62 protein-coding genes and 1 other annotated feature (1 of these 63 running past the window's edge) are annotated in these 57,671 nt (G+C 37.6%); of the genes, 9 read left to right on the plus strand and 53 right to left on the minus strand.

Annotated elements, in window-relative coordinates; all coding sequences use genetic code 11:
• Positions 1-211 precede the first annotated feature (211 nt).
• Both SNE38_RS08460 and yneA read right to left on the minus strand, forming a co-directional pair.
• Entirely contained in the window at positions 212-868 is a 657-nt protein-coding gene (locus SNE38_RS08460; protein ID WP_336046336.1) for a YneB family resolvase-like protein, read from the minus strand.
• Entirely contained in the window at positions 855-1,202 is a 348-nt protein-coding gene (yneA, locus tag SNE38_RS08465; RefSeq protein WP_336046337.1) for a cell division suppressor protein YneA, read from the minus strand. The genes SNE38_RS08460 and yneA overlap by 14 nt, the downstream gene beginning before the upstream one ends.
• 161 nt (positions 1,203-1,363) lie before the next feature.
• On the opposite strand from yneA, the gene lexA reads away from it, so the two are divergent.
• Positions 1,364-1,987: a transcriptional repressor LexA gene (gene lexA, locus SNE38_RS08470; RefSeq protein ID WP_191700274.1), complete on the plus strand. Its 624-nt coding sequence runs from the start codon at positions 1,364-1,366 to the stop codon at positions 1,985-1,987.
• A gap of 86 nt (positions 1,988-2,073) precedes the next feature.
• On the opposite strand, the gene SNE38_RS08475 is transcribed toward lexA, so the two are convergent.
• From SNE38_RS08475 to SNE38_RS08490, 4 genes are all read right to left on the minus strand, one after another.
• Positions 2,074-2,769: a gamma-glutamyl-gamma-aminobutyrate hydrolase family protein gene (locus SNE38_RS08475; protein WP_336046338.1), complete on the minus strand. Its 696-nt coding sequence runs from the start codon at positions 2,767-2,769 to the stop codon at positions 2,074-2,076.
• A 121-nt stretch (positions 2,770-2,890) separates the two neighbouring features.
• Complete coding sequence (locus SNE38_RS08480; RefSeq protein ID WP_191702644.1) at positions 2,891-3,436, minus strand: 5' nucleotidase, NT5C type; 546 nt, start codon at positions 3,434-3,436, stop codon at positions 2,891-2,893.
• 78 nt (positions 3,437-3,514) lie between these two features.
• Positions 3,515-4,222 (minus strand): DNA alkylation repair protein, encoded by a 708-nt coding sequence (locus tag SNE38_RS08485; protein WP_191702645.1) that lies wholly within the window; start codon positions 4,220-4,222, stop codon positions 3,515-3,517.
• A 1-nt stretch (position 4,223) separates the two neighbouring features.
• Complete coding sequence (locus tag SNE38_RS08490; protein ID WP_336046339.1) at positions 4,224-4,862, minus strand: hydrolase; 639 nt, start codon at positions 4,860-4,862, stop codon at positions 4,224-4,226.
• A gap of 131 nt (positions 4,863-4,993) precedes the next feature.
• Between SNE38_RS08490 and SNE38_RS08495 the strand changes: the two genes are divergently transcribed.
• Positions 4,994-5,398 carry a gamma-type small acid-soluble spore protein gene (locus SNE38_RS08495; protein WP_336046340.1) on the plus strand — a complete coding sequence of 135 codons (405 nt, stop codon included), beginning with the start codon at positions 4,994-4,996 and terminating at the stop codon, positions 5,396-5,398.
• A gap of 95 nt (positions 5,399-5,493) precedes the next feature.
• Here the strand turns inward: SNE38_RS08495 and glnA are convergent, their stop codons facing one another.
• The 3 genes from glnA to SNE38_RS08510 all read right to left on the minus strand — a co-directional run bounded on the left by glnA (position 5,494) and on the right by SNE38_RS08510 (position 8,739).
• Positions 5,494-6,828 carry a type I glutamate--ammonia ligase gene (glnA, locus tag SNE38_RS08500; RefSeq protein ID WP_191702651.1) on the minus strand — a complete coding sequence of 445 codons (1,335 nt, stop codon included), beginning with the start codon at positions 6,826-6,828 and terminating at the stop codon, positions 5,494-5,496.
• A gap of 63 nt (positions 6,829-6,891) precedes the next feature.
• The gene (locus tag SNE38_RS08505) at positions 6,892-7,275 is read right to left on the minus strand and encodes a MerR family transcriptional regulator (RefSeq protein WP_191700280.1); all 384 of its coding nucleotides are present in this window, start codon (positions 7,273-7,275) and stop codon (positions 6,892-6,894) included.
• Positions 7,276-7,491: 216 nt separating this feature from the next.
• Positions 7,492-8,739 carry a methionine gamma-lyase family protein gene (locus SNE38_RS08510; protein ID WP_336046341.1) on the minus strand — a complete coding sequence of 416 codons (1,248 nt, stop codon included), beginning with the start codon at positions 8,737-8,739 and terminating at the stop codon, positions 7,492-7,494.
• A gap of 119 nt (positions 8,740-8,858) precedes the next feature.
• On the opposite strand from SNE38_RS08510, the gene SNE38_RS08515 reads away from it, so the two are divergent.
• A complete protein-coding gene (locus SNE38_RS08515; RefSeq protein WP_191702653.1) occupies positions 8,859-9,467 on the plus strand; it encodes a trimeric intracellular cation channel family protein in 609 nt (202 codons plus the stop codon).
• Positions 9,468-9,594: 127 nt separating this feature from the next.
• Here the strand turns inward: SNE38_RS08515 and SNE38_RS08520 are convergent, their stop codons facing one another.
• The 14 genes from SNE38_RS08520 to gpr form a co-directional block, all read right to left on the minus strand.
• Entirely contained in the window at positions 9,595-9,897 is a 303-nt protein-coding gene (locus SNE38_RS08520) for a rhodanese-like domain-containing protein (RefSeq protein WP_191702654.1), read from the minus strand.
• 75 nt (positions 9,898-9,972) lie between these two features.
• A complete protein-coding gene (hfq, locus tag SNE38_RS08525; RefSeq protein WP_191702917.1) occupies positions 9,973-10,200 on the minus strand; it encodes an RNA chaperone Hfq in 228 nt (75 codons plus the stop codon).
• 80 nt (positions 10,201-10,280) lie between these two features.
• The gene (gene miaA / locus SNE38_RS08530) at positions 10,281-11,180 is read right to left on the minus strand and encodes a tRNA (adenosine(37)-N6)-dimethylallyltransferase MiaA (protein ID WP_191702655.1); all 900 of its coding nucleotides are present in this window, start codon (positions 11,178-11,180) and stop codon (positions 10,281-10,283) included.
• The gene (locus SNE38_RS08535) at positions 11,173-12,090 is read right to left on the minus strand and encodes an alpha/beta fold hydrolase (RefSeq protein WP_191702656.1); all 918 of its coding nucleotides are present in this window, start codon (positions 12,088-12,090) and stop codon (positions 11,173-11,175) included. The genes miaA and SNE38_RS08535 overlap by 8 nt, the downstream gene beginning before the upstream one ends.
• 22 nt (positions 12,091-12,112) lie before the next feature.
• Positions 12,113-13,990: a DNA mismatch repair endonuclease MutL gene (gene mutL, locus SNE38_RS08540; RefSeq protein WP_191702657.1), complete on the minus strand. Its 1,878-nt coding sequence runs from the start codon at positions 13,988-13,990 to the stop codon at positions 12,113-12,115.
• 13 nt (positions 13,991-14,003) lie between these two features.
• Positions 14,004-16,622 (minus strand): DNA mismatch repair protein MutS, encoded by a 2,619-nt coding sequence (mutS, locus tag SNE38_RS08545; protein ID WP_336046342.1) that lies wholly within the window; start codon positions 16,620-16,622, stop codon positions 14,004-14,006.
• 182 nt (positions 16,623-16,804) lie between these two features.
• Positions 16,805-17,374: an outer spore coat protein CotE gene (gene cotE / locus SNE38_RS08550; RefSeq protein WP_191702659.1), complete on the minus strand. Its 570-nt coding sequence runs from the start codon at positions 17,372-17,374 to the stop codon at positions 16,805-16,807.
• 118 nt (positions 17,375-17,492) lie between these two features.
• Entirely contained in the window at positions 17,493-17,723 is a 231-nt protein-coding gene (locus SNE38_RS08555; protein ID WP_336046343.1) for an EAL domain-containing protein, read from the minus strand.
• 59 nt (positions 17,724-17,782) lie between these two features.
• Positions 17,783-18,220, minus strand: a complete 438-nt coding sequence (locus SNE38_RS08560; protein ID WP_336046344.1) for a RicAFT regulatory complex protein RicA family protein — start codon at positions 18,218-18,220, stop codon at positions 17,783-17,785.
• Complete coding sequence (gene miaB, locus SNE38_RS08565; RefSeq protein ID WP_191702661.1) at positions 18,217-19,752, minus strand: tRNA (N6-isopentenyl adenosine(37)-C2)-methylthiotransferase MiaB; 1,536 nt, start codon at positions 19,750-19,752, stop codon at positions 18,217-18,219. Before miaB ends, SNE38_RS08560 begins: the two co-directional genes overlap by 4 nt.
• Positions 19,753-19,826: 74 nt before the next feature.
• Positions 19,827-20,186 carry a hypothetical protein gene (locus SNE38_RS08570; protein ID WP_336046345.1) on the minus strand — a complete coding sequence of 120 codons (360 nt, stop codon included), beginning with the start codon at positions 20,184-20,186 and terminating at the stop codon, positions 19,827-19,829.
• A gap of 106 nt (positions 20,187-20,292) precedes the next feature.
• Positions 20,293-22,122 carry a translation elongation factor 4 gene (gene lepA / locus SNE38_RS08575; protein ID WP_191702663.1) on the minus strand — a complete coding sequence of 610 codons (1,830 nt, stop codon included), beginning with the start codon at positions 22,120-22,122 and terminating at the stop codon, positions 20,293-20,295.
• Between the two features lie 336 nt (positions 22,123-22,458).
• Entirely contained in the window at positions 22,459-23,280 is an 822-nt protein-coding gene (gene spoIIP, locus SNE38_RS08580; RefSeq protein WP_191702664.1) for a stage II sporulation protein P, read from the minus strand.
• Between the two features lie 89 nt (positions 23,281-23,369).
• Positions 23,370-24,398: a GPR endopeptidase gene (gpr, locus tag SNE38_RS08585; protein WP_191702665.1), complete on the minus strand. Its 1,029-nt coding sequence runs from the start codon at positions 24,396-24,398 to the stop codon at positions 23,370-23,372.
• Between the two features lie 164 nt (positions 24,399-24,562).
• Here gpr and rpsT point away from each other — a divergent pair, with 164 nt between their 5' ends.
• On the plus strand, positions 24,563-24,811 hold the full coding sequence (gene rpsT / locus SNE38_RS08590) for a 30S ribosomal protein S20 (protein WP_191700296.1): 249 nt from the start codon (positions 24,563-24,565) through the stop codon (positions 24,809-24,811).
• Positions 24,812-24,931: 120 nt separating this feature from the next.
• On the opposite strand, the gene holA is transcribed toward rpsT, so the two are convergent.
• Complete coding sequence (holA, locus tag SNE38_RS08595) at positions 24,932-25,942, minus strand: DNA polymerase III subunit delta (protein WP_191702666.1); 1,011 nt, start codon at positions 25,940-25,942, stop codon at positions 24,932-24,934.
• Between the two features lie 244 nt (positions 25,943-26,186).
• Here holA and SNE38_RS08600 point away from each other — a divergent pair, with 244 nt between their 5' ends.
• Positions 26,187-26,360 (plus strand): YqzM family protein, encoded by a 174-nt coding sequence (locus SNE38_RS08600; protein WP_191700298.1) that lies wholly within the window; start codon positions 26,187-26,189, stop codon positions 26,358-26,360.
• A gap of 48 nt (positions 26,361-26,408) precedes the next feature.
• Here SNE38_RS08600 and SNE38_RS08605 read toward each other — a convergent pair whose 3' ends face one another.
• From SNE38_RS08605 to SNE38_RS08660, 12 genes are all read right to left on the minus strand, one after another.
• Positions 26,409-28,724: a DNA internalization-related competence protein ComEC/Rec2 gene (locus SNE38_RS08605; protein WP_336046346.1), complete on the minus strand. Its 2,316-nt coding sequence runs from the start codon at positions 28,722-28,724 to the stop codon at positions 26,409-26,411.
• Positions 28,693-29,268, minus strand: a complete 576-nt coding sequence (locus SNE38_RS08610) for a ComE operon protein 2 (RefSeq protein ID WP_191700300.1) — start codon at positions 29,266-29,268, stop codon at positions 28,693-28,695. The genes SNE38_RS08605 and SNE38_RS08610 overlap by 32 nt, the downstream gene beginning before the upstream one ends.
• A gap of 84 nt (positions 29,269-29,352) precedes the next feature.
• Positions 29,353-29,988 (minus strand): helix-hairpin-helix domain-containing protein, encoded by a 636-nt coding sequence (locus SNE38_RS08615; RefSeq protein ID WP_336046347.1) that lies wholly within the window; start codon positions 29,986-29,988, stop codon positions 29,353-29,355.
• A 139-nt stretch (positions 29,989-30,127) separates the two neighbouring features.
• A complete protein-coding gene (locus tag SNE38_RS08620) occupies positions 30,128-30,865 on the minus strand; it encodes a class I SAM-dependent DNA methyltransferase (RefSeq protein ID WP_191702669.1) in 738 nt (245 codons plus the stop codon).
• The gene (gene rsfS, locus SNE38_RS08625; RefSeq protein WP_191702670.1) at positions 30,858-31,211 is read right to left on the minus strand and encodes a ribosome silencing factor; all 354 of its coding nucleotides are present in this window, start codon (positions 31,209-31,211) and stop codon (positions 30,858-30,860) included. The genes SNE38_RS08620 and rsfS overlap by 8 nt, the downstream gene beginning before the upstream one ends.
• 6 nt (positions 31,212-31,217) lie before the next feature.
• Positions 31,218-31,778, minus strand: coding sequence for a bis(5'-nucleosyl)-tetraphosphatase (symmetrical) YqeK (gene yqeK / locus SNE38_RS08630; RefSeq protein WP_191702671.1), 561 nt, complete (start codon positions 31,776-31,778; stop codon positions 31,218-31,220).
• A complete protein-coding gene (locus SNE38_RS08635; RefSeq protein WP_191702672.1) occupies positions 31,747-32,340 on the minus strand; it encodes a nicotinate-nucleotide adenylyltransferase in 594 nt (197 codons plus the stop codon). The genes yqeK and SNE38_RS08635 overlap by 32 nt, the downstream gene beginning before the upstream one ends.
• 10 nt (positions 32,341-32,350) lie before the next feature.
• Entirely contained in the window at positions 32,351-32,656 is a 306-nt protein-coding gene (gene yhbY / locus SNE38_RS08640; protein WP_191702673.1) for a ribosome assembly RNA-binding protein YhbY, read from the minus strand.
• A 6-nt stretch (positions 32,657-32,662) separates the two neighbouring features.
• Positions 32,663-33,493, minus strand: a complete 831-nt coding sequence (gene aroE, locus SNE38_RS08645; protein WP_336046348.1) for a shikimate dehydrogenase — start codon at positions 33,491-33,493, stop codon at positions 32,663-32,665.
• 37 nt (positions 33,494-33,530) lie between these two features.
• A complete protein-coding gene (yqeH, locus tag SNE38_RS08650) occupies positions 33,531-34,634 on the minus strand; it encodes a ribosome biogenesis GTPase YqeH (protein ID WP_191702675.1) in 1,104 nt (367 codons plus the stop codon).
• Between the two features lie 52 nt (positions 34,635-34,686).
• Entirely contained in the window at positions 34,687-35,202 is a 516-nt protein-coding gene (locus SNE38_RS08655) for a YqeG family HAD IIIA-type phosphatase (RefSeq protein WP_191702676.1), read from the minus strand.
• A 34-nt stretch (positions 35,203-35,236) separates the two neighbouring features.
• Complete coding sequence (locus tag SNE38_RS08660) at positions 35,237-36,019, minus strand: phosphatidylserine decarboxylase (protein ID WP_191702677.1); 783 nt, start codon at positions 36,017-36,019, stop codon at positions 35,237-35,239.
• A gap of 157 nt (positions 36,020-36,176) precedes the next feature.
• Here SNE38_RS08660 and pssA point away from each other — a divergent pair, with 157 nt between their 5' ends.
• Complete coding sequence (gene pssA / locus SNE38_RS08665; protein ID WP_191702678.1) at positions 36,177-36,716, plus strand: CDP-diacylglycerol--serine O-phosphatidyltransferase; 540 nt, start codon at positions 36,177-36,179, stop codon at positions 36,714-36,716.
• A gap of 83 nt (positions 36,717-36,799) precedes the next feature.
• The gene (gene sigK / locus SNE38_RS08670; protein WP_191702679.1) at positions 36,800-37,501 is read left to right on the plus strand and encodes an RNA polymerase sporulation sigma factor SigK; all 702 of its coding nucleotides are present in this window, start codon (positions 36,800-36,802) and stop codon (positions 37,499-37,501) included.
• Between the two features lie 130 nt (positions 37,502-37,631).
• Here sigK and mtnN read toward each other — a convergent pair whose 3' ends face one another.
• The 14 genes from mtnN to SNE38_RS08740 form a co-directional block, all read right to left on the minus strand.
• Entirely contained in the window at positions 37,632-38,324 is a 693-nt protein-coding gene (gene mtnN / locus SNE38_RS08675; protein WP_191702680.1) for a 5'-methylthioadenosine/S-adenosylhomocysteine nucleosidase, read from the minus strand.
• A gap of 41 nt (positions 38,325-38,365) precedes the next feature.
• Positions 38,366-39,025 (minus strand): YrrS family protein, encoded by a 660-nt coding sequence (locus tag SNE38_RS08680; protein ID WP_191702681.1) that lies wholly within the window; start codon positions 39,023-39,025, stop codon positions 38,366-38,368.
• Positions 39,026-39,172: 147 nt separating this feature from the next.
• Positions 39,173-39,658, minus strand: a complete 486-nt coding sequence (greA, locus tag SNE38_RS08685; RefSeq protein WP_191702682.1) for a transcription elongation factor GreA — start codon at positions 39,656-39,658, stop codon at positions 39,173-39,175.
• Between the two features lie 351 nt (positions 39,659-40,009).
• A complete protein-coding gene (gene udk, locus SNE38_RS08690) occupies positions 40,010-40,645 on the minus strand; it encodes a uridine kinase (RefSeq protein ID WP_191702683.1) in 636 nt (211 codons plus the stop codon).
• The gene (locus SNE38_RS08695) at positions 40,646-41,923 is read right to left on the minus strand and encodes a peptidase U32 family protein (RefSeq protein ID WP_191702684.1); all 1,278 of its coding nucleotides are present in this window, start codon (positions 41,921-41,923) and stop codon (positions 40,646-40,648) included.
• A gap of 15 nt (positions 41,924-41,938) precedes the next feature.
• Complete coding sequence (locus SNE38_RS08700; protein WP_191702685.1) at positions 41,939-42,871, minus strand: peptidase U32 family protein; 933 nt, start codon at positions 42,869-42,871, stop codon at positions 41,939-41,941.
• 5 nt (positions 42,872-42,876) lie between these two features.
• Positions 42,877-43,509, minus strand: coding sequence for an O-methyltransferase (locus tag SNE38_RS08705; protein ID WP_191702686.1), 633 nt, complete (start codon positions 43,507-43,509; stop codon positions 42,877-42,879).
• Positions 43,510-43,718: 209 nt separating this feature from the next.
• Positions 43,719-44,810 (minus strand): endolytic transglycosylase MltG, encoded by a 1,092-nt coding sequence (gene mltG / locus SNE38_RS08710; RefSeq protein WP_191702918.1) that lies wholly within the window; start codon positions 44,808-44,810, stop codon positions 43,719-43,721.
• Between the two features lie 224 nt (positions 44,811-45,034).
• On the minus strand, positions 45,035-45,547 hold the full coding sequence (locus SNE38_RS08715; protein ID WP_191702687.1) for a DUF1292 domain-containing protein: 513 nt from the start codon (positions 45,545-45,547) through the stop codon (positions 45,035-45,037).
• A gap of 69 nt (positions 45,548-45,616) precedes the next feature.
• Positions 45,617-45,907, minus strand: coding sequence for a DUF1292 domain-containing protein (locus SNE38_RS08720; protein ID WP_191700320.1), 291 nt, complete (start codon positions 45,905-45,907; stop codon positions 45,617-45,619).
• A 152-nt stretch (positions 45,908-46,059) separates the two neighbouring features.
• On the minus strand, positions 46,060-46,476 hold the full coding sequence (gene ruvX, locus SNE38_RS08725; protein ID WP_191702688.1) for a Holliday junction resolvase RuvX: 417 nt from the start codon (positions 46,474-46,476) through the stop codon (positions 46,060-46,062).
• Complete coding sequence (locus SNE38_RS08730; RefSeq protein ID WP_191700322.1) at positions 46,473-46,745, minus strand: IreB family regulatory phosphoprotein; 273 nt, start codon at positions 46,743-46,745, stop codon at positions 46,473-46,475. Before SNE38_RS08730 ends, ruvX begins: the two co-directional genes overlap by 4 nt.
• Before the next feature lie 117 nt (positions 46,746-46,862).
• Positions 46,863-49,535 carry an alanine--tRNA ligase gene (alaS, locus tag SNE38_RS08735; protein WP_225223661.1) on the minus strand — a complete coding sequence of 891 codons (2,673 nt, stop codon included), beginning with the start codon at positions 49,533-49,535 and terminating at the stop codon, positions 46,863-46,865.
• 66 nt (positions 49,536-49,601) lie between these two features.
• Positions 49,602-49,809, minus strand: a binding site (T-box leader).
• A 54-nt stretch (positions 49,810-49,863) separates the two neighbouring features.
• Positions 49,864-51,012 carry an MFS transporter gene (locus tag SNE38_RS08740; protein ID WP_191702689.1) on the minus strand — a complete coding sequence of 383 codons (1,149 nt, stop codon included), beginning with the start codon at positions 51,010-51,012 and terminating at the stop codon, positions 49,864-49,866.
• Positions 51,013-51,117: 105 nt separating this feature from the next.
• Here SNE38_RS08740 and yeiL point away from each other — a divergent pair, with 105 nt between their 5' ends.
• A complete protein-coding gene (yeiL, locus tag SNE38_RS08745) occupies positions 51,118-51,786 on the plus strand; it encodes a transcriptional regulator YeiL (RefSeq protein WP_191702690.1) in 669 nt (222 codons plus the stop codon).
• Between the two features lie 77 nt (positions 51,787-51,863).
• On the opposite strand, the gene SNE38_RS08750 is transcribed toward yeiL, so the two are convergent.
• Together SNE38_RS08750 and recD2 are read right to left on the minus strand one after the other, a co-directional pair.
• Entirely contained in the window at positions 51,864-53,096 is a 1,233-nt protein-coding gene (locus SNE38_RS08750) for a NupC/NupG family nucleoside CNT transporter (RefSeq protein WP_191702691.1), read from the minus strand.
• Positions 53,097-53,436: 340 nt separating this feature from the next.
• Positions 53,437-55,932, minus strand: coding sequence for an SF1B family DNA helicase RecD2 (recD2, locus tag SNE38_RS08755; RefSeq protein ID WP_191702692.1), 2,496 nt, complete (start codon positions 55,930-55,932; stop codon positions 53,437-53,439).
• Positions 55,933-56,093: 161 nt separating this feature from the next.
• Between recD2 and hisA the strand changes: the two genes are divergently transcribed.
• The gene (hisA, locus tag SNE38_RS08760; RefSeq protein ID WP_191702693.1) at positions 56,094-56,855 is read left to right on the plus strand and encodes a phosphoribosylformimino-5-aminoimidazole carboxamide ribotide isomerase; all 762 of its coding nucleotides are present in this window, start codon (positions 56,094-56,096) and stop codon (positions 56,853-56,855) included.
• Positions 56,856-56,925: 70 nt separating this feature from the next.
• On the opposite strand, the gene SNE38_RS08765 is transcribed toward hisA, so the two are convergent.
• Positions 56,926-57,671 carry the 3' portion of a manganese catalase family protein gene (locus SNE38_RS08765; RefSeq protein ID WP_191702694.1) on the minus strand. Its footprint extends 148 nt past the window's final position, so 746 of the gene's 894 nt are visible here — the last part of the coding sequence; its start codon lies beyond the right edge, outside the window — the gene reads right to left on this strand; its stop codon occupies positions 56,926-56,928.

Consider the following 57,671-nt stretch of genomic DNA (forward strand, 5'->3'; position numbering starts at 1 on the left):
ATAGAGGGCATATTCCCTCGAAGAGGAGAACTTTTACAGAACTTCGGGACCTAATTTGATAAAAGAAATGACAAAAGGCATCGAGAGACGAGCTCTCGATGCCTTTTGTCGACAATCTGAAGCCATGTTCGAATGACATGGCTTCTGTTTTTTAAACTATTTGTTTTTTTATTTTCTTTATTTGCTGTTGAGATATTTAAATGGCATGTGACTACTTTTTTAGTTGTTCTATATATTCAATATATCGTCTATGTACTGTTGCTTTACTGATTGGTATACCCAATCCTGATAACGTAGTGGCAATTTCAGCAAACGTTAAGCCTTTTTGACGAAGCTGTACAATTTCTTCTACCGGCACTTCTTTTCGTTCACGCCCTTCAATATTTCCACGGTTTTTTAAATTATTTTGGGGTTGATATCCATTTTCTACTGCTCGACGCATTCCTCGACGAATTTTTGCATTATGCATACGGCGCTGATACTCTTCAACTACAGCCAATATTTCGAGTAGCATCGTATCCATCTCGTTTAATACTACAGGACCAGCATCATTCAATGTATAAACAGTCGCCTCGTATTTTTGTAAAAGATGGAGAACTGCCATTCTTGCATTCCCTCGTCCTAAACGTGTTTCGTCTTGTACAAATAATACTTTGATTTTATATTCTCTCATATAATCGAGCATATCCAGTAAACCATCACGTTCCACGTCATAGCCACTATGTTGATCCGTAAAAATCTCTACTTCTTTAAAACCGAATGTTACAGCATATTTCGTCAGTTCTTCCTGTTGACGCAGCAACGATGTTTCCTGCGCACTTTTTTCGGTACTGACACGGCAATAAATAACTGCTTTAGTTTTTGTCATTATTATCTCTCGCTACCTTAATTGTCGACACATCGGAGGAGTCATTCAACTGGACAATATATTGTGCTTCCTTTTCAACTGGCACCACCAATATTTGCCCTGAAACAACTTTTCCATCTCGTAGGCCGTTTTCTTTTTTCACTTCGTTAATCCAATCATGCGTTGCCATTTTACCACGATAATGTTCCGCAAGCGACCATAAAGTATCCCCTTGTCCGATAGATACTTGTTCGTATAATTCTATATTATCGTCTTTATGGAAGATTAATACTAATAACACAATAGAGAACATTAGAAACATTGATGTAAAGCTATTTAATTTGATTTTTTTCATAAGAAAAACCCCTCTTTCGAATATATGTTCGGAATGTTTGTTCTCATAATAATACGAACATATGTTTTTGTCAATCGTTTTTTCGAACTTATGTTTGCATTCGTGTTCGCATACTGCTATACTTACACTAAGAAAAATAGCATGATAAAGAGGTGAGTTAGTTGACACAAAAAATTTCCAAACGACAAGAAGCTATTCTAACTTTTATAAAAGAGGAAGTTCGTTCAAAAGGCTATCCGCCATCAGTTCGTGAAATTGGAGAGGCTGTAGGCTTAGCTTCTAGCTCAACTGTCCACGGGCATTTAGCTCGATTAGAGAGTAAAGGGCTTATACGTCGCGATCCTACTAAACCGCGTGCCATTGAAATTTTGGATCAAGAAGAGCTATCAATAGCTAAACAAGGTGTAATTCACGTACCATTAATCGGTAAAGTTACAGCTGGTTTACCTATCTCGGCCATTGAAGATATCCAAGAATATTTCCCGTTACCCGATGCATATGGTTCATCAGAAGATGAATTATTTATGCTTGAAATAATGGGTGAATCAATGATTGAAGCCGGCATATTAAATGGGGATTACGTTATTGTCAAGAAAACTTCCACTGCGAGCAATGGAGAAATCGTCGTTGCAATGACCGAAGAAGATGAAGCGACTGTCAAGCGTTTCTATAAAGAAAAAACTCATTTCCGCTTACAGCCTGAAAACAGTTCGATGGAGCCAATCATTGTTAATCAAGTATCTATTTTAGGAAAAGTAGTTGGGCTATATCGAAATATTCATTAATTAAGAAGCTTGCCATTCTAATAGAATCGGCAGGCTTTTTCTATTTCAAACAAAAAAGACCCAGCCGAAATCGACTGGATTTTCCTCTACTTTTTACATGCATTTATAAAACTGCTAAATAAACGTTGCGCATAAACATCACCATTTGGCGCCAACTCTTCAGGGTGCCACTGAACAGCAACACAATAAGGATGGGATTCGTGTTCGATTCCCTCAATAATACCATCTTTTGCAACAGCCGATGTGACTAGCCCTTTCCCCAGCTTACCTACTGATTGGTGATGGAAAGTGTTTACACGAAAAGATGCTTCACCAAAAATCTCTTTAAATCTTTGTGTTTTCACATCCACAGTATGGGCTAATTCTCCGCGCTTGGATGGTTGCTTATGTTGGACTATATTTTCCACCTGTGATGGAATATCCTGAATGATCGTCCCCCCAAAGGCTATATTCATAATCTGCTGTCCTCGGCAGATGCCTAGAATGGGTATTTGTCTTTTAAATGCTTCATTCATTAGCAAAAGATCGCTATCATCACGCTTTCGCACTACGCTCCCAATATTAGGGTGTGGCTCTTCATTAAATATTAATGGGTCAATATCCGCACCACCAATCAATACAAGGCCATCAACAATAGCCAATAGAGCCTCTACATTTTCTGCTGTCGCATTCGGTATACAAATCGGAATGCCACCTGCTTGTTCTATTGATGTTAAATAGACATTATTAATATCCATTTTTTTATCAAAGTCATACATCGTTAACCCAATAATCGGCTTCATTCCTTCTATCCCCTTAAAGTTAAAAGATAATTCAAATAATTTAAATTATACTATTATATCGCCTTAGATGACTACAAAAATTTATAAAAAAAGGGATTGCTTAAATGCAATCCCTTTACGATTAAACAATTTCGAGTTGTTTTAAAAAATATTGCTTAATTTCTTTCCAATTATGAACGCGTGTATATCCTTCTTCCGCCGTATTGTATGGCATTGAATACAATAGTCCTGTTCCTTTAAATGACGCAAGCTGCCTTGGATTGTCGTCAATTAAATAATCGGTATGTATAACCGCTTTATTCCCGCAAAATACAATATTTTGTGTTTTAATGAATGGTAAATGTTTGATTAGCCAATCATATTTGGCAGTAAATGATCCTGGTACATCCATTGCAGCAGTAGCTATAAAAATTTCATAATGCTCCTGAAGCTCCTGAATGACTTCAATTGCATCTTCATCTAGTAACGCCAAATCGCGGAAGTAATCTGGCTCATTTAATAGTGCAAACAGTTTCTTTGCATCTTCACGTGGTAAATCACGCTGTGTAGTCAACAAAAATTCTTCTTCCGTAAAGGAAGTACCGAAATTCTCATTGTAAGTAATACGTAACTTTGAATAAAAGTCAGCTAATACTTGGTCCATATCAATTGCAATACTTTTTTTCATGTAATTGGCCTCCTTGGAATTTCCTAATTTTAGTTTATACAATTATATTGTGAAATAACAAGGTATTACTCTCTACAATTAACAACGAACATATTTACGTTTAAATCCGATACGCCCTTTTTCAACTTGCTTTACTATTTCTGCATACGCGTGTAATTTTCCGGGCTTTTTTCCTTCACGCTTAATTTCCACTACACCAATATCATTAGCAATTTGCAATGCTTCATTATGTAAAGGCTTAAAAGAAACACCGACAGTCATTACAAAGTTATTCATCGCAACTTGTGTACGTAGCGGTACCAAATTGATATTTTGTTTTACCTGTTTAAGCATTCCCCGCAGTTTCTCAACTGAGAACTCCTCATCTTTTCTATTACCGAGGAGCCAGCAATAACAATGCCAGCCAGCAGACATTTTCAACTCGTCTCCACTTGCAATCCATTTATCACTTACTTGTTGGGCAATATCGGATTCTGCTAATGTAACTGCAACCACATAATCAGATATCATATAAAAATAAGCCTGGTCCATCCATCGATTATAATCTGCTTCCGACATTGCTTTTGAATCGGCGATGATTCCTGCAAAGTACATTGCATCATAGTTACCCGTTGCATATAATTGTTCTGCAAGTTCATGGTTTATTTTTATTTGCTTAACATATGGTTTCATCGATCCAATCGTTACACCAAATACTGGCTCCTTGGCCCCGTTTGACATATATATTTTTTTTGTACGTTCTTTTCCTAATGTTTCTAATTCCTGTATTACAGTATTGAAATCCATATTAGTATCCTTTCTGAATTGATAAGTTGTTCTTACTCGATTGTTTTAATAATAAAATACTCTTCTCTATTGAAGTTTCAATATAGCCGACTATTTGCTCCATTGTAAATACAGTAAGCGGTATTTTGAGTATTTCTGTATCATATTGCAGGTCACTTAAAATACTAGGAATAAATGCAGTTACTTCCTCATGGGAAACCTCCTGCAAATAACATATTTCAAAGGGCTCTTTCAATAATGCAGAAAGCTGTTCATTCAAATGATAGTGCTCAACTAATTGTGCATTTAAAATTTTAAAATCGTTATGATAAACATTCAACAGTTCGGGCTTTGCTTCCAAACGATTTTTTAACCAAGGGATGAAAAATCCCTGCAACCATAAATCATCGGCAATTAAATGTACATAATAACCATTGATATAGTTTTTTGAAACCTCATTTTTATACTTTTTATAAAATGCTTCGTAATTAATTGTTCTAGTAAACCTTTGTAGCTCTCCACTGTAAAAATGTGATGCGTCTTTAGCCATTATGGCTGCATCTGCTGCAATTCCACCTATTATAAATGTTGCTTGATCTTGTATGTTTAATGCCTCTGCCACTTTATAAGCAATAATAGCATGCATAATTCTTGAGCCCATAAGTACCTCCATTATAGTATGTAATTTTAAATTCAATTTAACAGATAAAAATCCCTTTTATTAAAAAGTTAAAATATACCACAGCATAATAAAGCAACCTCTGAACAGAATAAATTCAGGAGGTGATATTCATGAAAAACAACAAAAACATGAATACTGAATTTGGAATGGAAACAGACGTTAACAAGGTTATTAAGCAAAACCAGCAGGCTGAAGCCAAAAAGCAGCAAGCTTCTGGTTTATACGCTAATAACGGTTTACAAAAAAATCCAAGTTCAAAGAACGCGGAATTTGGTATGGAGACCGATGTGAACCAAGTTAAAAAGCAAAACCAACAAGCTGAAGCTAAAAAGCAGCAAGCTTCTGGTATTTTTGCAAATAGTGGTTTACAAAAGAAACTAAGTTCAATGAACGCGGAGTTTGGAATGGAAACAGATGTAAGCCAAGTTAAAAAGCAAAATCAACAAGCTGAAGCCAAAAAGCAGCAAGCTTCTGGATTATTTGCTAAAATTCGTTCCCAAAACGGTAATAAATAATCGAATATCATCCCCAAACCGGCAATTTTTATTGCCGGTTTTTTTCATTAACAAAGAAAAAAAGCGTTGGAGCTTAGTGCCCCAACGCTTTCTTCTTAGTACATTTTCATATATTGATCACGTTCCCACTGGTGGACAGTTGAACGGTACATATCAAACTCAATTTCTTTTGCTTCTTTAAAGTTTGCATAAATGTGGTTGCCTAATGCTTTTTGCACAACCTCGTCTTTTGCAAGTAATGTTAACGCGTCGTCTAAAGCTGCTGGTAAATTATCGATGCCGTTTGCTTTACGCTCTTCTTCGTTCATTACATAAATGTTACGGTTAATTGCTGGTGGTGGAGTTAACTTTCTACGAATACCTTCTAAACCAGCCTCTAAAATAACTGCCATCGCTAAATATGGGTTTGCAGATGGATCCACTGAACGAACTTCTATACGTGTTGAAACTCCACGAGAAGAAGGAATACGGATAAGCGGTGAACGGTTTTGCGCTGACCATGCTACATAACATGGCGCTTCATAACCTGGTACTAAACGTTTATATGAGTTAACTGTTGGGTTTGTAATTGCTGTAAAGCCTTGTACGTGCTCCAGAATCCCCGCCATAAATTGCATCGCCGATTCAGATAGGCCTAATTCAGTAGACTCATCATAAAAGGCATTTTCTTTTCCTTTAAATAAAGAAACGTTAAAGTGCATTCCTGATCCGGCTTCACCGAATAAAGGTTTTGGCATGAATGTAGCATGTAAGCCATGCTTACGGGCAATTGTTTTAACAACTAACTTGAATGTTTGAATATTGTCACAAGCCGTAATTGCATCTGCATATTTAAAGTCGATTTCATGTTGGCCAGGTGCAACTTCATGATGTGAAGCTTCAATTTCAAAGCCCATTTCTTCTAACTCTAAAACGATGTCACGACGGCAATTTTCGCCAAGATCTGTAGGTGCTAAATCGAAGTAGCCACCATGGTCATTTACTTCTAAACTTGGTTCACCTTTTGAATCTAATTTAAATAAGAAAAATTCTGGTTCAGGACCTAAGTTGAAGTTTGTAAATCCTAACTCTTCCATTTCTTTTAATACACGCTTTAAGTTGTTGCGTGGATCACCAGCAAATGGCGTACCGTTTGGATTATAAATATCACAGATGAATCGCGCTACTTTCCCTTTTTCGGCAGTCCATGGGAAGATCATAAATGAATCGTAATCTGGGTATAAGTACATATCCGATTCTTCAATACGTACGAAACCTTCGATTGAAGAGCCATCAAACATCATTTTGTTATCCAATGCTTTATCTAGTTGGCTTACTGGAATTTCTACGTTTTTGATTGTGCCTAAAATGTCTGTAAATTGTAAACGAATGAATTTTACTTGTTCTTCTTGTACGAGTTTCTTAATGTCTTCTTTTGTGTATTTACCCACTAAATTCCACACTCCTAAAATTGTTCAGTAAACGATTCTTACCAAAGTTATATAATTTACACGCTATTGATAAAAGCGTGATAAATCCCCTTGTCGAAGAGATGTTTTTTGCATGCGTTGTGCTTGACGCATTTCTTCACGCAAAATTTTACGTAAATCTGAATCTGAAATAACCTCTTTACTCGCCTGCTGGATCGCTGGATCATTTTTCATGTCAAATACTTTTTTTATACCTGCCATGTTAATACCCTGTTCAAGCATATCCTTAATTTCCAATAAGATATCGACATCATTTAATGAAAACATCCGACGATTACCTTCTGTACGGTGTGGCTGAATTAAATCATGCTCTTCGTAATAACGAATTTGTCTGGCTGTTAGATCCGTTAATTGCATGACGATACTTATCGATAATAGTGGCATTGAACGTCGAATTTCACTACTCATTTAATTCACCTCCCTTACCGCTATATTACGACTTGTTACGTTCATTGTCAATTATATGTTAGAAAAACTGACATACAGTGTTTAAGTTAGCATTTTATATACTGTTTCTAGAGAGGTGATGAGCAAATAATGAACTGACAATATACTATTACCCTTTTTTGTCAACTTTATAACAAACAAAAAAATCGCCCGTTAAATTGGACGATTTTTTACAAATTAAGTTAGTCTTTGTACAGCAGCACAAATCGCATATTTAACATGTTCATAAGTTAAGCCACCTTGTACAAAAGCTGTATATGGAGGACGAATCGGACCATCCGCTGTCAATTCAATGCTTGACCCTTGAACGAAAGTTCCTGCTGCCATAATTACGTCATCTTCATATCCAGGCATATACGCAGGTTCTGGTGCGAAATGAGCATTGATTGGCGATGCTGCCTGAATTTCACGACAAAACGCTACCATTTGTTCAGGAGTACGGAATGCTACTGACTGAATTAAATCTGTACGTACATCCGTGTAATGAGGGGAGGTCGTCATACCGATTTCTTCAAGCATTGCCGATGTAAAAATCGCGCCTTTTAAACTTTGCGCGACTATATGAGGTGCCATGAAAAAACCTTGATAAAAATCTGCTAACGTATTCAACGATGCACCAGCTTCTGCACCAATCCCTGGGGATGTCATACGGTATGCGCATTTTTCCACTAAATCTGCACGCCCTGCAATATAACCTCCTATTTTCGCAAAGCCACCGCCAGGATTTTTAATTAAAGAACCCGCCATTAAATCGACGCCTACTTCCGTTGGTTCGAGCAATTCAACAAATTCACCATAGCAATTATCAACAAATATAACTGCATTTGGTGCAATTTCACGAATTTTTAATACCATCTGGGAAATTTGTTCAATTGTAAAGGATGGTCGTGTGGCATAACCTTTTGAGCGTTGAATTGCAATCATCTTTGTATTTTCATTAACTGCATTTTTCACACCTTCCCAATCGATTTCCTTATTTCCGATTAAATCAACATGAGAATAGCCAATCTTAAAATCCTTTAATGATCCTGTATCCTTTTCACCACCGTCGACGATTGATTGAAGTGTATCGTAAGGCTTCCCTGTAATATAAAGAAGTTCATCACCCGGACGCAGAATGCCAAATAGACTTAATGTAATTGCATGTGTACCGGATATAATTTGAGGACGCACAATCGCCGCTTCCGCTCCAAAAGTTTCCGCATATACACGCTCTAAATTGTCGCGACCTTCATCATCATAGCCATATCCGGTAGAAGGATGCAGATGAAAATCACTTACTTGATTATTTCGGAAAGCAGCGAGCACCTTTTGTTGGTTATAAAATGCACGATCATCTACCTGCTGATGATAAGTACGTACTTTTTCTTCCACTTTCGTCGCTAGCTTTATAGTTTCAGGTGTTAATAATGATTGAAATGCCATAATATTACTACTCCATTCTGTACAAACTGTAACCATTATACCTTAAAAAAATTAATTTTGACGAATGTTTGAAAAACTGCTATCCTTCATGGCGATAGTATTATTTGGGAGAGATGTTTATGGCTTGGGAGGTATTCAGTGTTATTGGAACAATTGCATTTGCAATATCAGGTGCAATTGTGGCTATGGAGGAAGAATATGATTTATTTGGTGTATATATATTAGGAATTGTTACCGCTTTTGGTGGGGGTGCAATCCGTAATATATTAATTGGTTTACCCGTCTCAACACTATGGAATCAGGAAATGATGTTTCAAATTGCACTGTTTGCAATTACCGTTTTCTTTTTAATACCTCATCACCTCATAAAGCATTGGAATCGTTGGGGAAATGTTACTGATGCGATTGGATTGTCCGCCTTTGCGATTCAGGGTGGGATGTATGCTGTACATTTAGATTTGCCACTTGCCGCTGTTATAGTAGCAGCTTTATTGACTGGAGCTGGCGGTGGTGTTGTACGTGACCTTCTTGCGGGAAGAAAACCTATTGTATTGCGCCATGAAATATATGGGGTTTGGGCTGCTAGTGCCGGCTTCTTGTTGGGTCTTGAAATCTTTCAGGGAGATTTATTTTTATATATATTATTTGTCCTAATTACCGCTTTGCGTATTTTATCGTATACAAAGGGCTGGGGATTACCATCAAAAAAAATTAACATAGCAAAATAACAGAAAAAAAAGCTGTATCAAAAGTTAATGCGACTTTTGATACAGCTTTTTAAGTAATAAAGTAAACGAGCTGGCTACTATCGTAAAGGTATGTCCAAAATAACACTGCACATTCACCTATCAATAATTACTTGAATTCCAACTCTCCATCATAGGCCATCATGCCGCCTTCTAGATTCGTTACATCAAAGCCTTTTTCTATTAAATATTCACAAGCATTCGCACTACGAACGCCACCTTTACATACAACAATATAAGACTTTGAACTATCTAGTTCATCTGCACGTTCCGGAACTGAGCCAAGTGGAATATGTACTGCACCTGGGATCATTCCGTGCTCCACTTCAAAATCTTCACGTACATCGATTACATGCAAATCTTCATTTGCATCCAATAAATTGATCAGTTCATCTGTTGTCATTGTTTTCATTATAATTCCTCCAATACTTGTACCATCTTAGTCATTATAATCAAACAATTAATATTGCGCTACCGTTTAGCCGGATTACTCTTCTTCATCAAGTAATGTAACGTTTTTGGAAGGAACAAAGGTAGAAATGGCATGCTTGTAAATTAATTGCTGTTTCCCTTCCGACTCCAGTAAAACAGTAAAATTATCATAAGATTTAATTAAGCCTTTTAATTGGAAACCATTCAATAAAAATACCGTTACAAAAACATTATTTTTACGTAAATTATTTAAAAACGTATCCTGCAAATTCAGTGATTTCATCATCGTCCAATCTCCCTTACCATAAAATACATGCAATAGTTAACTATTCGTTATCCATATATGATATACCTTTTAAAATTTTAAATTAAACTAATTATCTTGTTCCAGTCATTCCCGATCCATGAGATATCCATTTTATTGCGGAAGTAGGTCAATTGGCGTTTAGCGTACCTGCGGGAGTTTTGCTTAATTTGTTCGATTGCTTCTTCAATCGTTACTAAACCATCAAAATATGCATATAATTCTTTGTAGCCAATAGCCTTAATCGACTGTACATCCCGGATGCCTGCATCATATAATGCACGTACTTCTTCAAGCAATCCTGCTTTCATCATTAAATCTACACGTAAATTTATACGTTCATATAATTTCTCGCGATCCATGTCTAAGCCAATTATTAAATGATTGTATAAAGGAATATTTCCACGGTTGAATTGCTCTTCCGCTCGTGACACACCGGCAAGCTCTGCCATTTCCAATGCACGTATGACGCGTCTCGTATTATTCGGGTGAATTTCTGCCGCAGAAACCGGATCAATCTTTGCCAACTTAGTATGCATCGCCTCTGGTCCTAATTTCACAAGTTCTTCATAATATTGAAGACGTGCTTTTTCATCGACTTCTTGCTTTGTAAATTGAAAATCATAGAGAACGGATTGCACATAAAGTCCTGTTCCTCCTACGATAATTGGCATTTTACCGCGGGCTTGAATTTCTTCAATTTTCCCTCGGACTAGTCGTTGATATTCCGCTACGGAAAATGCTTCTGTAGGTTCTTTAATACTCAGCAGATGATGTGGAATCCCTTCCATTTCATCATCAGTGATTTTTGCTGTACCGATATCCATATTGCGGTATACTTGCATTGAATCCCCATTAATAATTTCCCCATCTATTTCTTTTGCTAAACGTATGCTCAGCGCTGTTTTACCAGATGCTGTAGGGCCAATAATGGCCACTACATCAATTTTATTATTCATCTTTTAACCACCGTACTATTATTTCCATTACTTGATCCTTCTTTTTTTCATTTAATATTTCATGTCGCATTCCTTCAAGCAAATGTACCTTCACATGTTCCAGCCCAGCATCCACAAGCTGTTTACCTGTGCGAAGAACACTTTTTCCATTTTCATCTGCAATCGGGTCAAGTGTACCGCTTATAAGCAATATTTTTAAATCAGGGCGAATTCGTTCATTTTGACTTTTATTTTTTAACGTGAGAATCCCACCGGTCAAATCCGAAAAAAACTGGTGCGTCGCGATAAAACCGCATAAAGGATCCTCAATATATTTTTTCACTTCGTCGTCATCAGTAGTGAGCCAGTCAAAGTTCGTTTTTGGATTTTCTATGTGCCGGTTAAAACCTGCAAAACTAAGCTTATGCATTAGGAGGCTTTGCTCTTTTGCGCCTTGCAGCTTCACTAATTGACCTGCAATGGCATGACCGGCTTCATGTAGTAATTTCGAAGAACCTGTACCACTTAATACTAAGCGTTCAATCATTCCGCTATGTTGCTGTATGAAGCGTCGAGCGATAAATGAGCCCATACTATGACCAAATAATATAGGACGACTTACACTATCTTCTTTAAAATATGCGAGTATTTCATATACATCCTCCACTACACGGTCAAAACCATTCTGATCTCCATAATAACCGAGCATACCATTTTTTTGTGCTGTATATCCGTGACCTCGATGATCATGGGCCGTTACGAAATAGCCTTCTTCACAGAGTTTTTCGGCAAAAGCTTCATAGCGTTGACTATGCTCTGCCATTCCATGCAAAATATGAACATGTCCCATCGTTACTTGATTTGGTTTAAAAGTGCGCACAAATATATCGTGTCCATCTGACATTGTTACAAAGAAAGATTGCTGTTCCAAAAACTCCACCCCTTTTAGGAATTTACATTACTCGTTTGAACATTTTCTCGACTTCATATGATGTAAAATGAATTAAAACAGGGCGTCCGTGGGGACATGTAAATGGATTATCTGCTTTTCGCAAATCATTGATCAGTCTGTCCATTTGCTCTTTATTTAAATAATGATTTGCTTTAATCGACTTTTTGCAGCTCATCATAATAGCTGCATCTTCACGCAATTTTTTAATATCTGTTTTCCGTACTTTTAAAACTTGCTCGATCAATTCTTCAATAACTTCCTGCTCTTCCCCTTTTGGAAACCAAGTCGGATATTCCCGTACAACAAATGACGATAGTCCAAATTCCTCCAAATAAACACCTACTTCTTCAAGTGCTTCTTTGGATTCTTTTAAACGCAAAGCCTCATCTGCAGCATAATGGAATGTTAAGGGCATTAGTAATGTTTGACGTTCATTTGCATTTACTTCTCCCACTTTATCACGGTAATATTCATATTTAATTCTTTCTTGGGCAGCATGTTGGTCGATTAAATAAAAGCCGTCTTCCATTTGAGCCACTATATAAGTTCCATGAATTTGGCCGACAACTTCAACGTCTGGAAAATGACGTTTCACCTCAGGCTGAACAAATGGCTGTTCATCTTGTATAGGCTTTGATTCAATTGGCACTGCAGGTAATTCCGTCTCGGGCACTTCATTATGGACGTCCGCGTATTGTACAGAATGCTGATTTCCAATTGAAATTGGTGTATGCGGTTCTTTTACAACTGAAGAATCACCCGATAATCTTTCCACAATAGTCGTTAGCTTATTCTCATCAAATACCGGTGCCGATGCTTTACTTGGATTCCAAATATTCATTTGCTCTTGCTGCGGACGAATTGGCTTTTCCTTTTTTTCGGCAAGCGGAATCCGAATTTCTTCACGAATAGCCAAGCGGATTGTATCTTCAATTAACTTTAATAGCTCTGGCTCTTTACTTAATCGAACTTGATGTTTTGCAGGATGTACATTGACATCCGTTAATTGTGGATCCCCTTCTACATAGAGGAGCACGATTGGAAACCGCTCAATTGGTAAATACGTATGGTAGGCATTAATAATTGCCTTTTGAATGACGAAATGCTTGACCCACCGCCCATTGACGAATAATGACATATAATTTTTCGACGCACGGGTTACTTCTGGTAGGCTGGCAAAGCCATGGATCTTATAGTCATTATTACTAGCTTCAAATGGTAGCATTTTTTTTGCATGATGTGCTCCATATATTGCTGATAGTACTTGCTGTACTTGGCCGCGTCCATTTGTTTGAAGCAATGTTTGATCATTATGCACTAATTTTATCGCGATCGTTGGGTAGCCAAGCGCAATCCGATTAATAAAATCAATTGTATGCCCTAGCTCCGTTTGAATCGTCTTTAAATATTTTAATCGTGCCGGTGTATTGAAAAAGAGCTGGGCTACTGTAATATCTGTCCCACGGCGAAGCGCAGTAGGCTGATGCTCTTTTAAATGGCCGCCTTCTAAATATAAATGCACACCCCCATCTCCATCCGATGTGCGCAGAGTTAATTTAGAGACAGAGGCAATAGATGCCAATGCCTCACCGCGAAAGCCAAGTGTGCGGATTCTGAATAAATCCTGCTCTTTTTCTATTTTTGATGTGGCATGTCGTGAAAAAGATTTAAGTGCATCTTCTTCATCCATTCCACTGCCGTTGTCTATTACTTGAATAGAGCTAAGACCAGCTTCTTCAAGAAAAACTTCAATCGATGTACTGCCCGCATCAATTGCATTTTCAACTAATTCTTTGACGACGGATGATGGACGTTCCACTACTTCACCGGCTGCAATTTTATTGGATAGCCACTCATCCATTATTTGAATTTTCCCCAAAGCTGTTCCCTCCTTATTTATTGCCTAATAACTTTTGTTGTAGTTCGTATAATAATGTCATTGCCTGCATCGGTGTCGTACCCATAACATTCAATTTTGTTAAAGTATCAAGCACTTCCTGCTGTTCGGGTGCAATAACGGGTTCCTCATTGATTGAGAATAATGAAAGCTGCAATTCTTCGTCTGCAGTTTTTTGAGGGACCTGCTCTAAAATGGATGGCGTTTGTTCACGAACAACGCTTGTATTAGGTTTTTCGATACTTGTTGCCTCAAATTGCTCAAGTAAAATACGGGCACGCTGTAAAATGGCTTCAGGCATTTCTGCAAGTTCAGCCACATGTACGCCGTAGCTTTTGTCAGCTGCCCCTTTTTTTACTTTGTGTAAAAATACGACACGGCCATCTTGTTCTGTGGCACTTACATGAACATTTTGCAATCGAACAAGTTCGTTCTCCAAGTCAGTCAGCTCATGATAATGGGTTGAAAATAAAGTATTTGCCCCGATTTCTTCATGAATATATTCCATCATTGCCTGCGCTAAGCTCATACCATCATATGTTGAAGTTCCGCGACCAATCTCATCAAACAGCAATAAACTGTTTTTCGTCGCATGTGTGATCGCATGCTGTGACTCTAGCATTTCAACCATGAATGTCGATTGCCCGGCAACTAAATCATCCGCTGCCCCTATACGTGTAAAAATTTGATCGGTAATTGGCAGGATCGCTTCATCTGCTGGTACGTAACATCCCATTTGTGCTAATACGACGATTAGGGCAACTTGACGCATATACGTACTTTTCCCCGACATATTCGGACCAGTAATAAGCATCATATTTTTATCATCGGTTAACACACAATCGTTCGGTACATAGCTTTGTTTATTAAGCATCTTTTCGACTACAGGATGTCGTCCTTCAATAATTCGCAGTGAGCGCCCCTCGTGAAATTCAGGCTTTGTAAAACGATATTTATCCGTCACCGCAGCAAAGCTCATCAAAACATCAAGTTCACTAATCTCAGATGCTAATGCTTGCACACGCGGAATATAGGCTTTCAATCGATCGCGCAATGCAACAAACAAATTATATTCCAGGGCCAAACTTTGTTCTTCCGCATTTAAAATAAGTGCTTCCTTTTCTTTCAACTCTTCAGTAATAAAGCGCTCGGCATTAGCTAAAGTTTGTTTTCGGTCATACCGGCTTAAGTCCGTATTATTTAAATGAGACTTTGTGATCTCAATATAATATCCAAATACTCGATTATAGCCGATTTTCAGGTTTTTAATTCCTGTTAGTTCCCGCTCTTTATGTTCAAGTTGGGCTATCCAATCTTTGCCGTTACGCGAAGCATCCCGATATTCGTCCAACTGTTCATTGTACCCATCGCGAATTACATCGCCTTCCTTAATCGAAATCGGCGGATGATCAGTAATTGCCTCTGCCAAAAGCCGCTCTACATCAGCACAAACATCCAGCTTTTGCCCAAGAATTCTACATTTTTCATGACCGCTATTAATTAATTTCTCTTGAATTGTTGGTACTTGACGTAAAGACTCTCGTAATTGGGCAAGATCACGCCCTCCAACTGAACCAAATGCAACACGGCCCGCTAATCGTTCCAAATCATACACGTTTTTTAATAATCCTGTTAATTCATCACGTAAAAAGAAATCTTCTAACAACTCGGTCACAATTGATTGACGTGATTCAATTGCATTTTTATTAGCCAATGGTTGGTGTAGCCATTGCTTTAATTTCCGTCCGCCCATTGCCGTAACTGTTTCATCCAACAGCCATAACAGAGTACCTTTTGAATCTCCACTCCGGATTGACTGGATAAGCTCTAAATTTCGTTTGGAATTTGTATCGATTCGAAGAAAATTGTTTGCCTCCGTATAATTGAACGGCTGAATATGGGATAAAGAGCGCATTTGTGTTCTTTCCACATATTGCAACAACCGTTTAGCCACACCTTGTAGATTGACCGGTAAATGAGACACATATTGCGCAGCGCGTGCCCCTTCCATTTCCTCCATTTCCAATGACAATACGATGCCGCCTGCCTCGGCATACTCTGCAAGCAGTAACTGTAGCTGCTCTGTAACGATCACTTCTTTTATTGCATATGACTGTACTTGCTGAATCAATTGTTTCGCACTGCCTTCAATAATTGAACAATTTGATTCCCCTGTAGATACATCTAAATAGGCAAAGGCGATTTCATTTTCCCCTATGCTTTCTGCGGCTGCAATAAAATGATTCGACTTCCCATCGAGCGCTTTTCCTTCAGTAATTGTTCCGGGCGTAATAACTTGGACAACTTCACGTTTCACAACACCTTTTGCATGTTTTGGATCCTCTGTTTGTTCACAAATCGCCACTTTATAACCTTTTGCTACAAGTGTTTCAATATAGCCTTGTGCAGCATGATGTGGAACTCCACACATCGGGATGGGATTATCCGTATTACCTGCACGCGCCGTTAATGTAATTTCCAATAATTGTGATGCATTTATAGCATCATCAAAAAATAATTCATAAAAATCGCCTAGACGATAAAATAAAAAAGCATCCTTATAATCTTGCTTTACGAGCATATATTGTTGCATCATCGGTGTGTATGTAGTCATGTTTATTTCCCTCACTTGCTAAAACTTGTACAAGTATTATACCATTTGCCTCGTAATTTTCCTTGTAAACGCAATGAAAAAAGGGATTGTTTGAAAGAAATCTTCAAACAATCCTAAATTGTACAGATTATAATGTTGATAATGTTTACTATTTACTATACACGTGTTCCGATTAAACCCGTTTACGAAAATGACGAGGATTCATAGTCTCCACTAGACGAACTAGATGAACTAGACGAGCTAGAAGATGACGTGCTGGATGGCTGCTGTGAGCTTTCCTCATAAGACCAATCTTCTTCATAGTCAAGTGGGTGCACATTAATCACTACCGTTGTTTCACCGATAATCTCCACTAAAAACTCGCGTTCGATCGTTACTTGGAATTTATCTCCCTGCTTCGTGATTATAGCCTCAATACAATTTGGCTGCTGCAATACACGAGTCTTCACATCATTTGAATCTACTTCTTCTCCATCACGGAATGACAGTTTTATACGATCCTTATAAGTGATTGTTTCAGTATGAACTGCCGTTTTTGAATGGTTGCTATAAGCATACCAAACATTCACATCGAATTTCCCTGTCACATCAACAAATTTACCATTACGCTTTGCCTGGTATTGATGATTGATTACCCAGCAACCTAAAATGCTTGTTGGTGCATTCGGTGGACTGAGCGTTTCAACACATTCGGTACGCTTTTTCCCTTTCGCTATAACTGCTTTTGTCACAATTTGGCGTAAACGCTTCACCGAACATCTCTCCTTTCTTCAACTACTCGATTTATTGTATGCGGCAGGTGCCTAAAGGGTGAAATGAGTTTTTATAAAAGAAAAAACTACTACAAACAAGTTGTAGTAGCATCTTTCACTATTGTACGGTCATTTCTTCAGCCAATAAATCATTGATTTGTTCAATAGGCATTGGTTTATAATAATAGTAACCCTGACCAATTTTACAGCATAACTTTTTTAATTCGTTATGTTGTTCTTCTGTTTCTATCCCTTCAGCAATTGAAACCTTATTTAAGTTGCTCGAAAGCTGGATAATTGTTTTAATGACGACATTCATTCGTGGATTGGATAAATTATCCATCATCACAGATACAAATTTGATATCAAAAAAGAAGATACCCTATATTGGGTATCTTCTCATATTATTTATGAACATGAACCTGGTGTGCTATTACGTACTTTTGAACCAGTCTCACCTTTTAATAGATCGCCATCTGTAGAAGCAATCACTTCATCTGTAACATTGTTAGCAATAGCATTCGAAACTAATTGCAGTAAACCGTTTACCTCTGTTTGAGATTGTTTAAATTGTTGAACAACTGGTAAATCGTCAATTTCTTGTTCAATACCTGTTATTTTGCCTTCAATCATTTTTAACGCTTTCTCTTTCCCTAAGTGCTGGAAGTTAACGGCTTGCTTCTGCAATGTTTTTAATGATGCAATTTTTTCACGGACAAATTGGTTTTCATTAATTTGCTCTTCCGCTTTTTTGAAGAACTCAACTTCTTCAGTATTGGCAATCATATGGGCAATTTCTTTTGCTTTTTCAATAATTTCGTCTTTAGTATATAATTTTGTTGTCATTTTACAAATTCCACCTCTTCGATTACTTCTTCTACAAACTCACCTAACAATGAATATGATTTTGCTTCTAAAATCTTAACTTGCACAAGCTTTCCTATATACTTTGGATCTGCTTTGAAGTTCACAAGACGGTTTTTACGAGTATAGCCAGCTAAAACATCATCTCGTCTTTTACTGCTGCCTTCAACTAAAACTTCAACTGTTTGACCTTCCAAATCTTTTAATGCTTTTGCGGAATACTCTCCTACAACTGCATTAAGACGTTGTAAACGGTCTTTCTTCTCTTCATCCGTTACATTATCTGTCATTTTGGCTGCAGGTGTGCCTTCACGTGGCGAATAAATATACGTGAACGCCATATCAAAACCTACCTGGCGATACAATTCAAGCGTTTCCTGGAACTGTTCTTCCGTTTCGTTTGGATATCCAACAATAATATCAGTCGTCAATGTTACACCTGGAATCGCCGCTTTAATTTTATCCACTAATTGTAAAAAGTGCTCCCGTGTGTACTTACGTGCCATGATTTTCAAAATTTCATTTGAACCTGATTGGACAGGTAAATGAATATGATCCACCAAGTTGCCACCTTTGGCCAGTACTTCGATCAGATGATCATCAAAATCTCGTGGATGACTAGTCGTAAAGCGAATACGTGGTATATCAATTTTGCGAAGTTCATCCATTAAATCGCCTAAACGATAGTCGATGTCGTCAAAGTCTTTCCCGTAGGCATTTACATTTTGACCTAAAAGCATAATTTCTTTATAACCTTGTGCCGCCAGATCGCGCACTTCCTGAATAATCTCATCAGGTCTACGTGAACGTTCTTTGCCGCGCGTATACGGAACTATGCAATATGTACAGAATTTGTCGCAACCGTACATAATATTTACCCATGCTTTGATTGAGCCTAGGCGTTTCTTCGGAAGGTTTTCAATTACATCGCCTTCTTTTGACCAAACTTCTACAACCATTTCTTTTGACATGTATGCATCGTGTAATATATTTGGCAGACGGTGAATATTGTGTGTTCCAAATACCATATCGACATGCTGGTATTGTTTTAGGATTTTGTTGACGACGGATTCTTCTTGCGACATACATCCACAAACACCAATTAGCATTTCTGGGTTTTTACGCTTATATTTTAACAGGAAGCCAAGCTCACCGAATACTTTATTTTCTGCATTTTCTCGAATGGCGCAAGTATTTAGCAATACAACATCAGCCTCTTCGATTAATTCAGTCGGTGTATAGCCAAGCTGCATGAAAATACCGGCCATTACTTCAGTATCATGCTCATTCATTTGACAGCCGTATGTGCGAATATAAAACTTACGGTCTTGTCCCATACCTATATACTTTTCATCAATATCAAAATCTTTATGATATTTCACTTCTTCTTTACCGCGTTTTTTTGCATCTTTAAGTGAAGGAGCAGTAAATACTTTTTCAAAATATTTACTATAGTCTTTTTCTTCCTTAGGTTGCTTAATCTGCTGACTAGCTAGTCGTTGTTCCTCATTCATCGACCCAGAGCCCCTCTCATTTATTACATTTACTCATTTTATCATTATAGCGAACTGTTACTAGTCCCGACAAGTTAGTCAATGAATTGTTTATAACTATTTACATCATTCGTCCGCAAAATTGTAAGAAATGTGACACTTAATTTAATCACTTGAGTCCATTTCATCTCATATTTTGCTTCAAATTGGTGCTTTGGCAAACGCAAAACATCTTGAAACACTGTTTTTGCATCAAGCTCATGCTGTGATAAATATGCCAGGAAAGCCAAGAACAGCTTATGATCCTCTAATTGTAATTCTTTATTTTCTATTAGAGCATCCACTCTGCCTGCAGGTGAGTTGCCACGCTCGAACAGTTTCGTCAGTTCGCCCTCAAGTTTTTCGTTTTTATATTGTAGAAAGTTTAAAATGTCCGTCATAGCATACAGCCCCATTTTAAAAATTGGATTTCATTTCCTTCTTACTGTAGCAGATTAGTAAATATTTCTCACCCAAAAAGCAAAAGGCAGAAAGATTGCTCCATCTGCCTTTTTAAAAACATTATTTACTATCATCCATTTTCAGTACCGCCATAAATGCTTCCTGTGGAACCTCTACTGAACCGACTTGTTTCATACGTTTTTTACCTGCTTTTTGCTTTTCAAGTAATTTACGTTTACGAGAAATGTCACCACCGTAACATTTTGCAAGTACGTTTTTACCCATTGATTTAATTGTAGAACGGGCAATAATTTTTTGACCGATTGCAGCTTGAACTGGTACTTCAAACTGTTGACGAGGAATTAGTTCTTTTAATTTCTCTACAATTATTTTCCCACGCTCATATGCAAAGTCTTTATGCACGATGAAACTTAGTGCATCGACTTGTTCACCATTTAATAAAATATCCATCTTGTTTAATTTTGATGGTTTGTATCCAATTAACTCATAATCGAATGATGCATAGCCTTTTGTATTGGATTTTAAGAAATCGAAGAAGTCGTAAACTATTTCAGCTAACGGCATTTCATAAACGATTTTAACTCGACTATCATCAATGTAATCCATACCTGAGAAGTTTCCGCGTTTTTTCTGGCAAAGCTCCATAACTGCTCCTACGTAATCGTTAGGCACCATTATTGTTGCTTTAACATATGGCTCTTCAATTTCGTCAATCTTTTGTGGATCCGGCATCATTGAAGGGTTATCGACTTTCAATACTGTACCATCCGTTTTTGTTACTTCATAAATAACAGAAGGAGCTGTCGTAATTAAATCAATATTAAATTCACGTTCAATACGTTCCTGGATAATTTCCATATGAAGAAGACCTAAAAATCCGCAACGGAAACCGAAGCCTAATGCTTGAGACGTTTCTGCTTCATATTGAAGTGCTGAGTCGTTTAATTCCAATTTTTCTAATGCTTCGCGTAAATCATTATATCTCGCTGTATCAATAGGATAAAGACCACAATATACCATCGGGTTTAACTTACGATACCCTGGTAGCGGCTCTGTCGCTGCACGACTGCCGGCATAAGTTACCGTATCACCAACGCGTGTGTCCTGTACATTTTTTATTGATGCAGTTAAATAGCCTACATCGCCAACAGTTAATTCAGCTTGAGGTATTGCTTTTGGTGTATGAATGCCAACCTCGATAACTTCAAACTCAGCACCGGTTGCCATCATTTTAATTGTATCGCCTGCTTTTACTGTTCCATTTACGATACGAATAGAAATGATAACCCCTTTATAAGCATCGTAAACTGAGTCAAAAATTAATGCTTGTAATGGCGCATCCGGATCTCCCTGTGGTGCCGGTACTTTTTCAACAATTTGCTCTAAAATATCCTGAATCCCAATACCCGCTTTTGCAGATGCAAGTACTGCTTCAGATGCATCAAGGCCAATTACGTCTTCAACTTCCTGGCGCACACGCTCAGGGTCTGCAGCTGGTAAATCGATTTTATTGATTACAGGTAAAATCTCCAGATCATTGTCCAATGCTAAATATACGTTTGCCAATGTTTGCGCTTCAATTCCCTGCGCAGCATCAACAACTAAAATGGCACCTTCACATGCCGCTAACGAACGCGATACTTCGTATGTGAAATCGACGTGACCAGGAGTATCGATTAGATGGAATGTATAAATTTCTCCATTTTTAGCATTATATTTTAATTGTACTGCATTTAATTTAATCGTAATTCCACGCTCGCGCTCCAAATCCATTGAATCTAATAGCTGTGATTTCATTTCACGCTGTGTAACTGTTTGTGTTGTTTCTAAAAGACGATCTGCTAAAGTTGATTTCCCGTGGTCGATGTGTGCAATAATCGAGAAATTTCGGATATTTTCTTGACGTTTTAAACGTTGTTCTCGGTTCATGTATAATTCCTCTCCTAATTAGAAAAAACACCTGAGCCCATTATGGGTTGGTGTCACTACGTATGTAGATTATCATCCATTTACTTTTCTACTAAAATACAGCCCCTATATCCATCCAATTTGAATGTAATGGAACAATAGAGGCTTTCTTATTTTAAATTATACTATGAATCGTAGTAAAACGACAACAGCGAACCTTCAACTGCCATAGGAAAAACGCATTTCGCTCAGACTACTGCGAAATGCGCTTTTACATATTTGTGCAAGGAGTAGTGTTTAAGTTCCTTTTAGGAATGCCACTGCTCACTTTCATTTTATAAATTCCCTCTAAAATAATTACACCGCCGCCTCAACAAATGCGAGTCGGATGGCCTGCGCTAATACTGCCATTGTTCGGTGAAGTTCTTCTTCCGTATTGTCAATACCGCCAAGTTCAATCAGCAACATATTCGGAGCAAGATCCTGGTTATAAACACCATTCACATGATCCCCTTGTTGTTTTAATATGCCGCGTGAAATACCAGGTAACATGTTGTTTAACTGTTTATCCAGCATTGTTGCATACGCTAAATTTGCTTCATATGCCGGGTGTTCCGCCCCCACGACAAATGCCACTTTTGCATAGCTTTCCTCATTCACTGTATGTGTAGTAGCCTTTTTCGGAACTGCATCACGGTGAAAATCAATTACCAGTCCGTATTCACGCTCTTCCAAATATTGTTTTAATATAGGGCGAGCAACTTTGTAGGCTTGAGGTAACCTTGCATCCACTAACTTCATTTCGTTCATTACATCAACATCAACAACATGTGGTGTGATTTCATTTAATTCGAAATAATACTGCATCATTTGCTGTAAAGAGAAAATATTCATTTCCTCATCATATACTGCCTGCATCCCTTTAGTTTGTTTGACAATTGGCTTATACGACTCATGAGAATGTGTAAACATTAGTAATACATTAAATGGATCTGGATTATACGGCGGTTCTTCGACTACTGTTGGTAGCGGATCTGCTGCAGCATAGACGACGTGTGTATTTTCAGGTTTTTTTGTGGTCATTTCATTATTTGGAAAAGGGAATTGCCCAATAATGATAGGCAGTGAAAATAAAAATAAGAACAATAATGAGAAGCGTTTTAGTTTCCGCAAACACATCACCCTTTCTCCAATACAATATGGGGGAAGAGCAAAACTTAGAACGTATAACTAGTTTTTAGTGTATCTAAAATTTATTTTTTCTTATTTTAAGTAGATTGTTTTTGCTCTATCCAATTAAACAAGCTTTCCCCTAATAAAAAGGCATATTGACTTAGCCAAAAATCAACCTCTTTTGGCGTAACCATAAGACGCTCAGGATGGGTACTAAACACTTCTTCAAATAATTGTCGGCGGTCTTCATTTGGCCACGTTGCCCATTGTCCGAAAATCGGCTCCACTTTAGATAGGTCCACTTCTTCATTTACAGGTGTCCAATTTGTTACAGACAGCTTCCCGGAAGGCTTCCCTTTTTCTTGTATTTTTGCTGCAATCGACCTAAAAGCTACATCTATTGCATCTGCAATCAATATCGGAGCTTCTACAACTGTTGGAATTCCGATTGCCGTTACAGGTACACCTAACACTTCCTTGGAAATTTCCTTACGATGGTTTCCTACACCCCCACCCGGATGAATCCCTGTATCTGTTAACTGAATGGTTCTACATAAACGCGCACTACCACTTGTAGCGAGTGCATCGATTATAATTACGAGCGATGGCTTTATTTTTTCTGTTAATGCATGAATGTAATCACTTGTTTCAAATCCAGTTTGACCCGTCACACCCGGCGCATATAAAATAAATTTAGGCTCCTGCAGTTCCGATTGTTTTTTATGCATTGCATCAATAGTATATGGACCAATTGCATCTGGTGTAATCGTCTTATTCCCTAAGCCTATTACTAAAACTTTTGATTGTGCAGTAATTTTCAAATCTTTATGCAGATCATGTAAATAATGAATTAATGATTCCTGTAGTTGTGAAAAGCCATGTTGGTCTTCCGAAGTTAATGTAGGTATTGATAATGTAATATACACCCCTTGTTTTTTGCTGATTTGTTCTTGCCCAGCCGCATTCACTTCAACCTTAGTAATTTTTACTCGGTTTTGTTGCGACTCCTCCATATGAACGCCACGTTCATGCTTTAATTTTTCCTTGTCCGCTTGCGTTTGCTGAAGTAGGACTCCTGCTGTTTCATCAATTAAATCTGTGCGATTCCAATCTATTTTTTTCATAAATGCACCTCCACATTCCAGTTTGTTCAAACTGTCAAGTAAATATTCTTTGCATTTATGTATTGCAATTCTTTCAATCCTTTGGTAGAATGATTTTTGTTGTATTGACACATGAAACAGTGAGAAAATACTCATCTCGTACCTAAATCTAGGAGGTGAAAGAAATGCCAAACATTAAATCTGCTATTAAACGTGTAAAAGTTAACGAAAAAGCTAACGCTGCTAACGTACAAGCAAAATCTGCTATGCGTACTACAGTTAAAAAAGCTGAACAAGCCATCGCTACAGGTGCTGAAAACACTCAAGAATTAGTAGTTGCTGCTTCTAAAGCATTAGATAAAGCTGCTTCTAAAGGTCTTATTCACAAAAACGCGGCTTCTCGTAAAAAGTCTCGTTTAGCGAAAAAAGCTTAATTGTAAAGTTATAAAGCCAACTGCGCATTTGTGCAGTTGGCTTTTTTCGTATAATATAAATAGTTTTATAAGACGGTTATGAATCATTAAGTAGATGGATAAATCTTAAAATACCTTATCTTATAGCTTCCTCATTAAAAATAGCTCTAAATGACGTTCGCGATTTCCACCTGTTGTTTTCAGTTGAAGATCTACCTCAGCCAGACTGTAAAGCGCTTGGAGTAAACGCTGATCGGTAGGACGACTTTTTTGGTTCGAGATAATTTGGACACGGTAAGGATGGATTTTAAGTTGCTTTGCAATTTGCTGCTGATGATAGCCCTTTTTTTGCAAATAGAAAACTTGTGTCATTGTGCGAATATTATTTGCGAGTAACCCAACCAACTTAATAGGTTCTTCTTTTTGGCGCAATAAATCATGATAAATTTTAAGTGCCTCTTCTTGATTATGCTCCAAATAGGCATTCAGCATTTTGAATGCGTCATGTTCAAGCGTCTTCGCTACTAAATCTTCCACAAGTTCACGTGTAATTTCCAGCTCTTCACCTAAATATAATGCCATCTTTTCCATTTCCATTTGAAGTTGGAGCATATTAGGTCCAACCATTTCAAGCAACTTTCCGATTGCTTCATCCGTAATAGCTTTCCCGTGCTTATGGGCTTCATTTTGAACCCACACATTTAAATCATGATTTTGCGGTGTTTCTGCAAGGATAACTGTACATTTATCCTTCATAAGTTTCGTGATTTTTTTTCGTTCATCCAGCTTTTCATATGGAGCGATAAATACCGTAATTGCAGTATCAGTAGGGTGTTCGAGCCAGCTTTCAAGACGTTTTAAATCATGATCAATCTTTTCTTTTCCCTTTTCAGTTGCTTTTAAAAAAGATGTGTTTTTAGCAATTATTAGTTTGCGTTCAGAAAAAAACGGAATCGTATCCGCTTCATCGATGACATAATCTATCGGTTGTTCATTTAAATCAAAGGTCATCACTTCTGCTTCTTCCACTTTTTGAAGTGCAGATTTCAATTGCTTTATTGTTTCATCTACAAAATAAGATTCTTCTCCTACAAGCAAGTAAACCGGTGCGAAATTCCCTTTTTTAAAATCCTGCCACATTTTTGTTATCATCTGGGGAACCTCCTTTACTTTCGTATTTCTTAGTATAACATTTTTTAATTAATTGAGAATGTACAGATTCGCTTACAATCCCGAAGAACAGGGAAAAACAATTTAAAATAACAAGCTAATTACTTTGTGGACTTTTCTTGAAATTTACACTTATTATTATCACCAATAAAAGGAATAATTAGCATTTCATATAGCATTTTTAATTAGATTATTCTATAATGATTGGAGATTAGGAGGGATACTTATGGCAGGACATCAAGATCCAAACTATGTAACTGAAAACCCATTTGAAGGTCGTGGCCGTGCGATGAAAGGCAACGACTTCCCAGATGCTGGTTACGGTTTCGTAATTGGTGGCGGTTTCTTTATTACAATTTTTATCATTGCAATTATTGTAGAAGCAGCTACACGTATGTAATCCTAAAATGGAGTGATTTCTATGTAAATAATAGAAATCACTCCATTTTTATTTCAAATAAATTGAATTCGATTTTTCTATCGTAATTTCACCTTTAGTTATCGTTACTTCTATCGTTCCTTCCAATCCAGTTGTTGCGTGTGGGATATGGTATGATTCAAAACGATTTACTACATCAATATGCGGATGATTGTACCGATTGTTTTCCCCAGCCATAAACACTGCAAATTTCGGGTTTGTCAGCGCAACAAACTCTTCAATGCTTGAAGTCTTGCTCCCATGATGACCGGCCTTTAACAAATCAATATTCCTTAGCTTTTCTGTATATAGTTGAATTAATTGCTGTTCCCCTTCTTTTTCAAGATCTCCTGTAAACAATGCCTTATACTGATTATGCGTTACCATAATAACAAGCGAATCATTATTCCCTTCGTATTCAATATCAGCAGGCCATAAATACTCAAACGTCGTCGCACCAACTTTCCAATAATCCCCTGCCATCTTTTCGATAAGTTTTGTATTTGTCTTCTTCAGTTCCTGTAAAAAATCATTCATTACAGGCTTTGAAATCGAACCTGGCGTGACATGTACCTCTTTCACAATCACCTCTCGTAAAACTTCTTCAGCCCCTTCCACATGGTCGGCATCGGCATGAGATAATACAAATGTATCAATCGATTGTATGCCGCGCCCTTTTAAATAAGGTACTACTATTTGGCGACCCACCTCATAAGGTGTTTGACGCTCTTTCCATTTCTCCTGATCAAATCTTAATAACCCTCCCGCATCAATCACTATAACGGATTTCCGGTAAGGTAATTCAATAACAATGCAGTCTCCCTGCCCCACATTTACAAAGGAAATTTTTAAATCACCGTCCCAATAGGATTGGAAGTGAAAAACTATTGCAGGCAGTACTAATAGTAAAATTGCCTTTAAAGTGGATTGTTTATCAAGCAAATAGAAGGTAATGAAAACGGAGCTATATAAGAAGACCAACCATAAGATAGATGGTTTTCCCGGGTTCCACATTTGAATAATTGGCTGTTGAATGATGAATATAAAGTTTGTAAGTGCCGTACGCAATGGCTCGTATAGGAGAAAAACAAAAGAATCAAACGGGAGTGGTAAAAAAGTAAGAACTAAAACCGCAAGATTAATCGGTAGGATAACAAAAGAAAAAAGCGGTACGAAGAAGATATTCGCTATAAAAGAAGAAAGACTGATTTCAAAAAAGTGAAAGAGTAACAATGGGTAAACGAGGATTTGACAAACAAAGGTGATGAAAAAGGATTGAATCCAAAAGTTAGAATACCGCGCTAAAATCCGACTCGAGTACACTAAACTGTATGTAGCTAAATAAGAAAGTTGGAAACCTACTTGAAAAATAACACCAGGTTCTAATAGAACAAAAATGATAAAGCTCAGTGACAAAGCATCATCCATCGGAATATTCCACCGGAAATACCGGGCAAGCATAATAAATTCAACAACACTTACTGCACGCCATATAGATGGAGCACCTCCTGCTACAATTGCATACATCGGTAATATTGCAAGAAGGAGAATTGTGGCCGACTCTCTGCGAATGCTCATTCTTAATAACAACTGGAAAAATAGGAAAGAAACGAGGGCAACATGCAGTCCGGAAATCGCAAATAAATGTGTAATCCCTAATTTTTGATAGGCTCGGTTCAATTCATCATCGACATTATGCTGTAAACCGATTAAAAGGGCTTGTGCTTCAGCAACAAGCGAAGGAGGGAAAGTTTCTTCTATATGGAGTTTTAATCGAAAGCGTTGGTCATATAAAGGCTGTAAAAAAGAATTTCCCTTGCCCACAAAGGTAAGTTGGTGAATTTCGATAATCCCTCTCGCGTTTTTACTTTGCAAATACTGGGCCATAGAAAAGCCATAGCGGTGCGCAGGAACAGATGGGGATACTTGCTCCCCGACAACAAAAAAATTCGAACCAGCGAGTTGCTGGGCTTCCAGGAGTTGCTTTTCCTGTTCACTTTTTATTTCGTAGGTTACATATAGCTTTTCGCCTTCTGCATTGGTCATAAAACCTCGTAGCATAACGCCGTTAATTCTGTATTCATCAGACCATGTCAAGATTGCCGGAAGTTCGACTGAAACGGAAAGCTTGTTTACTTCATAGGAAAATAAAAGATAACTCCCAATCCCCGTGAAAAAAACGAAGACGAGATGTATTTTGAGTAATTGCTTATAATGACAAAACAGCAACAGAATAACTAATAATGCAAGTAGCCTTACCGATTCTAATGCAGCAATTGCACTAATACAAATCGACAAGGCGTAAAATATCCAGTTATGCTTGAACAAGTTTACCAAATAAAGCATGCATCTTCTCCTCTAGAGGGAGCAACTGTTCATTACTTGCACCTAACTCACGAAGCTTCTCGAGCATTTCAAATGTTAAGGCAAACTTTTCATCTTGCAGAAAATCTATTTTTGCTTCATCGAATGGGATGTGCTGAACATGGACATCAGCCTTCTTAAATAGTTCCAAAGCATATACATTATTTTTATAATCTTTGGCATAGTACACGTTTTTAATTCCTGCTTGAATAATCGTCTTCGAACAAGGCAAGCATGGGAAATGCGTCACATAAAGGTCAGCCCCATTTGCTGGTGTACCATATTTAGCACACTGCAACAGCGCATTCGTTTCGGCATGGACTGTTCTGACACAATGATTGTCCACTACATAGCACCCTTCTTCAATACAGTGTTCATCACCGGAGATTGATCCATTGTATCCACCGGCAATAATACGCTTCTCTCTTACAATAGTTGCCCCTACCGCAAGACGGGCACATGTACTTCTTAATGCAAGTAAATGGCTTTGCGCCATAAAAAATTGATCCCAAGTAATTCGCTCCATATGATAACCCCCAAAAATTATATCACTTATCAGTTTATACATAGTTCGAACCATTCGCAATGTATGATTTTTTGAAATTTCACTTTATTTTACATCAATTAAGTCCTTTAACTGCTCGAATGTTTTGTCCCCGATGCCTGTCACCTGCTTCAAATCTTCAACCGTGCGAAAATTCCCTTGCTCTGATCGATGCTGAATAATTGCACTGGCTTTCGAAGGTCCTATTCCAGGCAATTGGGTTAACTCTGATTCAGCCGCTTTATTTATGTTAATTTTTCCGGAGCTGTTACCACTGCTTGTTGAATTTATTTCCGTCATTTGCAGAAAAAGTTCCATTTCTTCCAATGCATCTTCACTAGAATTAGGAATATAGACAACCATTTCATCCTGTAATTTTTGTGCATGGTTAATGAGCATTGGATTTGCATCATCCGTATAGCCCCCTGCCGCTTCAATTGCATCGATAATTCGCTGTTCTTCTGACAAGGTATAAACACCCGGAAATTTTACTGCGCCTTTTACATCAACAATAATTGTTTGTGGAGTGTCTTCCATTTCTGTTTCCGGAATATTAGGAGTAGAGCCTATAGTAGCCAAGGCGTTTTGGTCAATTGTTTCAATCGTAGCACTGTTCGAGGAATCTTGAATAAAAAAGAAATAGACAACTATTACCGCAAGTACACTACCCAGAATAGTGACTTGCTTTTTATACTTCTCCACAAATGGCTGCAAATTAAAAAACACCCTTTCATAAAGAAGGTTTTATATATGGAGCTTACTTCCACTATACAAATTTCACTTCTTTATGAAAAGGTATTTCATCTAAAACTGCCGAAACATTCTTTTTCGGGCATTTTATTTATTTTACAGCACGGATAAAAATACGTTCACTTTCTTCAGTCGGCTCGTCGTTTGTCCAATCAGCCGAAACCTCGACATGTGAGAAACCGATTTCTTTTAGCCAAATAACATATTGTTCATAGCTAAAAGTTCTTTGAAAATGTTCTTCATCAAATCGTTCATACAATCCACTTTCTGTCTGTAAGAAGAATGTCATTTGATGGTAGACTGAATGCGGATACTCCCCGTGCTCTGTATGCCACACATAGGAAATATCTCCGTCATCATACGTAAATGGACCGTCTAAAAATGTATCATCCATTTTGTATATGGAGTGCACATCGAAAAATAGCTGTCCCCCAGTCCGAAGACTTTGGAAAATCCTTTTTAATGTTTCAATTACTTGATGTTCTTCTTTTAAATAATTAATCGAATCTATTGGAATGATTGCTACATCCAAGTCACTGAAACCGTCTAGTTCGTCCATCGACATTGCATACAGTGGTATTGTAATGCCATTGACATCCATACGAGCGCTTGCAATCGAAAGCATTTCCTCAGATAAATCGATACCTGATACATTGTAGCCTGATTGATGCAATAATAAAGCAAGTGTTCCCGTGCCACAGCCAATATCCAATAAATTTTTATAGTTCTGTGCAGGGGCATGCGATTGAATCCACTCTACATATTCCACGTACGGAATATCTGTCATCAACTCATCGTATACTTCTGCAAAACGCTCATAACTATTCATTGTCAGCTTGTGGTGCGTCTAATTGTGCTGCATCTCCCCATAAACGCTCCAAGTTATAGTATGCACGCTCATCTTTGTGGAAAATATGCGCTACAACATCACCCATATCAACTAAAATCCAACGTGCTGTATCAAAGCCTTCCAATTTACGAACAGTGTAGCCCGCTTCTTCAGCTTTATCTTTGATTTCTTTAGCAATAGCCTGTACTTGGCGTTCTGAACTACCTTCAGCAATAATGAAGTAATCAGCCAATAAAGAAATCCCCTTCATATTTAGGGCAACAATATCTTCCCCGCGCTTGTCATCTATTGCTTTGTACGTAATATTTAATAACGTTTCATTCATGTATGTTTATTCCTCTCTCATTAAAAAGTTATAGCACTCAATTGATACAGGGTAAATAGCCTGCTGTGATGAAACTAAAAAACTGAGGGTATGTGTTATACATGCCCGAAATGCATCATCCAAATTAATGTCTGCATCGGCTCTTAGTTTTTCTACACCATGAAATTTACGGTTTGGCTCAATCATATCTGCAACAAAAATTATTTTTTCAAAAGTTGTCATATCCGCTCGCCCGGTTGTATGGTAACGAATTGCGTTTAAAATCTCTTCATCTTCAATGTGAAATTCAGTCTGGGCAATCCATGCCCCGATAGGACCATGTAAAATCTCAGCATTCCACTCAAGTAAACGAGGATCCATCTGCTGTTCAATCACAACTTTTTTCATCCATTCGACATCTGCATACTTCGCAATATCATGTAAAATGCCTGCGATTTCTGCCCTTTTTGGATCTTCCTGATATTTTTCGGCTAAACGAATCGCCGTTTCCATAACACCAATCGAATGAATATACCGTTTTTCGGGCATTCGCTCTTTAATTGCTGCCAATAACGTCTGACGATCCATACAAACCTTCCTCTCGAATAAACTGTTCAACAGCCTTAGGCAATATAAAATGCAAATTAGCCTTATCTTGCTGTAATCGGTTTCGGATATAAGTTGAAGAAAGGTCTATTTGGGGCGCATCAACCATGTGTACATTATAAGATGTTTGCGCTTCACTACCTGGACGCTTCACTCCTACAAATGTTACAAGCTCCATTAACTCGTCAATTCGATGCCATGTAGGTAATGAATCAATCATATCCCCACCGATAATAAAATAAAACTCAGTTAGCGGTTCACGCTCACGCATAGCTTTCATCGTATCGAATGTATAGGATACACCTCCACGGTCAAGCTCAAAGGTCTCCACTTTAAAATAGGAGATTTCTTCAATCGCCAGCTCAACCATCCGAAGACGCTGTGCATTTGTAGCAGAACTCAACATTTCCTTATGTGGCGGCATTGCATTGGGCATAAAACGTATTTCCGCTAAATCAAGTGCAGCATACACTTCATTGGCCATCATTAAATGTCCGATATGTGGTGGGTTAAATGTACCGCCAAAAAGACCGACTTTCTTCATTTCGATTCACCTATTTCGTAGCTACTTTTGGTAATACGATTTTTTTGTTATTGCGTGATTCTTTATATAAAACAACTGTTAAGCCAATTAGTTGTACCAGCTCTGCACGTGTTCCTTCAGCAAGCTCTTCTGCTACAACATTTTTATCTTCTTCACAGTTATCTAAAATACGTACTTTAATAAGCTCGCGTACTTCTAATACATCGCGTAATTGTGCAAGCATTGCATCATTTACGCCACCTTTTCCAACTTGGAAAATTGGATCTAAGTGATGTGCCTCAGCACGTAAAAAACGTTTTTGTTTACCTGTTAACATAATAATTTACTTTCCTCCTAATTGCGCCGTCAAACGGGCAATCATTGCATTTGTATTTGGATAATGGCCTAACCAATATTCATAGGCAATCGCCCCTTGATGCACGAACATGCCTAAACCATTAACAATTGTCGCCCCTTTTTGCTCAGCCGCTTGCAAAAATGGCGTCATTAATGGATTATACACAATATCTGCAGCAATTGCGCCTGCCGGGAACTTTTCAAGCGAAAACGGCAGGGCAAAGTCCCCCGTTGTCATTCCTGCCGGTGTAGTTTGTATAAAAATTTGGAAAGCAGCTAAGTTCTGTTCTGCTTGTTGCAATGAAATAGCTTGGCCTTCATTCATCTCATCTGTAATTTGCTGTGCATTTTCAACCGTTCGATTGGCAATCGTTATATCTGAATAACCTATAAGTTGAAGGGCAAATGCGATACCACGTGCTGCTCCACCGGCTCCGATTAATAGAATCGGTGCATCACGCTTGTTTGTACCGATTACTTGCTCTAATGCTTTCACAAATCCCGGACCATCTGTATTATAGCCCTTTAGTTTCCCTTCAGCTGTACGAACGACAGTATTGACCGCGCCCATCTTTGCAGCGAGTTCATCAAGTTCATCCAAAAAGGGAATAATCGTTTGCTTATGCGGTATTGTTACATTCCAGCCACTTGCGCCCAACAGCTTGAATGATGCTACAGCTTGTTGTAAATGTTCATGCTTCACATGTACCGGAATATAAGCCGCATCCACATTCTCTTCTTCATACCATGCATTATGCATCTCCGGAGATTTTGACTGTGCAATCGGATCCCCAATAACCGCAAACCACTTCTTCATCAACAATACCTTCTTTCAACTTATCACAATCATTCAACTAAATTAACGATGGGCGGATGAATACTTCTACCCCTTTTGGAGCATGAGCGGCTACAACTACATTCGCATGCTGTACCGTTACCCATCCTAATCCTGAAATGACCACATCTGTTTTTGCTTCTTTAATTGAGAATTCGTGGCGTACTAGCGGTGGCAGTTGTTCAATATGCTTTGTAGTTGGGGGAGCCAATAATTCACCTTTATGCTCTTCATATAAGCTATCCGCACGTTCCAGCTTCGTTCTGTGTATTGGTAAGTCGTTTGCTGCATGTATTGTAAATGCAGCACGTTCACCCTGAATAAAATCAAAACGGGCAAGTGCTCCAATAAATAATGTTTGCCCTGGATTTTGCTGATAAACTTTTGGCTTAATTTCTTTTTTTGGCATAATGTATTTCAATTCGCTCGAATCAATATGGTGAGCCATTTGATGATGATTAATAATACCTGGTGTATCATATAATGATGCACCGTCATCCAGTGGAATTCCAATCATATCCAATGTTGTCCCTGGGAAGTGAGATGTTGTTATAATTTCACCTTCCCCTGTAGCCTGCTTAATTATACGGTTAATGAATGTTGATTTCCCTACATTTGTACAGCCCACTACGTATACATTCTTGCCATTACGATATTCTTCAATTGCTTCGACTACTTCCTGCATACCCATTCCTTTATGAGCGGATACAAGTTTAACGTCGATTGGCTTTAACCCTAACGCCTTTGCTTCACGCTTTAGCCAATTAATTACTTTCTTCTCTTTCACTGATTTAGGTAAAAGATCTGCTTTGTTGGCCACTAATAGCACAGGATTATTTCCTACAAAGCGGTGCAAACCAGGTAACCAGCTGCCATTAAAATCAAAGATATCTACGATTTTTACGATGAGGCCTTCCTGTTGTCCAAGACCGTTTAAAATACGTAAAAAGTCGTCATCTGTTAAGCTGACTGGTTGAATTTCATTGTAATTTTTTAAACGGAAACAGCGTTGGCAAATAATCATTTCCTTTTCTAGAGAGGATGCAGGGGCATACCCTAATCCATTTTTATCTTCTGTTTGAATCACTGTTCCACAGCCAATACATTGTGGCATTTCGTTCATTAACTATTTCCTCCTAACTGGTATTGCACAACTATACAACTTGGGCTACTTATTAGTCTTCCCAAGGATACTTTCCTTTTCTTCTTAAATCATTGTAAACACGACGTTCTACAAAACGGTTAAATTTTGTAACAAGTCCGTCGGAATCTGCTACGGGGCGCACTAAAAATGTATACAGCTTTTGACGCTTCGCACCCATTACATCCGTCAATAATTGGTCTCCCAACATAGCTACTTCATGGCGACGTAGACGTAACTGTACAAGCGCCGCATAATAAGCCGCACCTAACGGTTTTTTCGCCCTAAAAATAAACGGAATACCATGAGGTTCTGCAAATTGACGTACGCGTGCTTCATTATTATTTGATGCAATAATAATTTTGATGCCTGATTCACGCATCATTTCAAACCATTGTACAAGTTCATCTGTTGCATCCGCACGATCCCATTCCACTAGGGTATTATCCAAATCCGTAATAATACCTTTAATGCCTAATTCGTTTAATTTTTCTGGTGTAATTTCAAATACACTACGAACAAATTCATCTGGTAATAAAAAGTTGTACAAAGCCGTTACCCCTAACTCAAAATTTATTTAATCATTATAACATAGTAGCAAATGCTTCTCCCATTTTTATCTTCGCACCATTCGTTACATTCTCAGTAAATTCAATAGCATTCTGTTCAAATAGCATAACAACAGTCGATCCGAAAGAAAAATAGCCGACTTCTTCCCCTTTTTTCCATTGCGTTGATTTGTTTGTAAGTTGAATAGAATTAACAAATGTTGCACCTACTTTAATAAAGGCAGTACAAAAATCTTTTTCATAGTTAATTTCGCTAATCATACGATAATTATGACTAATCGGTTTTTTTCCATATTGTAGACCCATTTGGTTTACTGGGTAGGATTTCTTACCCAAAATGTATTGACGCGTAATGACACCATCAACCGGACTATGAATACGATGATAATCAGCAGGGCTTAAATAAAAGACAATATACTTGCCATTGCTATATCTGTTAGCCTGCTCTTCATTTCCCAATAAATCCACTAATGAATACGGTTTATTTTTAACTGTAAACATCATACCATCCTTAATATCGCCAAACGCTTCCAATTTCGCATCCACAGGACTCGCAAATATATTTGAACGTATATCTACAGGACGCACTTCACCTTTTAGCTCACGGACAAAAAAATCATGTAAACTTGTAAAATCTTTTGGTGATTTTGAAACTTCTTGTATATTAATTCCGTATATTTGACTATAACTACGAATAAAATTTTTACTCATACGTGATTGAGCAACATGTTGTAAAACTTTCGAAGAGAGCTTACCGTTTGATAGTTCTATCAAATTGCGGTATAATTTTTCCTTCATTCTATGTCCTCCCATTTATAATAAATATGGAATAAAGATAAATTATATAATGTATAGGCGCTCAAGGAAAGGTATTATGCAGAATTAAACTATTACCTTTTTTTCTAAGGAAGAAGTATAATAGAGAATAGCCGAAGCGCAAGGGAGTGTTTTACCAATGTTTTTACTTCAAAAAGTGGATTCAACATTAAAAAAAATTAAAGCCAATGCTGCAAATATTATTACAATTACAAATATGTCATTTGGTGGCGCCGCAATTATGGCAACCTTAAATGAATACTATAGCTATAGTGTTTTATTAATTTTTATTGCTGCTTTTTTAGATCGTTATGACGGGAAAGTTGCCCGCAAATTTAATCAGGAATCCGAATTAGGAAAACAACTTGATTCCATGGCTGATATTATTTCTTTCGGTGTCGCCCCAGCCCTGTTAATGTATGAAATGGCGTTAATGGATGCAGGTATTACCGGTATGATGATGCCTGTACTATTTATTGCTGCTGGTGCATTAAGGTTAGCACGATTTAATGTAATGGATTCGACTGGATATTTCGTTGGTTTGCCAATTACAGCAGCCGGTACATTGCTCACGTTCTCTTATTTCTTTACAAATTCATTGTCTAACACATTTTACATGATTCTTTTCCCCGTATTAGCACTACTGATGGTAAGTACATTTACATTAAAGAAGGTGTAAGAGCAAATTCAGCTCTTACACTTTTTTCATTTCTCCGCAAAATTTATCATATACTGTCGAAAAGACGAAAGGATGTATATTGCTTGAGCGGTTTTGTGACAGCATTGCTTCAACTTTGGCTTGAGCTTCCCGCACTATTGGGCTATTTAAAAGGTCAAACGTTTTACAAACCTTTATCACGTGAGGAAGAAGAAGAAGTCATTAATCGTTTTATAAATGGCGATGAAACGGCACGAGTTGAACTGATTGAACGTAATATGCGATTAGTTGCCCATGTCGTAAAGAAGTTCCATCCCCCTCATGACTTACTGGACGATTATATTTCAATTGGAACAATTGGTCTTATGAAGGCAGTAAGCAGCTTTACTCCTGAAAAAAAGACCCGCCTCGCTACTTATGCAGCACGTTGTATTGAAAATGAAATTTTAATGCATTTACGTGCTCAGAAAAAAGTACAAAAAGACGTATCATTATTTGAACCAATCGGAGTAGACAAAGATGGACAGTCACTGCAAATACGGGATCTACTACAGTTGGATGAACCTTCGACCATTGAAAAAATTGAATTACGGGAAGATTTCGCACAGCTGTATCGTTATTTAGATACGTTAGACCCTCGTGAACTTGAAATAATCTCTTATCGCTATGGTTTACAAAACTTTGACCCACATACTCAAAAAGAAATAGCAAAACGTCTCAATATTTCCCGCAGCTATGTATCCCGCATTGAAAAACGTGCGCTAATTAAGCTTTACCAGCAGTTTAAACATAGTGAGAAAGAATAAGTTCTTTTTTACAAATTTTTCGGATACCCGAAGAGCATTAATTTAATTTTTATTGCTAAAAAACTGCCTAATCCTTTATCAGCGATTAGGCAGTGTAAATTGAATTATTCTTGCCGTTACGTTTAACTACTTAAAGTTTTGTAATGGCATTTAACACGACTTCTGTCGAGTGCTTTGCTGCTACCGGTAAAAACTCATCAAATGACATGCCGGATTCTTGTCCAGCAATGTCGGATAATGCACGAATGACAACAAATGGTGTGTTGAACTGATGGCAAACTTGCGCTACTGCAGCTGCTTCCATCTCCACTGCTTTCATTGTTGGGAAATCTTTTCGAACCGCCTCAACACGCTCAGGATTGCTCATAAATACATCTCCTGAACAGATGAGTCCCACACTGTAGTTATGTTCCCCAACTTCTTTTACAGCCTCTTTAGCAACTTCCATCAATTTTTCATCTGAGTTATAGCATGCAGGCATCCCGGCCATTTGACCAATTTCATAACCGAATGCAGTTACATCTACATCATGATGGCGCACTTCATCTGAAATGACAATATCCCCCACATTTAAAGCGGCATCAAAACCACCTGCCGAACCTGTATTAATTACAACTGTTGGGTTAAATTTCTCCAATAAAATCGTTGTTGACATAGCTGCATTTACTTTTCCGATACCGCTTTTCAACAGGATAACTTCCTTACCCTCGTATGTACCTGTTGTGTATTCACTGTTTGCAATTGTTTCTGTATTCGTATTTTGTAGAGCACCTCGTAATAATTCTACTTCCTGCTCCATTGCGCCAATTACTGCAATCTTCATTTGTTAATTCCTCCAATAAAACTATTTCTTGAATTATATCGTTAAACACCTTCAAGAGTGTTTAGCACTTCAACTTGAATAGGTTTCCATCCTTCATTGTCAATCCATTCAATACTTACCCGATACTTTTGTTCCTTATCCATTGATGTCACAACAGCAATTGCACTTTTTGCATTTCCGTTATTATTTACACGTACTACTATGCTGTTTTCCTGTTCCAATTCAATGACACTGAAGATCGCTTTTAGCTTTTCCTCATAGTCAATATGCCCTTTTTCGAATGTCGACACATGTTCACCTGTTTGTGCGGTCGGATAGACAGGCCAATTCGAATTTGTAATTACTTTTTGAACGGCCGCGGTATCTGAAGGGCTTACTGTATCCTCTGTTTCTTCAGGTAATGGATCCGCTTCATTGGATGCATCTTCGCCCTCTTCTTTAACATCTTGCCCTTCTTCTGCTGTTTGTTCATCTTCTGTCGCTTCTGATTCACCTGCAGCTAGATTAGCTGGTGGTTCCTCTTGCTGGGCTTCATTAGATGCTGGCTCTCGAGAAATAATAAAAATCAATGTCGCGACAATTAATACAGCAACAATTGCGATTAGGTAGTTTAGGCTTTTATCCGCTTTCTGAAACTTCGTTTGTTTTATTTTTTGTTCCGCATACTGTTGTCGTGTTTGAAATCGCCGTTTACGTTCCATTTCAATCTCCTCCTATGCATCATTATTTTAGCATTAGAAAAACAGATTGTGCACTAAAAACACACGAAAGAACATCATTTCGAATTACTTATATTTCTTGCAACAAAAGAAAAGCAGCTAGCGATTTCAATGCTAACTGCTAAGAAATTATTTTACTTCTAAAATAACAACTTCCATATCTCCGCCTGGTGTAGTTAATTTAACCACATCATCAACATGTTTTCCCATTAAGGCTTTTGCAATTGGTGAATCATTTGAAATTTTACCTTCCATCGGATCAGCTTCTGCAGAACCAACAATAGTGTATGACTCTTCAAAATTAGCACGTTTCCCGTTAATTAACTCATCGAATGTAACAGTTTTCCCTAATGAAATAGTATTTGATGAATCATCTTCTGTAATGATTACTGAGTTACGAAGCATTTGCTCAATTAGCGAAATTCGCCCTTCCACAAATCCTTGCTCTTCTTTTGCTGAATCATATTCCGAGTTTTCCGATAAGTCACCAAAGCTTCGAGCAGTTTTTATACGCTCCACAACTTCCGGACGCTTTACCGTTTTAAGCGTGTTTAGTTCATCTTCTAATTTTTGCTTTCCTTCAAGTGTCATTGGATATTGCTTTTCGTTTGACATTATTCCCACTCCTTAGTAATAACTTGAAAACGTTTACTTTTCTACGTTTTTCTCTTCTGTATTAGCGTTCATAAATAACAGAAAACCCGACTACTAGTTTACAGTATGTGTAAATTACTTCTTTTAGAAGAGATTTACACTGCAAATACTAGCAGCCGAATTTCATGAATACTTATTTATCTATCAACAAATTTTCGGCATAAATTACGCCCAGATTTTATTCAAATACACTCGAATAACTCTCTAAAAAATCTGTGACATTGCCAGGTACTAACTTTTTACATCCACCAATTAAAAATATGAGAGTTGTATAAAGTAAAATGTAAATATTGTAAATACTACATCATCATATTACAAGTTTGCCTCAGTTTCAAGAATTGTTTTTATTTTCGTAACCATTAAGTCTATAGCAACGTTGTTATCTCCGCCTTCTGGAATGATAACATCGGCATATCGCTTTGTCGGCTCGATAAACAGATTATGCATCGGACGAACTGCTGTTAAGTATTGTTCAATAACAGAATCAGCTGTACGGCCACGCTCTTTAATATCACGCTGAATACGACGGATAATACGTAAGTCCGAATCCGTATCAACGAATAATTTAATATCCATTAAATCGCGTAAGCTTTCGTCTTCTAATACTAGAATTCCTTCGACTATTATAACATCTCTTGGCTCTACATGTATTACATCGGCCGAGCGTGTATGTTGAACATAGTCATACACCGGCTTTTCTACCGGCTGATAAGACAATAGCTCATTAATATGTTGGATTAATAACTGATTATCAAACGCAAGAGGGTGATCATAGTTTGTTTTTAGACGCTCTTCAAACGTCATATGACTTTGGTCTTTATAGTAATAATCCTGTTCGATTACAACTACCGAACGATCTTTAAAAACATCATATATTGCACGTGTTACACTCGTTTTACCTGAGCATGAGCCACCTGCGATCCCGATGACAACTGGTCGCTTTGACATTTAGTTATTCTCCTTTCGCATCATATCAAAGTGTGATAATGAGCGATCTACTTTAAATTTTACAATTTGCAGTGGGTGTCGGGCAACATCAAGCTCATTGCCGTCTTCATCCCATATCTGACCAACTGTCATTTTGAATGTTTCCATATTTGGACCGAAAAATTCAACCGTATCTCCCGATTTGAAATAGTTTCGTTGTTCCAGCGTAACCATTTGTGTTTCAGCATCATAATCCATTACAAATCCTGCGAAGTCCCATTTCATTTTATGTGAATGGAAGCCGAACATTTGCTGTTTATAGCTTGGTTCACCTTCAAAGAATGATGAAGCTGTTGCACGGTTTGCACAGCGTGCTAGCTCTTCTAGCCACTCTTTTTCAAACTTGAAATTTTCCGGGTCAGCACAGTAGGCATCGATCACTTTGCGGTATACAGAAACTACAGTGGCTACATAGTGAATAGATTTCATACGGCCTTCCACTTTTAACGAATCAATGCCCAATTCAATCATATGAGGAATAGATTCAATTAACTTCAAATCTTTTGGACTCATTGCGAAAGGTGCTTCACCTTCGTTAAATAATGCCACTTCTTCACCGTCATTGTTTTCATATAAATCATAATCCCAACGACATGATTGACAGCAACCGCCTCGGTTCGAGTCACGTGCCGTCATATGGTTGGAAAGTGTACAGCGTCCTGAATAGGCAATACACATTGCACCGTGCACGAATGCCTCGATTTCAATGTCTACCTCCTCTTTCATTTTGCGCATTTCTTCCCCGCCTACTTCACGTGCCAAAACTACTCGTTCTAAACCTTCATCTTTCCAGTACTTTACTGCTTTCCAGTTCGATAAAGATTGCTGTGTCGATAAGTGGATTTCTAAACTTGGCGCTGCCTTTTTACACGTTTCGATAATAAGTGGATCCGCAACGATAATCCCTTTAACGCCGGCTCCCTCGATTGCTTGTAAATATTCTTCAAGCCCGTCCATATTTTCATTATGGGCAAAGATATTCGTCGTTACATAAATAACCGCGCCGTATTTGTTGGCGAATTCAACGCCTTCCTTCATTTCCTCGATCGTGAAGTTACCCGCATTTGAACGTAAACCGAATTCCTGGCCACCGATAAATACGGCATCTGCGCCGTAATGTACGGCTACTTTTAATTTTTCCAAGCTTCCTGCCGGTGCAAGTAACTCAGGCTTTTTTGTAATAACTGTTTTTCCGTTAATTGTTTCACGGATTTTTTCGTTTTGAATTAACTGTAGCATGTTGCGTTCTCCTTCCTAGTAAACTGTTTCCTTGTAAATGAAGCCAGTATCCAGTGGGCGTAACGCTGGCTGAATTGCTTCCACTTGTTCAAAGAGCGATGATTTGATTTCGTCATATGCATCTTCGCCTTGTTCAAAGTACGTATCAATAGCTTGACGGTAAAGATTTGTCACTGTCACAACATAATCAAATGAATGGAGAACACCATCAATTTTCAATGAGTCTATTCCCGCTTCAAATAATTCATTCAGTTCTTCGATAATACACATATCATTTGGTGAGAAAATGTGCGTACCGTTTAAATCTTCGTAAATCGGGTATTTATTTTTACGTTCTTTATCATGTAAAAACATATTTTTATTTTCTTTACGATTTTCGATTTGCATCGCTTCATCACGGTATAGGAAATAATTACCCAATAGTGAACGCTTTGACTGGAACATACATGTCATCCCATGTACTTGCACTTCAATTTCATGTTTTGTGTTTTCTTTGATTTCAATGACCTCATCAACAGAAAGCTCACGGGCAAGTACAGCACGTTTACTACCGCGATCACCCCAATAATTCACTTGGAAGTAATTTGTTGCTGTCGTTTCAGGATTCCAATGCAATGGAATAGTAATTCCTAATTCACGCACTGCTACGATAACGGCCGGATCACCAAAGATAAGTGCATCAACACCAATACGTTGCATTTCTTTTAAATATTCATCCAGTGCATCTAAACGGTCATTATGAAATAAAGCATTGACAGCTACATACACTTTTTTATCTGCAGCATGGATTAATTTCGTAGCTTCTTCCACTTGTGCTACTGTAAATTCTCCAGCCAATCGCAGACCAAATTTCTGTTCACCAATAACGAAAGCATCTGCTCCTGCATCAAGTAATGCAGCCACATGCTCAACGGATTGGGGAGTAAGTAATAATTCTGGTTTATTCACTCTAATCACCTCTTCAAACAAATTAACAATCCATCACCGACTGGGAAAAAAGCGCTCGTATAATCCGGGTGCGACATAATCCAATCTGAGAATGTTTTTAAATTACGAATCATTGTTCTTTTTCTTCTAGGCACTTCTTTTATATCTAAATTTGAAAGCCCATGCATGTACATATTATCGATATATAATACCCCACCCGATGGAACAAGTGGAGAGTATTTTTCGAAAAACTTCATGTACTGACCTTTTGCCGCATCAATAAAAACAGCATCAAAAGTAGTTGGAAGCTTTTCCATTTCTACCTCTAACGCATCGCCCTCAATTATTTGTATACTGTTTGCCGCCTCTGACCTTGCAATAAACTCTTTAGCATATTGAACGCGTGATTCATCCCGTTCAATTGTCACAATCTGACAATCGGGTAATGCTTTTGCCATTCGCAGTGCAGAATAGCCAATGGCCGTACCAATTTCCAAAATAGCTTTCGGTTTTTGAATACGCAATAATTGATTCAATGATTCAATTCCGGCAAGCTGCATAATTGGGACATGATGTTGTTTTGCGAAGTTTTCCATTTCTACTAATAACTCATCACGCTCAGAAATGAAGGAAGCAATATAAGCGTCTGATAATTCCATTCTTCATTCTCCCTTTACCTGGTTGTTTACGCATATCTTATATCCATAAGAAAAAAGACGAAACGAAGATGTTTGCGCCTACAAAATTGTTATATAAGGACAAAAAATCACAACTTATAATAGCATGAAAAGAAAAGGAATGCGAATAATCTTTACTAAAATTCATCTTTAGACGGATTTTAAAAGCTATCCGATTCCTTTCCTTCTAATTATCGCAAATATTTCTCAATGTTTGCCAAATGCTCATCATATGATTTTGCGAAGTGATTCGTACCTTCTTTATCAGCCAGGAAGTATAAATAATCGGTTTGTGAAGGATTTAAAGCCGCTTCTATCGACGTTTTCCCCGCTCCTGCTATCGGTCCAGGAGGCAATCCTACATTCTGATACGTATTATATGGGTTGTCTACTTCTAAATCTTCATACAACACGCGATCCTTATGTGAGCCTAAAGCATATAAAACAGTCGGATCGGTTTGTAATGGCATATCAATATCCATACGGTTGTAAAATACACTAGCTATTGTTTCACGGTCAGTTTGCGCTGTTGCCTCTTCTTCAAGTAATGAAGCAAAAGTCAATAATTCGTGCACTGTCATTTCACGTTCTACCAAAATCGGTGTATATTCCGAAACAATTGTGTTCATCGAAGTGAGCATTGTCTTTACAATCTCTTCAATCGATGGATTTTCTTCATAAAACGGATATGTTGCAGGATATAAATAACCTTCCAATGCATGGCGAATATTTTCATTTAAAATATTCTCTGTTAATAAATCTGGATATTCAGTCATTAACTGCTCCACATAAGTTTTGTCCGTTACTTTTTTCAAGAAATCTTCTGCTTTATGAGGTGTATTTTTCTGTATGACACCAGCTACTTGCTCAAGTGTCAATCCTTCTGGAACTGTCATTGTAAATACTGGTTCACGATACACTCTGCCCGTTTTTAAACTTTCAATAATTTCGTCCAGGGTCATCGATTGTGTTAAAGAATAGTCACCCGCTTGGAATGCAGATTCATTTTTAAATTTTGTATAATATTTAAAAATCCTTGCATCTTTAATGATTCCCTTTTCTTCAAGAATGCTTGAAATCAAAGTAATTCCCGAACCCATAGGAATTTCAACTTCAATTTGCTTATTTGATTCCGGATCCATTGGTTCTAATGCGGATGATACATAATTATAGCCAGAGAATCCTGCAATGGCGATAATGATGAGAACGGCAAGTGCGATGATTCCTACAATTTTTCGCACAGTTTTAACTTCTCCTTTACGCTCATTCATCTTATTGAACATTTCTTTTTTTGAATTTTCATCTAGCACGGGAGCCCCCCCTTTTTCTCTTTCATATGATACATAAATTTCACTTGCGATACAATAATGAACAATGAATGTTACATGATTTGTATTTTATTAGCGACGTTATATAGAATAAAATGTTCTATTTAAAAGTATATTTGATAAATTTATTAACAATATAAAAAAACCTAACTAACGAATAACGTCAGTTAGGTTTGGGACTAATTTTGTGATAGTGAGTTTAAAACTTGCTCGACCATTTCCCACTCGGCATCGGTTTCAATCTGCAATAAGTCATCTACTTCACCATTCTCACCTGGGATGTAGGCAGAAGCAAATACTTCTTCCAGTTGTGGCTCACCGTCTTCTAAAGTAGCGTAAAATAAATAATTTTTCCCGTCATTTTCGAATCGGTGTAATATTTGACACATAATTTCTTCATCGTCGTCATTCGTAATTGTGAAGTAATTTGTTTGATCTGCACCAAATTCAGCCATTAAAGTATTCATTACTTCCTCTACCATCGCCCACTCTTCATCTGTTTCAATATCAGAGAAGCTTCCCATCTCGCCATTTGTATCCAGAACATAACGCAACGCTGAAATACCAGCCTCTTCATCACCAACTAGCGTAAACAGTACATATGAATGTTCATCTGAATCAAAAGTGAATACGACGCGGCATTGTTGCTCCCCGCCATCTTCTGTTTGTAAAATAAAAATATTATCTTCCATTCCTTTTCCTCCTAAATAATAAAACAGAGAAGGCTCATCACCCACTCTGTTTTTATGGTATCGAATGAATTATTCTTCTTCGCCTAATTCGTCTTCAATTTGGTTTAATACTTCTTCAATTAAATCCCATTCCGCTTCAGTTTCGATAGGCGTTAATTCACCATCTTCACCATTTTCAGCAGGAACGAATGCAGAAGCAAAGATTTCTACTGCTCCATCTTCATCTTCTTCTGCTCCTACTAAAGAATATAATACGTATGATTTACCGAATTCTTCAGAATCAAAAGTGTGTAAAATTTCGCAAAGTTGTTCATTGCCGTTTTCATCGACTACAGTAATATTGTTTTGTTGTTCTGACATGAAAGTCACCTCTTCATTAAATTTAAGTATTGCCGGTTGTTGCTTCGTATATTATACATAAAGCTAGTGCATATAAATACAAATAAGCCCTAGTTTAAGCAACATTGTTAGAAAGGATAAAACTAACCGCCTTGTTTGAAACAAAGCGGCGTTTAGTTTTTACTGTCTAAATAACCTTGTAAAATCATGACCGCAGCCATTTTATCAATCACTTGCTTACGTTTTTTTCGGCTAACATCCGCTTCAATAAGCATGCGCTCAGCAGCCATGGTCGTCATACGCTCATCCCACAGTTTGACAGGGAAACCGAAAGTATCTTCCAATAACTTTTTATAGTTTTCAGAAGCTTCCCCACGCGGACCGATAGTATTATTCATGTTCTTTGGATAGCCCACAACGAATTCAGTAACATTGTGTGCCTTTACAAGCTCGTTAATACGTTTAATCCCAAACTCGCCTGCTGCTTCATCAATTTTTATTGTTTCGATACCTTGCGCTGTCCAACCGAACGCATCACTAATTGCAACGCCGACTGTTTTCGTGCCGACGTCTAAACCCATAATCTTCATTTTTCCGCCTCAGCATTCCTTCTAATATAAAACTTTACGAGCTCCTCTAAAATTTCATCGCGCTCCAGCTTGCGGATTAAATTACGTGCGTCCTGGTGGCGAGGGATGTATGCCGGGTCACCAGATAATAAATACCCTACAATTTGGTTTGTTGGATTATACCCTTTTTCCTCTAAAGCCGTATACACCTTCAGCATCACTTGCTTTACTTCTTGTTCCATAGATTCCTCTGGAAAACTAAATTTCATCGTTTTATCGAAAGAACTCAAGACCAGCACCTCGCTTTCAGCAATAAAGAGATGGAGCATAGAAGCCCATCTCCATTTTTATCATTATAACTTATTCCCGCAAGCACTTCAAATATGCTAGTAGTAAATTTTAGATGTTTAGAAAGATTTTACTTTTTCATAGACTCCATTTAACGCTTCTTCTAGTTTTGAAGCATCTTTAGCACCAGCCATAGCCATATCAGGACGGCCGCCGCCTTTACCGCCACATGCTTCAGCAACATCCTTTACAATGTTACCTGCATGGTAGTTACCACCTACGATATCTTTCGTTACACCTGCGCATAGCATTACTTTATCGCCATCTACTGCACCTAGTACAATAACAGCTGCCTGCATTTTTTCTTTTAAATCATCCATCATTTGACGTAATTGATTATTATCTTTTGCATCCACTTTTGTTGCAAGTACCGTTACATCACCTATTTTTTGTGCTGCATCCAATACTGCGCCTGCTTGTGCATTTGCAATTTTTTGTGATAATGATTCATTTTCACGTTGTAATTGTTTATAGTCTGCCTGTAGACCTGCTACGCGTGTTGCTACATCTTTTGGATTTGCTTTTAAAAGAGCAGATGCTTCATTTAAAATTGCTTCTTCTTCTTTAATAGCTTCATATGCTGCTTTACCAGTTACAGCTTCGATACGACGAGTGCCTGCACCGATACCGCCTTCTGAAACAATTTTGAAAATGCCAATTTCTGAAGAACGGCTTACATGCAATCCACCGCATAGCTCAATCGAATAATCCGAAACAGCTACTACGCGTACAACATCACCATATTTTTCACCGAATAAAGCCATTGCGCCCATTGCTTTTGCAGAATCGATATCCATCTCCTGAATCACGACTTCGATATCTTCCCAAATTTTTTCATTTACTGCACGCTCTACTTGTGCAAGCTCCTCTTTCGTTGCTGCACCGAAGTGAGAGAAGTCGAAACGTAAACGGTCGGGTCCAACGTAAGAGCCTGCCTGTGCTACATGGTCACCTAATACATCCTTTAAGGCACGGTGCATTAAGTGTGTTGCTGTATGGTTTTTAAGGATTAATTTACGTTTTGATTCATCTACTTTCGCAGTAGCCTCATCCCCAACATTCATTTCACCTGATTCCACTACAACAGTGTGTAACGGTTGACCATTTGGCGCCTTTTGAACATCTTTAACAATTGCTGTAAATCCGTCTGCTTCAATGACACCAGTATCGGCAATTTGACCACCCATTTCAGCATAGAATGGTGTTTCAGAAAGAATAATTAATGCTTCTTCTCCTTCATTAGCCGTTGTCGTTTCTTGACCATTTACAACAATTGCAGCAATTTTTGCTGAAGTTTCAAATGCATCATAAATAAATGTTGATTGCTGTTTTAAGTTTGAAAGTACTTCGTTTTGCACTTGCATAGAATCCACATCTGCACGCGCGTTACGAGCTCGATTACGTTGTTGTTCCATAGAAGCTTCAAAACCATCATGATCTACTGTCATACCAACTTCTTCTGCATATTCTTCCGTTAATTCGATTGGGAAACCGAATGTATCGTAAAGACGGAATGCATCCGCGCCAGGAATAACTGTTTCACCTTTTGCTTTTTGGCTCTCCACTACTTCGTTAAAGATTGCCAGTCCTCCATCAAGTGTTTCATGGAAGCGAACTTCTTCGTTTTTAATAACACGTTGAATAAATGCTTCCTTTTCTTTTACTTGTGGATAGAAATCTTGCATAATCTCCCCAACAGTCGGAACTAATTCAAACATAAATGGCTTTTCAATACCGATTTTTTTCGCATAACGAACTGCTCGGCGTAATAAACGACGTAAAACATAGCCTCGTCCTTCGTTTGATGGCAATGCTCCGTCACCTATTGCAAATGCTACTGTACGAATATGGTCCGCAATTACTTTAAATGGTGTGTTAATATCTTCTGCTGAACCGAAAATCTCTTTTAAATTTACTTCATGTGGACGTTTGTATGAACGGTTAGCAAAGCTTTCTGTTTTTTCGATAATCGGCATGAAAAGGTCCGTATCAAAGTTTGTTGGTACATTTTGTACGACAGAAACGATACGCTCAAGACCCATACCTGTATCAATATTTTGCTTCGGTAGTGGTGTATATGTCCCGTCAGGATTGTGATTGAATTGAGAAAACACTAAATTCCACACTTCTAAATATCGCTCATTCTCCCCACCTGTATACATTTCTTCTGGTGGTGCACCAAAACCATACTCTTCTCCGCGGTCATAAAAAATTTCTGAGTTCGGACCAGAAGGACCTTCTCCGATATCCCAGAAATTCCCCTCTAAACGGATTAAACGCTCTTTAGGAATTCCAATTTCGTTATGCCATACGTCATACGCTTCTTGGTCTTCAGGATGAATCGTTACTGATAATTTTTCCGGGTCAAAGCCCATCCATTTTTCATCCGTTAAAAATTCCCAAGCATAATGAATGGATTCTTTTTTAAAGTAATCCCCGATTGAGAAATTCCCCAGCATTTCAAAGAAAGTATGGTGACGCGCAGTTTTCCCTACGTTTTCAATATCGTTTGTACGAATCGATTTTTGTGCATTTGTAATACGTGGATTGTCCGGTATAATACGTCCATCAAAATATGGCTTTAATGTTGCAACTCCTGAGTTAATCCATAAAAGTGATGGGTCATTGATTGGTACTAATGGTGCTGATGGTTCAATGTGATGCCCTTTTTCTTTAAAGAAATCAAGATATAGACGACGAATTTCAGAACCTGTCATTGTTTTTGTAGTCATAATTATTTCCTCCTATAATGTTTTTGAAGTACGATGAATTGGGCACAAAAAAAGCCTTCATCCCGGTAAAGGGACGAAGACTATTATCTCGTGGTACCACCCTAATTTATAATGCAATAAGCATTATATCTCAAGTGCTTTTAACGTAAGCATACGGCAGGTATTAGCTGCACTCTGGAGTAGCTTTCCGTAATTTTCGCGGAGATTTTTTCAGCCTAGAAATCTCTTTCTGCTCACGAAGTCCAATACGTACTTGTTCCATCATCGTTTTCATATATATATGTTCTTCATTATAAAAAATTGATTTCGTGCTGTCAATCCGCAATCCTTAATAATTAAAACGATTTTTCGTTAATAAGATCAAAACAATGGCTGGTACTGTACAAATAACCATTCCTAAAAATGCCAAACTAGGCTCGATTTCATACAGAGCTCCTCCTAAAAGAGTTAAGATGGCTGCACTTAAACTCATTGCAAGCGCAGAATAAATCCCCTGTGCATTAGGAATTTGTTCTTTCGGTAAAGCTTGAGAAATATAGCGAATGAATGCGTAATGCGCCATTGCAAATGACAGGGCATGAAGTGCCTGTGACACAATAAACATTGGCATATTCGGAAAAGCATATATTAAAATCCAGCGAACAGTAGAGCCAATTGCCGCCAGTAACATTAACGAAGACGGCTTCCATTTCGTTAAAAACGTATCTGCCTTTAAAAAATATATAATCTCAAATAACACTGCTACATTCAAAATCATTCCAATATAAAACGGATTTACATTTAACTCCTGTAAATATATATATCCATAATTATAGTAAGATGCATGTGCTCCTTGAAGTAGAATAACTACAAATAATACGACGATGAAACTTTTTACATCGAAAAGCCCTTTCATCGATAATGATTTTCCTGTTTCCTTTGCAGGAGCTAAACTCAATACATCAGGGGCAGGCATTAATTGAATTGCTAATAATGCTGTTAAACCGAAAATCATTGCCCATAAAATCATTTGCTCGCCGTACATTCCCGTAATCATACTAATAATTAACACAGCAACTACGTATCCGAATGAGCCAAGTGAACGTGCTTTTCCATAATGAATTCCCCCGTGTTGCATTAATGTCGCTGCGCTGCTTTCCACTGCTGGTAATAATGCCGGATACAATGCACTAAAAAGCATCGTCATGATGAATAAGCCTATAAAAGAATCGATCGGTACATAGAGTATTGCGGTTACTAAAGACGCTACTGTGAAGAATACGAGTACATTTTTATTACTCATTATTTTTGATACATACGGGAAAATTAGGATTGTTGATATTGCTCGTGCAACTAAACCAAACCCCATTATAATACTCGCATCTGAAACGGTTAAACCTTTGTCATTAATAAGCCAGCCTGTCCAATAAGGTAAAAAAATACCCCATGTAATAAAGAACATAAAAAAATTCTTTGCCAGCCAACGCTGATTGTTCATAATAATACAGCCTTCTTCCATTCTTATAATGTTGAATAATAGCACGACAATTTGTACAATAATGTGAGATATCTCATATTTTCTATTAAGGAGTTGCTTTATAATTTGAGAAAGTTATCACTAGAAGAAAGTAAACATTATATTGAGCATTACCCTATTTCTCAATATTTTTCATTTGATATTACTCCCTTTATCCAAGTATATGAATTTGATAAAGGAGAGTATATTTTCCATGAGCATTCATTTCCTGATTATTTATATTACATGATTGAAGGAAAAGCGAAATTATATGTTACACATAAAAACGGAAAAATTTCTCTTATTGATTTTATAACATCTCCTACTTTTATGGGAGAAATGGAGTTATTAAATGCGGAGCGCTATTCAAAAGGCATCCAGACCGTTACAACATCCATTTGTTTTGCAATCTCAATACGTGAAGTAAAGGAAAAATTATTAGCTGATCCGGTATTTTTAAAAATGCTCTGTCTTTTTTTAAGTCAAAAGACAATGAATGCGACAGCCAAATATACACAAAACCAGGCTTATCCTTTAGAAAATAGACTCGCATCATTCATTTTACTATCGTCTGATCAACAATTCTATAAAGAAAAACATACAGAGGTATGCGAATATTTAGGGGTATCATACCGACACTTATTATTTGTTCTTGCACATTTTTGCGAAGAAGAATACTTAACGAAGAAAGATCGGGGATATGTACTAACAAATCGACAAGCATTAGAAAAACTCGCTAGCGAAATTACGTATTAAAAAGACTGTGCTAAAAGTAATTTTTAGCACAGTCTCCTATAAAATAATTTCTTATATTTTGAACAAAATAAAAAAGTTTAAATAAACATACCTGCAATAGCAGCTGATAGTAGTGATGCTAACGTACCTGCAGCAACTGCCTTAACGGCAAGTTTTGCAATCATGCTGCGTTTTTCAGGAGCCATACCACCAAGACCACCGATTAAAATACCCATTGAGCTTAAGTTAGCAAACCCGCATAGGGCAAATGAAATAATAATCGCTGTCTTATCCGTAAACTCACCAATCATAGGACCGAAGTTAGAATAGGCTACGAATTCGTTTAAAATTAGTTTTTGACCAATAAACGAACCAGCGCGAACCGCTTCATCCCATGGTACACCAATTAAAAATGCCAACGGAGCAAATACATACCCTAAAATCCCTTCAAGGGTTACGTTATCTAAGGCTGTCCATCCTGTATAGTTACCTATCCAGCCAGTTACGCCACCTAAAATACCATTCAGCAATGCGATTAATGCGATGAAACTTAGTAACATTGCACCAACGTTTACTGCTAATTTTAAACCGTCAGATGCACCAACAGCAGCAGCATCAATAACGTTTGTAGCTTCAGAATTACGTTCTAATTTGAAATCTGCTTCATCAATTTCTTCTGTTTCAGGAATCATTAACTTTGCCATAACCAAACCAGCAGGAGCAGCCATGAAACTTGCCGCCAATAAGTATTCAAGAGGAACACCTAATAAAGAATAGCCGATTAATACTGAACCAGAAACAGATGCAAGTCCACCAGTCATAACAGCGAACATTTGAGATTTTGTCATTTTATTTAAAAACGGACGAATAACAAGTGGCGCTTCTGTTTGACCAACGAAAATGTTTGCAGCAGCATTCACTGATTCTGCCTTTGTTGTACCTAATACTTTTGATAAAAAGCCACCAATAATTTTAATAATGAATTGCATAATCCCTAAGTAGTAAAGAACAGAGATTAGAGAAGAGAAGAAAATAATAATCGTCAATACACTCATCGCAAATACAAAACCTACATTATCGGCATCTGCTAATCCGCCAAAAACGAAGGAAATCCCTTCATTTGCATAACTGATTAACTTTTGCACACCTCCAGAAAGTTCCATTAACTTCTCACGGCCATATGACCACTTTAAAACGATAAAAGCGAAGATTAGTTGTACAACTAAGCCTGATATAATAATTCTCCACTGAATTGCTTTACGGTTATTTGATAACGCTATAGCAATCGCTACAATTCCAACAATACCTATGATTCCCCAAACGAAATCCATGTTTGCGCACCTTCTTCTTTAATTTTGAAAACCTTTTCATTTTACATTATTTGACATTCAACTTCGGACGTCATATAAGTTTTTATTATACTAACATAATCAAATTCATATTATTAATTAATAGTTTCTTTAAAAACTTCTGACATTTATATTTTTTTGATAAATGTTCTCAAGATATTATGCACTTCCCATAATTTTTTATTATTATTTTAAAAACATTTCCCTATTTTATTGATGATAAACTATCCTAATTTTCAAATAAAAATCTTGAAATCAGTAACTTTTTATACAATAAAAAACCAGCTATTTTTATTCATAACGAAAAAAATAGCTGGTTTTATTATTCATTAAAGTCATATGGGGAAATGTCATTCATGCCAATTAATGGGTGAATATATGGTGCAGTTTCTACCGTTAAATGATTCGGTAATGATTCTCCGATTTTATGTGAAGATGTAGTATTTAGAAGGCCTAACTGTTCAGTAGATGTTTTTGATTGTTTTTTGTCATTGAATTCAACTGCATTTTCTTCTTTTTTCGGTATTTCATTTACTACCTCGGTTGCTACAATTTCAGGATTAAGTCGTGCCTTTAATGTTGTCAGTCGTGTTAAATCATCATTTTTGGCTAAGCCACTCGCTAATACATCAGGCTCGCCACATAAAATTAAAAAGTTTTTTGCACGTGTTATTCCCGTATACAGTAAATTTCTACGTAGCATTTTAGAATAGCTGCGAACTACCGGCATAATTACCGTTTGAAATTCCGAGCCCTGGGATTTATGAATGGAACAGCAATATGCCAAAGTAATTTGATTTAAATCTGCACGTTGATATGTCACTTCAATCCCATCATAACTAACAATCAGCAAATCCTGCTTTTCCACTGTTTCCTTTGCTCGAATAATGGAAATCACTTCACCCATGTCACCGTTAAATACATTATTATCTGGCTGATTGACAAGCTGGAGTACTTTATCCCCGATTCGGTATATCGTATCTCCAAAAACGATTTCCTTTCGTGTTCCGTCATTCGGATTGACAAGCTGTTGTATTTCTTTGTTCAAGCTATCAATTCCAGCCGGACCTTTATACATTGGAGCAAGTACTTGAATATCACGAATTGCTTGCCCTTTAGCAAGAGCACCTTTCACAATTTGTGTAACAACACTTGTCACTTGTGCAGTTCCGGCCTGAATGAACGAGCGGTCCGTTGTTTTAGCAGTTAATGTTTCTGGAACAGTCCCCTTCTTAATCTGATGGGCCATTTCAATAATTGTAGAACCTTCTGCCTGACGGTAAATATCAGTTAATTCTACTGTTGGAATTTGTTTAGATGCAAGCAGATCTTTTAAAACTTGTCCAGGACCTACAGGCGGCAACTGGTCCTGATCCCCTACAAATACGACCTGCACATCTTCATGAAGCGCTTTAAGCAGCTGATGGGCAAGCCATGTATCTACCATTGACATCTCATCGATAATAATGAGGCGACCTACAACTTCACGCTCAGTTTCCTCATCCTTTTCCTGACCATTAAAACCTAATAATCGGTGAATTGTCATTGCTGGTAAACCTGTTGATTCGGCTAACCTTTTCGCTGCCCGGCCAGTTGGTGCTGCCAGGACAATAGGAAACGGCTCTTCTTTTTCAGCATAAGTTTTTGGATTTAATGATAATCCGTGAAGTTCTGCATAAACTTCGACTAGACCACGCACAACAGTCGTTTTCCCGGTACCCGGACCACCTGTTAAAATCATAACAGCAGAGTTTAGAGCCGTTTCAATAGCTAATGCTTGCGTAGGTGCATATGTCACATCGTACTGTTCTTCAATATCACCAATTGCTTTACGAATTTCATCACGTGAAAAATTCTCAGCTACTTTATTTTTTTCTTTAAGCTCATTTATCTTGCTGGCAATGCCGACTTCACTAAAATACAAAGAAGGTAAATACATACGCGTTTCTTCGCCGCATATTTTTGAATCCTCTCGCATATCAATCGCTGCTTTTGAGATCGCTTCATATGGAATTTCGATACGCTGGCTTTGCTCAAGCATTTCTTTAACCATTGGAAGTACCATTTCCGCATCCAAATAGACATGACCTTCTGATAATGCTGCATTAGTCAGTACATGGAAAATGGCCGCTTTTATACGGTCCGGATGATTTCCGGTTATCCCTAGCTTGGCACCAAGTTCATCGGCACGAATAAATCCAATTCCTTCTACTTCTTCAATAAGGCGGTAAGGATTTTCTGTTAATAAACTTAAGGTTTCTTCACGATATGCCTGGTATATCTTCATACCGAGCTGTGGTCCAAATCCCCACTCATTGAGACGAACCATTACCCTCTCTAACCCTAGATTTTCTTCGATTGTTTGACGAATATGTAACTTCTTTTCAGCAGATAAACGAGGAACCGCATCAAGTGCAGATGGATCTTCTAAAATTTTCGTTAACGCATCCATCCCCAACTTCTCAACAATTGTTTCTGCTGTTTTTCTCCCTACTCCTGAAAATAAGTCACTGGATAAATAATGGACAATCCCTTGCTCTGTTGTTGGTACTTCTTTTTCAAATGTTTCAATCTGAAATTGCATCCCGTATTTTGGATGACTTTTCATTTGTCCGGTGAATCGATATAGTTCATCGTCTACTAACTTTGGAAAATAGCCTACGACAATAATTTCTTTTTCATCATACTGAAGATTTGTTTCTTGTATTTTGACACGAACAATGGAGTACATATTCGTTGCATTATGAAAAATTGTTACAATAGGTCGACCTAAAATAAATAACTTATTTATGTCAAACAAATTTAGATTTTCCGCCATTTTCATGCCACACTTTCTAATAATTGTATGCTCATTTTATCATACACACAGCGCTCTGTCTTACTATATAGTGCATGAACTGTTACGTCTGATTTTTCTATTAATTTAGTATAGTAAAATGTTATGATAGGAATAGATTTCAAGAGAAAGTAGTGAAAAATATGAACTTTAGACCTTGTATTGATTTACATGACGGGAAAGTTAAACAAATTGTCGGAAGTACGCTTGGATATGAGAATAAAGAAGTCATTGAAAATTTTACATCCGATCAGGATGCCTCCTATTACGCTTCATTATTTCAGCAAAACAATTTAACTGGTGGACATGTTATCATGCTTGGTCCTGGGAATGAAGAAGCAGCCATTCGTGCATTACACGCATATCCAAATGGACTACAAATTGGTGGCGGCATTACTGCAGATAATGCGCAAAAGTATATCGATTCCGGGGCAACACATGTCATTGTCACTTCATATATTTTCCATGATGGATTGCTTGATTTAAATCGATTGGAACAATTAGTTGAAAAAATCGGTAAAGAACATCTTGTCATTGATTTAAGCTGCCGCAAGCGAGATGATAAATGGTTTGTAGTGACTGATAAATGGACAAAATTCAGTGATTTTGAAGTAAATGCTCAATCGATAAAAGAAATTGAAGCATATTGCGATGAGCTGCTTATTCATGCAGTTGATGTTGAAGGTAAGCGTGGAGGCATGCAGGCGGATTTAGTACGTGATTTGGCTGAATGGACAACGATTCCAACAACGTATGCTGGAGGCGTTCGTTCGCTTGATGACCTGAAAAAGTTTGAAGCCATTTCAAAGGGTAAATTACATGTAACAATCGGTAGTGCACTGTCCATTTTTGGTGGGGACTTAGATTTTCAAACGGTTGTGAATTACTGTGAAGGCATTGTTTAAACAAAACTTATAACAGCCTTCAGCAAAATTAAAGCTGCTAAAGAGTAATTTCTTTAGCAGCCTTGTTACTTTATATATTCGCCATCAGACGTTTTGCAATCATTTGGAATTCTTCAGGACCAATACCAGGCGCAAATTCTTCCGGCAATTCATCTAAATCAGGCATTTTTGCACCCTTTGGCATTCCTTCCTCTACAATGAGGGGAGCATTTGTCCATGGATGTGTTCCTTTCCAAATTTTGTTTATATCCTGATAATCCCCTACATAATTCCACGTAAACAGTACATTTCCGTATCCGCGATCTTCATACTTCCGCGCGTGATCAAATACATGATTATCAAGGCTAGGTATCGGGAGCATCTTTGTTACATCCAATCCTGTCGCCATCTCAATTGCTTTCGCATAAGCAACAACATGTGTACCACCTCGCACTAATAAATAGCCAATCATTTCACGTGCTGTCGGATGATCTGTCATTTCATACACACGCATTTTATGAGTCCGCGCCCCACATTCCAAAAAGAAATTGTGCAGTAAATCAAGCACTAAATTTCCACTAGAAAACACATATTCCCCGTTCCATGGTTTCCCCATCGAATCGACAGGTAAAGATGTTTGTGCAGATGCAATGAAACTTTGCGTATTGCGCATATTTTTAGCGTTCATCATCGGTGCAAGATTCGGGTTTCCGGAAAACGTTGTATCCTTGCTTAATAAATTAATCGTAGTGGCTACGAGTTCTACATGTCCAAATTCTTCTGCTGTAATACTCGCCACTAAGTCATAAAAAGGTTTTAATTTTTTCTTACCACGGA

This window comes from Solibacillus ferritrahens (assembly GCF_037027585.1).
Classification (GTDB): domain Bacteria; phylum Bacillota; class Bacilli; order Bacillales_A; family Planococcaceae; genus Solibacillus; species Solibacillus ferritrahens.

Excerpts from the sequence above, each read along its gene's own strand:
- SNE38_RS08460 (WP_336046336.1), bottom strand. The coding sequence starts at position 868 with ATGACAAAAACTAAAGCAGTTATTTATTGCCGTGTCAGTACCGAAAAA.
- yneA (WP_336046337.1), bottom strand. The coding sequence starts at position 1,202 with ATGAAAAAAATCAAATTAAATAGCTTTACATCAATGTTTCTAATGTTC.
- SNE38_RS08475 (WP_336046338.1), bottom strand. The coding sequence starts at position 2,769 with ATGAAGCCGATTATTGGGTTAACGATGTATGACTTTGATAAAAAAATG.
- SNE38_RS08480 (WP_191702644.1), bottom strand. The coding sequence starts at position 3,436 with ATGAAAAAAAGTATTGCAATTGATATGGACCAAGTATTAGCTGACTTT.
- SNE38_RS08485 (WP_191702645.1), bottom strand. The coding sequence starts at position 4,222 with ATGGATTTCAATACTGTAATACAGGAATTAGAAACATTAGGAAAAGAA.
- SNE38_RS08490 (WP_336046339.1), bottom strand. The coding sequence starts at position 4,862 with ATGGGCTCAAGAATTATGCATGCTATTATTGCTTATAAAGTGGCAGAG.
- SNE38_RS08495 (WP_336046340.1), top strand. The coding sequence starts at position 4,994 with ATGAAAAACAACAAAAACATGAATACTGAATTTGGAATGGAAACAGAC.
- SNE38_RS08505 (WP_191700280.1), bottom strand. The coding sequence starts at position 7,275 with ATGAGTAGTGAAATTCGACGTTCAATGCCACTATTATCGATAAGTATC.
- SNE38_RS08510 (WP_336046341.1), bottom strand. The coding sequence starts at position 8,739 with ATGGCATTTCAATCATTATTAACACCTGAAACTATAAAGCTAGCGACG.
- SNE38_RS08515 (WP_191702653.1), top strand. The coding sequence starts at position 8,859 with ATGGCTTGGGAGGTATTCAGTGTTATTGGAACAATTGCATTTGCAATA.
- SNE38_RS08520 (WP_191702654.1), bottom strand. The coding sequence starts at position 9,897 with ATGAAAACAATGACAACAGATGAACTGATCAATTTATTGGATGCAAAT.
- hfq (WP_191702917.1), bottom strand. The coding sequence starts at position 10,200 with ATGAAATCACTGAATTTGCAGGATACGTTTTTAAATAATTTACGTAAA.
- miaA (WP_191702655.1), bottom strand. The coding sequence starts at position 11,180 with ATGAATAATAAAATTGATGTAGTGGCCATTATTGGCCCTACAGCATCT.
- mutS (WP_336046342.1), bottom strand. The coding sequence starts at position 16,622 with ATGACTACATACACACCGATGATGCAACAATATATGCTCGTAAAGCAA.
- SNE38_RS08560 (WP_336046344.1), bottom strand. The coding sequence starts at position 18,220 with ATGACAACAAAATTATATACTAAAGACGAAATTATTGAAAAAGCAAAA.
- miaB (WP_191702661.1), bottom strand. The coding sequence starts at position 19,752 with ATGAATGAGGAACAACGACTAGCTAGTCAGCAGATTAAGCAACCTAAG.
- SNE38_RS08570 (WP_336046345.1), bottom strand. The coding sequence starts at position 20,186 with ATGGGGCTGTATGCTATGACGGACATTTTAAACTTTCTACAATATAAA.
- lepA (WP_191702663.1), bottom strand. The coding sequence starts at position 22,122 with ATGAACCGAGAACAACGTTTAAAACGTCAAGAAAATATCCGAAATTTC.
- spoIIP (WP_191702664.1), bottom strand. The coding sequence starts at position 23,280 with ATGTGTTTGCGGAAACTAAAACGCTTCTCATTATTGTTCTTATTTTTA.
- gpr (WP_191702665.1), bottom strand. The coding sequence starts at position 24,398 with ATGAAAAAAATAGATTGGAATCGCACAGATTTAATTGATGAAACAGCA.
- rpsT (WP_191700296.1), top strand. The coding sequence starts at position 24,563 with ATGCCAAACATTAAATCTGCTATTAAACGTGTAAAAGTTAACGAAAAA.
- holA (WP_191702666.1), bottom strand. The coding sequence starts at position 25,942 with ATGATAACAAAAATGTGGCAGGATTTTAAAAAAGGGAATTTCGCACCG.
- SNE38_RS08600 (WP_191700298.1), top strand. The coding sequence starts at position 26,187 with ATGGCAGGACATCAAGATCCAAACTATGTAACTGAAAACCCATTTGAA.
- SNE38_RS08605 (WP_336046346.1), bottom strand. The coding sequence starts at position 28,724 with ATGCTTTATTTGGTAAACTTGTTCAAGCATAACTGGATATTTTACGCC.
- SNE38_RS08610 (WP_191700300.1), bottom strand. The coding sequence starts at position 29,268 with ATGGAGCGAATTACTTGGGATCAATTTTTTATGGCGCAAAGCCATTTA.
- SNE38_RS08620 (WP_191702669.1), bottom strand. The coding sequence starts at position 30,865 with ATGAATAGTTATGAGCGTTTTGCAGAAGTATACGATGAGTTGATGACA.
- rsfS (WP_191702670.1), bottom strand. The coding sequence starts at position 31,211 with ATGAATGAAACGTTATTAAATATTACGTACAAAGCAATAGATGACAAG.
- yqeK (WP_191702671.1), bottom strand. The coding sequence starts at position 31,778 with ATGGATCGTCAGACGTTATTGGCAGCAATTAAAGAGCGAATGCCCGAA.
- SNE38_RS08635 (WP_191702672.1), bottom strand. The coding sequence starts at position 32,340 with ATGAAGAAAGTCGGTCTTTTTGGCGGTACATTTAACCCACCACATATC.
- yhbY (WP_191702673.1), bottom strand. The coding sequence starts at position 32,656 with ATGTTAACAGGTAAACAAAAACGTTTTTTACGTGCTGAGGCACATCAC.
- aroE (WP_336046348.1), bottom strand. The coding sequence starts at position 33,493 with ATGAAGAAGTGGTTTGCGGTTATTGGGGATCCGATTGCACAGTCAAAA.
- yqeH (WP_191702675.1), bottom strand. The coding sequence starts at position 34,634 with ATGAACGAAATGCCACAATGTATTGGCTGTGGAACAGTGATTCAAACA.
- SNE38_RS08660 (WP_191702677.1), bottom strand. The coding sequence starts at position 36,019 with ATGAAGGAAAAATTATACCGCAATTTGATAGAACTATCAAACGGTAAG.
- pssA (WP_191702678.1), top strand. The coding sequence starts at position 36,177 with ATGTTTTTACTTCAAAAAGTGGATTCAACATTAAAAAAAATTAAAGCC.
- mtnN (WP_191702680.1), bottom strand. The coding sequence starts at position 38,324 with ATGAAGATTGCAGTAATTGGCGCAATGGAGCAGGAAGTAGAATTATTA.
- SNE38_RS08680 (WP_191702681.1), bottom strand. The coding sequence starts at position 39,025 with ATGGAACGTAAACGGCGATTTCAAACACGACAACAGTATGCGGAACAA.
- greA (WP_191702682.1), bottom strand. The coding sequence starts at position 39,658 with ATGTCAAACGAAAAGCAATATCCAATGACACTTGAAGGAAAGCAAAAA.
- udk (WP_191702683.1), bottom strand. The coding sequence starts at position 40,645 with ATGTCAAAGCGACCAGTTGTCATCGGGATCGCAGGTGGCTCATGCTCA.
- SNE38_RS08695 (WP_191702684.1), bottom strand. The coding sequence starts at position 41,923 with ATGCTACAGTTAATTCAAAACGAAAAAATCCGTGAAACAATTAACGGA.
- SNE38_RS08705 (WP_191702686.1), bottom strand. The coding sequence starts at position 43,509 with ATGGAATTATCAGACGCTTATATTGCTTCCTTCATTTCTGAGCGTGAT.
- mltG (WP_191702918.1), bottom strand. The coding sequence starts at position 44,810 with ATGTTCAATAAGATGAATGAGCGTAAAGGAGAAGTTAAAACTGTGCGA.
- SNE38_RS08715 (WP_191702687.1), bottom strand. The coding sequence starts at position 45,547 with ATGGAAGATAATATTTTTATTTTACAAACAGAAGATGGCGGGGAGCAA.
- SNE38_RS08720 (WP_191700320.1), bottom strand. The coding sequence starts at position 45,907 with ATGTCAGAACAACAAAACAATATTACTGTAGTCGATGAAAACGGCAAT.
- ruvX (WP_191702688.1), bottom strand. The coding sequence starts at position 46,476 with ATGAAGATTATGGGTTTAGACGTCGGCACGAAAACAGTCGGCGTTGCA.
- alaS (WP_225223661.1), bottom strand. The coding sequence starts at position 49,535 with ATGACTACAAAAACAATGACAGGTTCTGAAATTCGTCGTCTATATCTT.
- SNE38_RS08740 (WP_191702689.1), bottom strand. The coding sequence starts at position 51,012 with ATGAACAATCAGCGTTGGCTGGCAAAGAATTTTTTTATGTTCTTTATT.
- SNE38_RS08750 (WP_191702691.1), bottom strand. The coding sequence starts at position 53,096 with ATGGATTTCGTTTGGGGAATCATAGGTATTGTTGGAATTGTAGCGATT.
- recD2 (WP_191702692.1), bottom strand. The coding sequence starts at position 55,932 with ATGGCGGAAAATCTAAATTTGTTTGACATAAATAAGTTATTTATTTTA.
- hisA (WP_191702693.1), top strand. The coding sequence starts at position 56,094 with ATGAACTTTAGACCTTGTATTGATTTACATGACGGGAAAGTTAAACAA.